The 57,671-nt window shown below is 64.9% G+C and carries 42 protein-coding genes and 1 pseudogene (1 of these 43 running past the window's edge); 27 read left to right on the top strand and 16 right to left on the bottom strand.

The window, feature by feature from the left end:
• From AZG88_RS31520 to AZG88_RS31505, 4 genes are all read left to right on the top strand, one after another.
• On the top strand, window positions 1–1,086 hold the 3' portion of the coding sequence (locus AZG88_RS31520) for an ABC transporter substrate-binding protein (protein ID WP_179443176.1). 180 nt of this gene lie to the left of the window's left edge; only the last 1,086 of its 1,266 coding nucleotides appear in the window; the start codon falls outside the window, past its left edge; the stop codon is at window positions 1,084–1,086.
• 297 nt (window positions 1,087–1,383) lie between these two features.
• On the top strand, window positions 1,384–2,523 hold the full coding sequence (locus tag AZG88_RS31515) for an NDMA-dependent alcohol dehydrogenase (protein ID WP_061042554.1): 1,140 nt from the start codon (window positions 1,384–1,386) through the stop codon (window positions 2,521–2,523).
• Window positions 2,520–4,022 carry an aldehyde dehydrogenase family protein gene (locus AZG88_RS31510; protein ID WP_231914271.1) on the top strand — a complete coding sequence of 501 codons (1,503 nt, stop codon included), beginning with the start codon at window positions 2,520–2,522 and terminating at the stop codon, window positions 4,020–4,022. The genes AZG88_RS31515 and AZG88_RS31510 overlap by 4 nt, the downstream gene beginning before the upstream one ends.
• Window positions 4,023–4,758: 736 nt before the next feature.
• Window positions 4,759–6,006 carry an epoxide hydrolase family protein gene (locus AZG88_RS31505; protein ID WP_061042553.1) on the top strand — a complete coding sequence of 416 codons (1,248 nt, stop codon included), beginning with the start codon at window positions 4,759–4,761 and terminating at the stop codon, window positions 6,004–6,006.
• Window positions 6,007–7,251: 1,245 nt separating this feature from the next.
• On the opposite strand, the gene AZG88_RS31500 is transcribed toward AZG88_RS31505, so the two are convergent.
• From AZG88_RS31500 to AZG88_RS31465, 7 genes are all read right to left on the bottom strand, one after another.
• Window positions 7,252–8,397 carry an MsnO8 family LLM class oxidoreductase gene (locus tag AZG88_RS31500; protein ID WP_231914270.1) on the bottom strand — a complete coding sequence of 382 codons (1,146 nt, stop codon included), beginning with the start codon at window positions 8,395–8,397 and terminating at the stop codon, window positions 7,252–7,254.
• Window positions 8,378–9,019, bottom strand: coding sequence for a TetR/AcrR family transcriptional regulator (locus AZG88_RS31495; RefSeq protein WP_061700095.1), 642 nt, complete (start codon window positions 9,017–9,019; stop codon window positions 8,378–8,380). The genes AZG88_RS31500 and AZG88_RS31495 overlap by 20 nt, the downstream gene beginning before the upstream one ends.
• A 1,083-nt stretch (window positions 9,020–10,102) precedes the next feature.
• Entirely contained in the window at window positions 10,103–10,330 is a 228-nt protein-coding gene (locus AZG88_RS31485) for a hypothetical protein (RefSeq protein WP_061042550.1), read from the bottom strand.
• 316 nt (window positions 10,331–10,646) lie between these two features.
• Window positions 10,647–11,813 carry an acyl-CoA dehydrogenase family protein gene (locus AZG88_RS31480; protein ID WP_061042549.1) on the bottom strand — a complete coding sequence of 389 codons (1,167 nt, stop codon included), beginning with the start codon at window positions 11,811–11,813 and terminating at the stop codon, window positions 10,647–10,649.
• A 282-nt stretch (window positions 11,814–12,095) separates the two neighbouring features.
• A complete protein-coding gene (locus AZG88_RS31475) occupies window positions 12,096–13,691 on the bottom strand; it encodes a succinic semialdehyde dehydrogenase (protein WP_156517665.1) in 1,596 nt (531 codons plus the stop codon).
• Between the two features lie 35 nt (window positions 13,692–13,726).
• The gene (locus AZG88_RS31470; RefSeq protein ID WP_061042548.1) at window positions 13,727–15,004 is read right to left on the bottom strand and encodes a cytochrome P450; all 1,278 of its coding nucleotides are present in this window, start codon (window positions 15,002–15,004) and stop codon (window positions 13,727–13,729) included.
• A 14-nt stretch (window positions 15,005–15,018) separates the two neighbouring features.
• Window positions 15,019–16,467 carry an aldehyde dehydrogenase gene (locus tag AZG88_RS31465; protein ID WP_061042547.1) on the bottom strand — a complete coding sequence of 483 codons (1,449 nt, stop codon included), beginning with the start codon at window positions 16,465–16,467 and terminating at the stop codon, window positions 15,019–15,021.
• A 126-nt stretch (window positions 16,468–16,593) separates the two neighbouring features.
• Here AZG88_RS31465 and AZG88_RS31460 point away from each other — a divergent pair, with 126 nt between their 5' ends.
• The 3 genes from AZG88_RS31460 to AZG88_RS31450 all read left to right on the top strand — a co-directional run bounded on the left by AZG88_RS31460 (window position 16,594) and on the right by AZG88_RS31450 (window position 19,826).
• Entirely contained in the window at window positions 16,594–17,154 is a 561-nt protein-coding gene (locus AZG88_RS31460; protein ID WP_061042546.1) for a TetR/AcrR family transcriptional regulator, read from the top strand.
• A gap of 364 nt (window positions 17,155–17,518) precedes the next feature.
• Window positions 17,519–18,727: a CaiB/BaiF CoA transferase family protein gene (locus AZG88_RS31455; protein WP_061042613.1), complete on the top strand. Its 1,209-nt coding sequence runs from the start codon at window positions 17,519–17,521 to the stop codon at window positions 18,725–18,727.
• 7 nt (window positions 18,728–18,734) lie between these two features.
• A complete protein-coding gene (locus tag AZG88_RS31450; protein ID WP_061042545.1) occupies window positions 18,735–19,826 on the top strand; it encodes an NAD(P)-dependent alcohol dehydrogenase in 1,092 nt (363 codons plus the stop codon).
• A gap of 282 nt (window positions 19,827–20,108) precedes the next feature.
• On the opposite strand, the gene AZG88_RS31445 is transcribed toward AZG88_RS31450, so the two are convergent.
• The 3 genes from AZG88_RS31445 to AZG88_RS31435 form a co-directional block, all read right to left on the bottom strand.
• A complete protein-coding gene (locus AZG88_RS31445) occupies window positions 20,109–20,774 on the bottom strand; it encodes a nitroreductase (protein ID WP_061042544.1) in 666 nt (221 codons plus the stop codon).
• Between the two features lie 283 nt (window positions 20,775–21,057).
• Complete coding sequence (locus AZG88_RS31440; protein ID WP_061042543.1) at window positions 21,058–21,492, bottom strand: Zn-ribbon domain-containing OB-fold protein; 435 nt, start codon at window positions 21,490–21,492, stop codon at window positions 21,058–21,060.
• A gap of 15 nt (window positions 21,493–21,507) precedes the next feature.
• Window positions 21,508–22,671, bottom strand: coding sequence for a thiolase family protein (locus AZG88_RS31435; RefSeq protein ID WP_061042542.1), 1,164 nt, complete (start codon window positions 22,669–22,671; stop codon window positions 21,508–21,510).
• 71 nt (window positions 22,672–22,742) lie between these two features.
• Here AZG88_RS31435 and AZG88_RS31430 point away from each other — a divergent pair, with 71 nt between their 5' ends.
• Window positions 22,743–22,934: a ferredoxin gene (locus AZG88_RS31430; protein ID WP_061042541.1), complete on the top strand. Its 192-nt coding sequence runs from the start codon at window positions 22,743–22,745 to the stop codon at window positions 22,932–22,934.
• Window positions 22,931–24,154, top strand: a complete 1,224-nt coding sequence (locus tag AZG88_RS31425) for an NAD(P)/FAD-dependent oxidoreductase (protein WP_061042540.1) — start codon at window positions 22,931–22,933, stop codon at window positions 24,152–24,154. The genes AZG88_RS31430 and AZG88_RS31425 overlap by 4 nt, the downstream gene beginning before the upstream one ends.
• Before the next feature lie 278 nt (window positions 24,155–24,432).
• Here AZG88_RS31425 and AZG88_RS31420 read toward each other — a convergent pair whose 3' ends face one another.
• Window positions 24,433–25,470, bottom strand: a complete 1,038-nt coding sequence (locus tag AZG88_RS31420; RefSeq protein ID WP_061700093.1) for an LLM class F420-dependent oxidoreductase — start codon at window positions 25,468–25,470, stop codon at window positions 24,433–24,435.
• Window positions 25,471–25,514: 44 nt separating this feature from the next.
• Entirely contained in the window at window positions 25,515–26,300 is a 786-nt protein-coding gene (locus AZG88_RS31415) for an enoyl-CoA hydratase/isomerase family protein (protein ID WP_061700092.1), read from the bottom strand.
• A 254-nt stretch (window positions 26,301–26,554) separates the two neighbouring features.
• Between AZG88_RS31415 and AZG88_RS31410 the strand changes: the two genes are divergently transcribed.
• The 3 genes from AZG88_RS31410 to AZG88_RS31400 all read left to right on the top strand — a co-directional run bounded on the left by AZG88_RS31410 (window position 26,555) and on the right by AZG88_RS31400 (window position 29,054).
• On the top strand, window positions 26,555–27,313 hold the full coding sequence (locus tag AZG88_RS31410) for an SDR family NAD(P)-dependent oxidoreductase (RefSeq protein ID WP_061700128.1): 759 nt from the start codon (window positions 26,555–26,557) through the stop codon (window positions 27,311–27,313).
• Window positions 27,314–27,430: 117 nt separating this feature from the next.
• Window positions 27,431–28,270, top strand: a complete 840-nt coding sequence (locus AZG88_RS53010; protein WP_331712305.1) for a metallophosphoesterase — start codon at window positions 27,431–27,433, stop codon at window positions 28,268–28,270.
• A gap of 226 nt (window positions 28,271–28,496) precedes the next feature.
• Window positions 28,497–29,054, top strand: coding sequence for a TetR/AcrR family transcriptional regulator (locus AZG88_RS31400; RefSeq protein WP_061042535.1), 558 nt, complete (start codon window positions 28,497–28,499; stop codon window positions 29,052–29,054).
• Between the two features lie 313 nt (window positions 29,055–29,367).
• Here AZG88_RS31400 and AZG88_RS31395 read toward each other — a convergent pair whose 3' ends face one another.
• Window positions 29,368–29,997, bottom strand: a complete 630-nt coding sequence (locus tag AZG88_RS31395) for a TetR/AcrR family transcriptional regulator (RefSeq protein WP_061042534.1) — start codon at window positions 29,995–29,997, stop codon at window positions 29,368–29,370.
• Window positions 29,998–30,541: 544 nt separating this feature from the next.
• Between AZG88_RS31395 and AZG88_RS31390 the strand changes: the two genes are divergently transcribed.
• The 12 genes and pseudogenes from AZG88_RS31390 (at window position 30,542) to AZG88_RS54400 (ending at window position 50,377) form a co-directional block, all read left to right on the top strand.
• Window positions 30,542–31,156 (top strand): winged helix-turn-helix domain-containing protein, encoded by a 615-nt coding sequence (locus tag AZG88_RS31390; RefSeq protein WP_061700090.1) that lies wholly within the window; start codon window positions 30,542–30,544, stop codon window positions 31,154–31,156.
• A complete protein-coding gene (locus tag AZG88_RS31385) occupies window positions 31,153–32,637 on the top strand; it encodes a pyruvate, phosphate dikinase (protein ID WP_082833525.1) in 1,485 nt (494 codons plus the stop codon). Before AZG88_RS31390 ends, AZG88_RS31385 begins: the two co-directional genes overlap by 4 nt.
• A gap of 36 nt (window positions 32,638–32,673) precedes the next feature.
• Window positions 32,674–33,666, top strand: coding sequence for a hypothetical protein (locus AZG88_RS31380; protein WP_156517663.1), 993 nt, complete (start codon window positions 32,674–32,676; stop codon window positions 33,664–33,666).
• Window positions 33,663–35,297, top strand: coding sequence for a PEP-utilizing enzyme (locus tag AZG88_RS31375; RefSeq protein WP_061700088.1), 1,635 nt, complete (start codon window positions 33,663–33,665; stop codon window positions 35,295–35,297). The genes AZG88_RS31380 and AZG88_RS31375 overlap by 4 nt, the downstream gene beginning before the upstream one ends.
• Before the next feature lie 123 nt (window positions 35,298–35,420).
• Window positions 35,421–36,629, top strand: a complete 1,209-nt coding sequence (locus AZG88_RS31370) for a cytochrome P450 (RefSeq protein WP_061700087.1) — start codon at window positions 35,421–35,423, stop codon at window positions 36,627–36,629.
• Entirely contained in the window at window positions 36,626–38,311 is a 1,686-nt protein-coding gene (locus AZG88_RS31365; protein ID WP_061700086.1) for an FAD-dependent oxidoreductase, read from the top strand. Before AZG88_RS31370 ends, AZG88_RS31365 begins: the two co-directional genes overlap by 4 nt.
• A 37-nt stretch (window positions 38,312–38,348) precedes the next feature.
• Complete coding sequence (locus AZG88_RS31360; protein WP_061700085.1) at window positions 38,349–40,202, top strand: AMP-binding protein; 1,854 nt, start codon at window positions 38,349–38,351, stop codon at window positions 40,200–40,202.
• Complete coding sequence (locus AZG88_RS31355; RefSeq protein WP_061700084.1) at window positions 40,199–42,307, top strand: molybdopterin-containing oxidoreductase family protein; 2,109 nt, start codon at window positions 40,199–40,201, stop codon at window positions 42,305–42,307. Before AZG88_RS31360 ends, AZG88_RS31355 begins: the two co-directional genes overlap by 4 nt.
• Before the next feature lie 73 nt (window positions 42,308–42,380).
• Window positions 42,381–44,102, top strand: a complete 1,722-nt coding sequence (locus tag AZG88_RS31350) for an FAD-dependent oxidoreductase (RefSeq protein ID WP_061700083.1) — start codon at window positions 42,381–42,383, stop codon at window positions 44,100–44,102.
• A 228-nt stretch (window positions 44,103–44,330) separates the two neighbouring features.
• The gene (gene moaA / locus AZG88_RS31345; RefSeq protein WP_061700126.1) at window positions 44,331–45,392 is read left to right on the top strand and encodes a GTP 3',8-cyclase MoaA; all 1,062 of its coding nucleotides are present in this window, start codon (window positions 44,331–44,333) and stop codon (window positions 45,390–45,392) included.
• Window positions 45,393–45,773: 381 nt separating this feature from the next.
• Window positions 45,774–46,853, top strand: coding sequence for a porin PorA family protein (locus tag AZG88_RS31340; protein WP_061700082.1), 1,080 nt, complete (start codon window positions 45,774–45,776; stop codon window positions 46,851–46,853).
• Between the two features lie 234 nt (window positions 46,854–47,087).
• A pseudogene (locus tag AZG88_RS54400) lies at window positions 47,088–50,377 on the top strand (protein kinase domain-containing protein).
• A 136-nt stretch (window positions 50,378–50,513) separates the two neighbouring features.
• Here the strand turns inward: AZG88_RS54400 and AZG88_RS31330 are convergent.
• Window positions 50,514–51,125 carry a tyrosine-protein phosphatase gene (locus AZG88_RS31330; RefSeq protein WP_231914269.1) on the bottom strand — a complete coding sequence of 204 codons (612 nt, stop codon included), beginning with the start codon at window positions 51,123–51,125 and terminating at the stop codon, window positions 50,514–50,516.
• 510 nt (window positions 51,126–51,635) lie between these two features.
• On the opposite strand from AZG88_RS31330, the gene AZG88_RS54395 reads away from it, so the two are divergent.
• The gene (locus AZG88_RS54395) at window positions 51,636–51,974 is read left to right on the top strand and encodes a hypothetical protein (protein ID WP_231914268.1); all 339 of its coding nucleotides are present in this window, start codon (window positions 51,636–51,638) and stop codon (window positions 51,972–51,974) included.
• Between the two features lie 1,421 nt (window positions 51,975–53,395).
• Window positions 53,396–53,791, top strand: coding sequence for a hypothetical protein (locus AZG88_RS31315; protein WP_061700080.1), 396 nt, complete (start codon window positions 53,396–53,398; stop codon window positions 53,789–53,791).
• Window positions 53,792–53,960: 169 nt separating this feature from the next.
• On the opposite strand, the gene AZG88_RS31310 is transcribed toward AZG88_RS31315, so the two are convergent.
• Together AZG88_RS31310 and AZG88_RS52105 are read right to left on the bottom strand one after the other, a co-directional pair.
• Entirely contained in the window at window positions 53,961–55,466 is a 1,506-nt protein-coding gene (locus AZG88_RS31310) for a sensor domain-containing diguanylate cyclase (protein ID WP_082764543.1), read from the bottom strand.
• Window positions 55,467–55,537: 71 nt separating this feature from the next.
• Complete coding sequence (locus AZG88_RS52105; RefSeq protein WP_156517662.1) at window positions 55,538–55,714, bottom strand: hypothetical protein; 177 nt, start codon at window positions 55,712–55,714, stop codon at window positions 55,538–55,540.
• Between the two features lie 1,181 nt (window positions 55,715–56,895).
• On the opposite strand from AZG88_RS52105, the gene AZG88_RS31295 reads away from it, so the two are divergent.
• Entirely contained in the window at window positions 56,896–57,501 is a 606-nt protein-coding gene (locus AZG88_RS31295; RefSeq protein WP_061042518.1) for a hypothetical protein, read from the top strand.
• Window positions 57,502–57,671: the final 170 nt, after the last annotated feature.

Here is a 57,671-nt window from a genome sequence, read left to right as displayed (position 1 = left end):
GTGGTGGGGCCGACGGCAGAGGTCGCCCAGGCGTGGGCGAAAGGGGTCAACGCCGAGGGCGGGATCGGTGGCCGACCCGTCGAGATCGTCGTCCGCGACACCGCCGCGACACCGGCAACCGCACTGACCGCCGTCAAGGAGCTCGTCGAGCAGGAGGGCGTGATCGCCCTCATGTTCGCCGACGGCGCGAGCGAGAGTGGTCTCAGGGACTACCTGGCGGGCAGCGACGTCGCGGTCCTGGAGGCTCAGAGCTTCGATCCGAAGATGTTCAGCGCTCTCCCGAATTTCTTCGCGACGAGCACCACCGACAAGTACATGCACTCCGGCTATACCGAGGCCGCCGCGGCGGCCGGGGGCAAGTCACTTGCGTTCGCCGTGTGCGCCGAGGTCGCGGCTTGCGCTCAGGCCGGGGAGGTATCCGAGGAGCTCGCCCCGGGACTCGACATGAAGTACACAGGGACAGTCAAGGTGACCGGGTCGCAGCCCAGCTTCACCGCGGAGTGCCTGAAGTTGAACCAGAGTGACACCGAGTGGATCGGGATGGCGCTCGATTTCGCGGCCACTGGCACCCGGATGGCCAGTGACTGCCTGCAGCAGGGCTACACCGGCGGATTCGTTGTGGGATCCGGTTCGGTGAACGGGGGCCTGGACGAAGTCCCGGACGCGAAGTTCACGGGGCCGATGAACGGGTTCCCCTGGTGGGTCGACGACGCGCCGGTCGCGCAATACCGCGACGTGATGGCGGAGTTCGCCCCGGACGTGCCGATCACAGGCACATGGCAGACCAGCACATGGACGGGTCTGGAAATGTTCCGCAAGGCCCTCGCCGGGCACACTGCCGAAGGTCTGACCCGTCAGCAAGTGATCGATGCCTACGGAACGATCAAGGACGAGACCCTAGGCGGGCTACTACCTCAGCCGGTGACCTACACGCCGGGTGAGCCGGCTCCGCCGGTCTCCTGCTACTGGATCTACAGCTATACGGGCGGATCCGGAGAGTTCGAGAACATCCAGAAAGGGACAAGCGGCAATGGTTTGACGACCGATCTTGCTTCATCGTGTTACGACGGACCGCCCTTCTCCTAGAGCGATCCGGCCGGAAGGCATCAGCGCAAAGCCTCGACCGAAGCCGGTGGGGTGCAGCACGCTCTGCGTCCAAACCAACAGGGCCGACGCCGCAACACATGCGCCCGACTGCACGCGCAGCCACCAAACCTGAAGCAGGAGACGTCAACCGAAGCAACCGTTTGGAGAGGAAGCAATGACCTTATCTCCGTTCATCGCCGTATCACGTGTGGCCTTCGGGCCACGCAGATATTGCACGTTTGGATATGACAACCACGCCGGATACATCCCGGCCGTACTGACGAAGGAACCGGTTCGATGAAGACACGCGCAGCAGTACTCTGGCAGCAGCCGGGCAAGTGGGAGGTCGACGACTTCGACCTGGCGGGACCGGGTACGGGCGAGGTGCTCGTCGAGATGGTGGCGACAGGTTTGTGCCACTCGGACGACCACATCGCGACCGGCGACACTCCATTGCCGAACCTGCCGCTCTGTGGTGGTCACGAGGGCAGTGGAATCGTCCGTGAAGTCGGGCCGGGTGTGACCACCCTGAACGTGGGTGACCACGTAGTGACTTCATTCATCCCCGCGTGTGGGAAGTGCCTCTGGTGTGCGCGGGGACTGCAGAACCTGTGCGACAACGGTGCGCTCATCCTGACCGGCGCGCAGTTCGACGGTGGCTACCGGCTGCGCGGCCGCGGGCACGACATCGGCACGATGGCGATGCTCGGCACGTTCTCTCAGTGGCAGGTCATGGACGAGTCTTCACTCATCAAGGTGCGTGACGACGTGCCGCTGGGAGTCGCGTGCCTCGTCGCCTGCGGTGTGCCGACCGGGTGGGGCTCAGCAGTCAACGGCGCACAGGTTTCTCCCGGCGATGTCGTGATAGTGATGGGTGCCGGTGGTGTCGGGATGAACGCCGTGCAGGGCGCGTCGCACGCCGGAGCAGGGCACGTGATCGTCGTAGACCCGCAGCCGTTCAAGCGGCAGATCGCGGGTGAGTTCGGCGCGACGCACACGTTCGCGGATATCGCGGAGGCGACCGATTTCGCCCGCAGTATCACCAACGGCCAGGGTGCCGACTCCGCGATCGTGACAGTGGGCGTGATCGAGGGGCAACAGATCGCCGACGCGTTCAATGCGATTCGGAAGGCGGGAACCGTCGTGGTGACCTCGCAGGGGGCAGTGGCGGCGGTGGGAGCGCCCATCAACCTATTCGAGATCTCGATGTACCAGAAGCGGATCCAGGGAGTGCTGTACGGCATGACGTCACCTCGCGCCGCGGTGCCGCATCTGCTCAACATGTATGCCGACGGGCAGCTCAAGCTGGACGAGCTCGTGACGAAACGATACGCCATCGACGACATCAACCTCGCGTTCGACGACATGCACAACGGCGAGGTGATCCGCGGCGTGATCGACTTCACGACACCCGGGGCGCAAGGAGGAGCACAGTGACCGACATCCTGAACCGCACACCGTCGGAGACGATTCCGCATCGGCGGGAACTGTTCATCCGCGGCGACTGGGTCGTCAGCGAGAGCGAGCTGGACGCCATCCCGGTAGTGAACCCCTCCACCGAGGAGGTGATCGCCACGGTCGTCGACGGCGACGCGCGTGACACCGCCCGCGCGATAGCAGCGGCGCGCACCGCGTTCGACGAGGGGCCATGGCCACGGCTGCGTCCGAAGGAACGCGCCAAAGCGCTGCTGAGACTCGCCGAGTCGATCGAGGGGCGCAAGGACGAGATCGTCGACCTGCTCGTCCGTGAGGCCGGGTCACCGGTCGCGTTCGCAGAGGCTATGCAGTTCCGCCTGGGCCTGACGCACTTCGTCGACATGGCCGAACGGGTAGTCGCCGGACACGAACCGGTGCGCGGCACCCCGCCGGTGTTGGGCAGCCGGGTGGGTCAAGGCGTTGTGATAGAGGAGCCTGCAGGAGTGGCCGCCCTCATCACGGCCTTCAATTACCCGTTTCACTTGGCGCTGATGAAAATCGGCCCGGCGCTGGGTGCCGGCTGTACGGCCGTGCTCAAGCCATCGGAGCTCACCCCGCTGGTGGGTCTCATCTTCGGAGAGTTGGCGGCCGAGGTGGATCTGCCCCCTGGCGTGCTCAACGTCGTCTCCGGAGGCGTGGCGTCTGGAGTCGAGCTGACGTCGAGTCCACACGTCGACGTCGTGAGTTTCACCGGTTCCGACGATGTGGGACGACGCGTGATGCAGCAAGCCGCGGGCACGATCAAGAAAGTCGTCCTCGAACTCGGCGGCAAGTCCGCCGGCATCGTGTTCGCCGACGCCGATCTCGACGCGGCGGCACAGTCGGTGGTCCTCCATATGACCCTCCACGCTGGTCAGGGATGCAGCCTGCAGACCCGGACGCTGGTGGAGCGCAGCGTCCACGACGAGCTTGTCGAGCGTGTGCGCGCCATCCTCGGAGGAATGAAGATCGGCGACACGGCCGATCCGACCTCGGTGCTAGGGCCCCTGATCAGCGCACGGCAGCGCGATCGCGTCGAACGATGCGTGCAGTCGGGCATCGACGAGGGCGGTACGGTCGCCTTCGGCGGTGGCCGCCCGAGCGATCTCGCGCGTGGCTACTTCGTGGAGCCGACGCTCTTCGTCGACTGCCGGAACGACATGACGATCGCTCAGGAAGAGATCTTCGGTCCAGTCGGAACGGTCATCCCGTTCGACACAGTCGATGACGCGATCGCAATCGCGAACGACTCCCGCTTCGGCCTCAGCGCAGGGATCTGGACCCGCGACTCGCTCAAGGGCTACCAGGTGGCAGAGCGGCTGCGCACCGGTGAAGTACTCATCAACGGCGGAACCGGCGGCGTCGACACCTTCGGCCCCTCGGGCGGTTACAAGCAGAGCGGACTCGGCCGCGAATTCGGCGAGTACGGTTTTGCAGAGTACCTCGAACTGAAGAAGGTCGCCTGGCCGGTCATCTCCTGACCACTTGATCTTCCTTCGACGACGTCGAAACATGCACTTACCAGACGACAGTAGGTTGGTCGCAGTTCCTGGCGTCGGACGAGGCGGGCTACTTTACCGGCGTGATGCTGCCCATCGACGGGCCAACACGAGCGGTTGATTGCGATTGGCGTGGACGCAGGAGGCTCCGGTCATCCGGGGCTTGCCTGCACCATCCACCGATCAAAGAGTCAGAAGCTCAAATCATTTGAGTGGCGGATGCGCGGAGTGGTCCGATGCGTGCTCCGACGGACGACATCATTGGTATTGCGATTGTCTCGAGGAAGTCCAGTCCGTGTCGTTTGGATAGCGGTCCCCCTCGAGCGTTGCTCTGGAATCTCCGACAGGTATGTCCGACACCTTCGTCGGTACGGCAAACGTCGCATAGGTGGGGGAGTTGGGAGCGCTTGGCGCGGATGTTGATCGATTCGACGTAGCAGTCCTCGTCGTAGCAGTTCTCCACGCGTGCGTGACGCCCGCCGATCACCACGGCCAGGGTTCGCATCTTGCCGCCGGGAAGGGTCGAAGCCCACTGTGCCGGAGAGGATTATCACGCAGTGATCATGTCTGTCGCGTGTGCATGGCCGGATCGATGTCGTCCGCAACTCCTCATCGATGCAGGAAGGCCGGTTTCTGCTCCATCCGTTACGGCGATCCTGTTTCTGAAAATACGTTACCTATTTCGATATTCCTCTCTAGGAAGTATGCTAATACGAATATGAATTTTCACCTCTCCGAAGAAACTTCGGAGTCCTACTGGCTGGCATTACGGAGGGTGATGGAACCGGAAAAGTTCAGCATTCACATCCCAGACGAACGGATCGACGATCTGCGTCAAAGGCTACGGGCGACCAACTGGCCTGGAGACTTCGGAAATTCCGACTGGGACTACGGCGTCGAACAGGGCTGGCTCCGCGACATGGTGAGCTACTGGGCAGACGACTTCGACTGGAGGGCAGCGGAGGCGCGCATGAATGCCTACGACCAGTTCCGAGTAGAGATCGATGGCGTACTGATCCATTTCATGCTCATACGAAGTGGCCGGCCCAATGCTATCCCGCTGATACTGACGCACGGCTGGCCATGGACCTTCTGGGACTGGCGTGGTGTAGTCGAAGAACTCACGCGAGATAATGATGACGTGGCCTTCGACATCGTCGTCCCGTCGCTCCCCGGGTATGGGTTCTCGTCACCGCTTCGAACCCCAGGCCTCGACATCCGGGGAATTGGGCGCCTTTGGGTGAAGCTGATGACCGAGGTCCTGGGTTACGAACGGTTCGCGGCAGCCGGCGGAGACCTGGGCTCCGCTATCACCGCCGAACTCGGTCATGCGTACCCCGAGCGCATGATCGCTGTGCACTTTTGCATCCTGCTGTTGCCCGAGTTTCACTACAAGGACGTGCGACAGGAGGACTACGCCCCCGACGAGAAGTGGATGATCGCGCGCAATCGGGAGGCAGTACCGCTGATTACCGCGCATCGAGTGCTGCATAGCACCGAACCACAGACGATCAGCTACGCGCTCGCAGACTCGCCAGTCGGGACAGCGGCGTGGATATGGGCTCGGCGTCGGGCTTGGAGCGACAGCAATAGCGATGTGATGTCCTACCGCGGCCGTGACTTCCTGTGCAGCCTGGCATCTGTGTACTGGCTGACCAATACAATCGGTTCGTCGCTCCGGCTCTACAAGGAACAGTATGGAGGGGGCGTTCACGCGACAGGTATGCCCGCGCCGACCGAATGGTCGCTGCTACGTCAAGACGCGCCTTCGATACCGGTCCCGACGGGCGTGGCGGTGGCACCGAAGGAGGTTGCGCTCATGCCGCGGGCCGCCGTTGAGCGGCGTGTGAACCTTGCGCGGTGGACCGTGCTCCCGCGAGGAGGCCACTTTCTCCCATCGGAGGCGCCTGACCTCCTCGCCCAGGAGTATCGCGCCTTCTTCGGCGAGCATCGATTGTCTATCTGATAGCGGGGCGGTGGAGAACTGGGTGAAGCACGATCTCACGGTCCGCGAAACCGTCTCGGGGCCTTACGGCTCGCAGGGCAGTTTGTGCGATTGATCGGCGCATCGTGTGGCGTAGTACGTGGCGGTTTAATGATGTTCCCGCGCAGCGGGTTCCCCTGCATCAGCCGCAACAAGCACGCCTGATTCGCCGCCCGCGGCGCCGATGCGTCCGGGGTGGTGGTGCGGACCTTCGTCGACCTGGCGTCAACGTGCCAGCGGTTGACGCGTATGAGCCGTTGTAAGGCGCACCGGGGCGACCGCGATGCCCTCCCGTCGCATTTGGGCCGACACGACCACTGATCTGTACAGCGACTCCGGCCGACGCCAACCGTGTCCGTCACGCTCGACTTGGTAGGACGTCAGGACCGCGGTCATGGTGGCGCGCCACACGGTCTGGTTCGATAGCCGGCGGGCCCGTCAGGCGTAGAAGTTTCTCGGGGCGATCGTGCACATACGCTCGGTGAGGACCTGGCCAGTACGACCCCGGACAGACTGTGGTGGTTGGTGATGGATCGGCCAGATTGCTTTCGGGGCGGGTCGCACTCGTGCGTGAAGAAAGACGGTGCTGCTGTAGGTATTTCGATTCAAATATGAGGTCGTAAGAATGGCGTCAATGACGAAAACGGCACGCCATTTGGGGTTGTGGGAGCCACGTTGTGGACAGATTACCTTCGGTGTGACGAGCCAAGAGTCGAGGCGCGTTTGTCGCATCTGCAGTGCAGTGGAGGGCGTTCAGGGGTGTGGATTGTCGAACGATATGAATGCCGCTGTCACGAAGTGGTATCGGCGCAGATCATTTCCATTGCGCAGACATCCATGGACGCCACCGAACATCGCCAATGGATTCTGCCTTCTTCCATTCGAGTTGATGTTGGCTCTGCAGCCCTGACGGGCGTGCGCGGAACGCGAACAGCAAGACTCGTTGGCCTGCAATTCGATTGAGCCGACAAAGTCCCAGCGGCCAGCACGAAATCCGTCTATGTCCAGAGCTTGAGGCTCGTGTCGGCGACACTGGGTGGTGCAAGCGGGTAAGGACCATGAAAATTCCGTGAACGGCCGACCAAACTCCTGCTCGCTCCGGTTCCAGTTGTGGTGGTGTTCGTCAACCGCGTGGCCATCTCGCTGGGCCCGATGAGTCGAATGCGGGCAGTGTGCAGCGATCAATCAGGTGGCGGGTGAGTTGGACCTGGGTATGCCGTATTCGCCTCAGACTGCGCCCATAGCCGCCTTGTGCCCGTTGGTTCGCAGGCCGAAGGCTTCGGCGATCAGGGCGTGGGAGTAGCGTCGGGCTTCTTGATCGGGGTTGATGCTTTGCACCATGATTTCCGTAGCACCGGTTTGTTCGATCATCTGTGTTAGTTGGCTGCGGATGGTTTCCGGGCGCCCGGCCAGTTGCTGAGGCCAGATTCCGTCGACGATCCGGGATGGCGCATCCTTTTGACTGGTGGTGAGGGTGCGGGAGGCCTCGTCGATCGAGGGGACGACGATCTGTCCGGGGCTGGTGCGGCCCAGGCTGGCGTAGACGGCGCGGGTGGGCCAGGTCATCTTGTGGGCTTCCGCATCGGTGTCGGCGGCGAACACGCTCACGCCGAGCATTGCCTGCGGGACCTGTTCGCCGTACTGGGTCGGAGTGAACGCCCGGCGATAGGACTGCAACGCGCGGACCGCCCCGGGTGGGTTGATGAATCCGGCGAAGGAGTATCCAATTCCCAGCGCGGCGGCCAGGTTCGCGCTGCTGCCGGACGAACCGAGGATCCATGGGTCGGGACGGGGGGTGACGGTGGGCATCAGTTGGATCTGGTTGAATGGATGATCGGCTGGGAAGTCTCTGCGTAGGAACGCGAGCGCTTCTTGAACTTGCTGGTAGAAGTCATCAGTGAGCCGGGATTCGCGGTCGCGTTTGAGCGCCGCGTCCACGAGTGGGCCGGCGGTGGCTCGGCCCAGGCCTATGTCGAACCGTCCGGGCGCTACGACCTCCAACTGGTAGAACAGTTCGGCAACTTTAAGGGGGCTGTAGTGGTTCAGTAGGATCGCTCCGGACCCGATGCGGATGCGCTCGGTCTCGCGTGCGATGACGGCCATGAGTATTTCCGGTGCGTGGGAAGCGACCGAGCCGATAGCGTGGTGTTCGGCGAACCACATGCGGTGGAACCCTTGAGCTTCTGCATGTTTCGTGGTGATCAGGGCTTCATCGAATGCGTCGAACGCGTTGCCGTCTGCGGGGACTGTTACCTGCTCGACGATGGAGAGCTTTACCACTGTTTTCCTCTTCTGCTGGATTCGTGAAAGCGGGTATAGCGCGGGACGAGTCGGTTGGTGTGACGTATGGGGCTCACGGAGGTGCGAGGGCACCGTGGACGGGACGAAGCCCGTCGACCCCGATTTGCAGTTGGCGGACCCACGGCGTCGTAGTGCGTTGTCGCAGGTCCGTACCGGGCCTGGTGGCTGGAATGTCGGCTCGAGGTTCTACCCGACCGATCTCGCTGTGATCAGCGAGCGAGGCAAGGCAGATGATGAGTTGAATAATGTCCTCGCCGGTGACCCCTTCGCGCAACACCGCGGCGGCATGGCAACGGGCCACGAGTTGTTCGGCAACGGCGGCAACGCGAGTGGCGCATTCATCGAGCTGACGTTCGCTGAAGGGTCGGGCCAGCCGCTCGGTCAAGGCCACATGGGTGGCCTGGCGGCGCACGGCGTCGTCGATGAACCCGGTCAAGGCCGTCCACGGGTCCGCATGATTCACCCAACTCGACAAGCCGGCGTTCTGCCATGCAGAGAACAGGTCCTGCATGACCATCTCGAGAAGGTCATCCTTGGTTGGGAAATGGCGGTACAGGGTGCCAATCGCCACACCGGCGCGTGCAGCGATGTCGCGCACGTCCGCACTGCGCCCCCGCGTGGTGAACTCGGCCGCGGCCGCCTCGATGATCGCCGACCGGTTCCGCACCGCATCCGCGCGCAAATGCCGCTTCACAGCTCGACTCTTTGACATGGGCACACCTCGACCGTACGACAAACCGAGTAATATGAACATGCGCTCCGCTTAACTTCAGAGTGACTTTCAACACTCACCCCCCGCTACGCAGCCCAACGCTGGATGAGTGGACCTCAGGTGGGCAGATCGGTGCCACAGTCATGTTCAGTGCGGCGACACCGCAGGAATTTTCGGACACAAAGACCTCCAACGACCCAGTCGGCTTGGCATCGCGCAAGTTCGAGCCACCCGAGACCGTTCGGTCCGACCAAACGGCGTGTCCGGAGCTCGAGAATCTGCGCGAGTGGGTTCGAACAGACGTCGCCCCGCTGAGTGTTCAGTTGCACGCAGCCTGGAATCCCGATCACTACGCCGCCGCGACACTGCGTGAGACCGCGGGGAAAGAATCGCGGTTTTCGCCGAGGTCGAACTCGGCACTCCACCACCCTCGTGACGGTATTTCTACGAAATACGAGGGTCGGAAGATGAGTCGAGACCGGTAGTTGGAGCCGCAGGGAGAGTGCGGTCCTATGCGTATCGATGTCCTCTGCCGCGGCCGCGTACCGGACCATTCCCGGAGAGCACGCTCACCTTTTCCGCTCAGACGTGGCATCGACATCCATTCGACCGACGTGACCGGCACGCGGGTGCATGACCTGATGTGGTGTCAGGGCGTTGGAACGGCGCCCGGGCTGGTGACAGCGGTACTCACTTACCGGTGGTCTCGGCCTCGATGGGGACGCGTTAGCCGCGAGATCATGGACGTTTCGGTCCCCTCGAAGTAGGTCGACACCACCTTGACCTCACTGATCGCCGTTACCGGGATCGCATCGTGAGCATCGTCGGAAAGGACGTCGAAATGTTGACTGCACAGCGGAGCTAACGCGTCCCTGCTCAATGGCCGCCGCGTGTCGCCCTAGCGGATGAGCGGGCGCGGCCAAACCCGCCACGCGCCTTGACTGTATGGACACCACCGTACGAACCAGCAGACTCAACTGAGCGCGGGCGGCGCGGGTTGGCGCAGGCCGTCCGCGCCTCCGAGTGTGGTCGGTCTTGCCCGGGACCGCACGCTCGGTCCAGGAGTCATCCTCGTTCTGCGGTGCGGCCCACTACGGCAACCATTTCGCGTAGCCCGTTTCGCTCGGCCAGCGACAGACCGGTGGGGCGTCCTGAGACGAGGATTTTCTCGATCCGTTGAGCAAAGGTCAGCATGCTGATTCCAAACTCGACGAGAATGTCATCAGCGGGCGGGCCGCCGAAGGGGAGCCAGCGGACAGCGAAGTCAACGATTGCCGAGGATTCGGCGTCCATTTCGGGTGAGCCAGCGCTCCAGGTTTGTAGCGCACGGCGATTGGTGCGCCGTGCGCTGCTGTGTGAAACCCGCTGCAATATCCTCATCCTTCTGTGAAACCGCAGACTTCTACGGTGCAAACTACGAGCTCTTACGGTTTCTTCAGCGGCGAAGTTCCGGAGCATGGCTGTCTATCAGGGTGTGTCGCACGTGCATCCCCCGGCTCAGCACTGCTGGTCCGGGTCGGCTGTGTAAGGGTGGTGATCCCTCGCCGGGGTGCGTCCTCGGAACACTCACCTGCAGTAGATGTTAGGTGGCGTGGAGCATCGTTGGGCTTCAGCTACGCCTATCCGCTGAACTGAAGAGATCGCGCTGGATGATCTCCTTCATGATTTCGTTGGTGCCGCCGTAAATACGCTGCACGCGCGCATCGATGAAGGCCTTTGCAATCGGATACTCCATCATGTAGCCGTAGCCGCCGTGCAGCTGGAGTCCCGCATCGATGACGTCCCACTGCAGTTCGGTAGCAGCGAGCTTGGCCTTGGCAGCGTCGGTGGGTGAGAGTTCTCCATGTGAGTGCTGGATTACGGCACGGTCGAGGAAGGCGCGGACCATATCGATCCGTGTCGCGAGGTCGGCCAGGACGAAGCCGGTGTTCTGGAATTCGGAGATCGACTTCCCGAACGCTTTGCGTTCGGTCACGTAGGACACGGTCCACTGCAGCGCCGCTTCGGCGGACATCTGCGCAGCGAGCGCGATACCGAGCCGCTCGAGCGAGAGACTGTCCATCAAATAGTGCAGCCCGGCACCGATCTCACCGAGCACATTCTCCTGGGGAACTCGAACGTCGTCGAAAACCAGCTCAGCGGTGTCCTGGGCGGACAGACCGACCTTGTGCAATTGCCGGCCTCGGTGGAATCCGGGCATGCCATCCTCCACCACCACGAGGCTGAGCGCACCACTTCCATCGCTGCTGGGGGTGCGCACGACGACGATCACCAGGTCCGCGAGGATCCCACTCGTGATGAAGGTCTTGCTGCCGTTTACCACCCAGGCGTCGCCGTCTTGGACGGCAGTGGTCTTGATGCCGCGAAGATCGCTCCCGGTTCCGGGTTCGGTCATCGCGATTGCTCCGATCGTCTCCCCGGTCGTAAACCCCGGCAACCATCGTCGCTTCTGATCAGCGCTGCCCTGTCGCAGGATGTAGTTCGCGACGATGTCGTCGTTGGTGGAGAATCCGGACTGCAATGCTGCGGCACCGACGCGGGCCAACTCCGAGATGACGACGACCCGGAAGCGGTAGTCAGTGACCCCGCTGCCGCCGTACTCCTCAGGGATCGACAACCCCAACAATCCTAACTTCCCAGCGGCCAACCATGTTTCGCGGTCAATCGATCGCTGTTCGTCCCATCGTTCGAGATTCGGGACAACGTCGTTCTCCACGAAACGGCGGACTGTCTGGCGATACGCCTCGTGATCGACCTCGAAAAGATCGCTTTTCACACTGACTCCTCGATCGGTATTGCGCTGCAGATGAATGGGAAAGAGTTTCGGTGCTCCCGGGAGGAGCCGAAAGGTGGGTTAAGAGTTCTTGCCGTTTGGGTCGCTTCCATCGCACCGACGCTGTCGCCGCGATGGTCGACAGTATCGGCGCTGCGGTGCCCCGGGTTCGGGTGCGAAACGTGTCCACCGGTGGGAGCACGGCTGACCTCTGCGACCCGGAGGCCGTGGTCGTTCAGCCTGCAGAAGCAATGGATCCGCGCAGACGCGGGACTGACGACGTTCCTACTTGATTCGAAACATCTTCATCAGCCGGTACGTCCAGGCGAGGATCGTTGCGTTCTGCTCGGTGCTCACTCCTGCGGGGGGATCGAATCCCACGACGTGTTGGCTCGCGATGGTCTGCAGTTCGGTGTACTCGAGGATGCCTTGTTCGCCATGCCGACGGCCCTGACCGGAGGACTTCATTCCGCCCATCGGTGCGTCGTTGGACGCGTAGGCAGAGCCGTAGCCCTCGTTGATGTTGACGGTTCCGCAACGGATCTGTTCGGCGACACGGCGGCCACGGGCCGTGCTGGAGGTCCAGACGCTGGCGTTGAGGCCGAACTCGGTGTCGTTTGCGAGGCGGACAGCCTCGTCGTCACTGTCGACCCGGTACAACGAGACCACCGGTCCGAAGGTCTCGTTGGCGTACACCTCCATCTCGGGGGTGACGTCCTCGAGGATGGTCGGTTCGTAGAAATACGGGCCGAGGTCGGGACGTGGCCGTCCTCCTGCGAGCACTGTGGCCCCATGATCGCGGGCATCGGCGACGTGACGTTCGACGTTGTCGAACTGTCGTTGCGATGTCAAAGTGCCGATGTCGTAGTCGAACGCTGCGCCCTTCCCGAGTTTGAGTGCCTGGGTCTGCGCGACGAGCTTGCGGACGAATTCGTCGTAGATGGCGCCGGCGATGTACAGGCGTTCGGTCGACAGGCAGAGCTGCCCGGCGGTGGAGAAACACGCCCGAGCTGCTCCCTTGGCGGCCTTGTCGAGATCGGCGTCGTCGAGCACCAGCATGGGGTTCTTGCCGCCGAGCTCGAGTGTGCAACCGATGAGTCGGCGCGCGGCCGCCTCCGCGATCTTGCGGCCCGCGCTGGTCGAGCCGGTGAAGCAGATGTGGTCGGCGTGGTCGATGATCGGCTGTCCGACCGTTGCCGGCTCGCCGACGACGACCTGCCACAGTGCGGGGTCGAGGCCGGCTTCGACGAGGAGCTCCCGCGCGCGTAGTGCGGTCAGCGCGGTCTGCGTGTCCGGCTTGTGGACCACGGCATTGCCGGCGAGGAGCGCGGGGATGATGTCGCAGACACCCAGCGACAGGGGATAGTTCCACGGGGAGATGATGCCCACCACGCCCTTGGGCTGCCGCAATTCGCGGGTTTGTGTCGCGAGGGGGATGGCGCCGGCTCGTTTGCGGGGGGCGAGGAACGTCGATGCGTGCCTGCCGTAATAGAGCGCCAGTCCCGCGACATCGAGGGTCTCTTCGAATGCGCTGTTGCGGGACTTGCCGGTCTCGGCCTGGACGATGTCGATGAGGCCTTCGTTCGCGAGGACGAGGTCGTGCAGCCGCAGGAAAGGTTTGGCCCGCTCCCGTGGTGATGTGGCAGCCCATGTGCGTTGGCTGGTGCGGGCGGCGGTGAACGCCGCCGCCACGTCGTCGACGGTCGAGGTACGGAAGGTCGCCAATTGTTGCCCGGTGGCCGGTGCAGCTGTCGACACTTCCGGTCCGCTACCAGGCAGAGTGCCGATCAGCCGGGAGATGATCTCAGGTGCGATCGCGATACTCGGGGTGCTCGAAGCAGCCGATGTGATGCTGTGGATTTTGTCGGTGCGTACTGTCATGTTCTCTACCAATCATCATGGAGTGCGTAGGAATCTCACGACTGTTCGGGTGTGAAGTGAATGGGCATCGACTTCACACCATGGATGAAGTTGCCCTCGAGCATGACGGGGTCACCCGCCCGGAAATCGGGAATTCGTGTGAGCAGTTCGCGGAACAGCGCCCGCAGCTGACTCTTGGCGACCTGATTGCCGAGGCAGAAGTGGTTTCCGCCGCCGCCGAAACCGACGTGCGGGTTCGGCGATCGTGACAGGTCGAAGGTGTCGGGGTCGGTGAAGACCGCGGTGTCCCAGTTCCCGGAGGGATAGAACATGACCACCTTCTCGCCGGCCTTGATGGGCTGACCGGCCAGTTCGGTGTCTTCGATGGCGGTGCGCCGGAAGGTCATCACCGGGGACGCCCAGCGCACGAACTCTTCGATCGCGTTGTTGATCCGGCCGTCGTAGTCCTCCAGGAGCCAGGCTCGCTGGTCAGGAAAATCGGTCAATGCCTTCACCGCGTGTGTGGCGGTCTGCCGCGTCGTATCGGTGCCGGCGACGCACAAGAGTGTGAAGAAGGACGATATTTCGATGTCGTTGAGTCGTTCACCGTCCACCTCGGCGTTGACCAGGGCGCTGATCAGATCATCCCGGGGCTCGGCTCGGCGCTGCGCTGCGAGTGTGCGGGCAAGTTTGGTGAGATACCAGCCGACCTCGGCCAGTGCGGGCCCTCTCTCGCGGCCGCCCCGTACTTCGGGGTCGTTCCATCCGGTGATGACCTCGGCGGCGTGGGCCACCTTCTCCTGCTCGTCGCGGTCGATGCCGATCATGTCGCAGACGGTTCGCATCGGTAGCTTGGCGGCGACTTCGCTGACGAACTCGGAGTCGCCCCTCGCGGCGATGGCATCGACGAGTTCGGAGGCGTTGCGTTTGATCTGGTCTTCGATTCGTTTGACCTGCCGCGGAGTGAAGGCGGCACTGATCAGCTTGCGAATCTTGGTGTGGTCGGGCGGGTCCATCGCGAGGATCGACTGCGAGCCGCGCAGCACATCCGGCGGGAGATTCTCGAACTGCACCCCCAGGCCCGAGATGAAGACCTCGCTGCGGCGACTGACGTCGACGATGTCGGCGTGCCGCACCACCGCCCAGTATCCCGGGTCGCCCGGCTCGGGCAGCCACGAGTCCTCCACGGGTGGTTGCCAACTGACGGGACTGTGGTCGCGGAGTTGGGCGAACGAGGCTTCCCGTTCGATGGCGGATTTCGCCCAGAACGCCTTGGAGGACAAGTCGATCTCGTGGTAGGGGCGGATTGCGGCGTCGGTACGTGCAGCGGTCATCAGGTTCTCCAAGATCAAGCGGGCAGGTAGACGGACTTGAGTTGCTGGTACGGATGCAGGCCCTCGGGACCGAGCTCCCGCCCGAGACCGCTCGACTTGACGCCACCGAACGGGGCCCCATGGTCGAGGGTGAACCCGTTGACGCCGACGGCACCGGCCTGGACGCGTCGGGCTACGGCCAGCCCCCGGTCGGGGTCGGCGGTCCACACGGTGCCGCCGAGACCGTAGACGGAATCGTTGGCGATCCGGACGGCTTCGTCTTCGTCGCGGTAGCGGATGATGCTCAGTACCGGGCCGAAGATCTCTTCCTGCGCAATGGTCGCCTTGTTGTCGACGTCGGCGAAGATCGTCGGTTCGACGAACCAGCCGCGGTCGAGATCCGCCGGCCGTCGGCCGCCGGTGGTGATGCGTGCTCCCTCGCTCTTTCCTTGGGCGATGTGTGCCTCGATGTTGTGGCGTTGGTGCGCGCTGGCGACCGGGCCGATCTGGGTCTTGGGGTCGAGGGCGTCACCGACACGCAGTGCCGAGGCCATCGCGGTGAACGCGTCGACGACCTCGTCGTAGCGGTTGTCCGGGGCGAGGATGCGGGTGCTGATGAAGCAGGTTTGGCCGTTGTTGAGCAGGGTCGAGGAGAACATCGATCTCATGCTCCGATGGAGGTCGACGTCGTCGAGGATGATTCCCGCGGACTTGCCGCCGAGTTCGAGGGTGACCGGTTTGAGCAGCCGCCCACACTGTTCGGCGATGGTGCGCCCGGCGTCGGTGGAGCCGGTGAAGGCCACCTTGTCGACTCCGGGGTGGTGGATCAGATGCGTTCCCACCGTCCGGCCGCCGCCGGTGACGATGTTGATCACGCCGGCTGGGAGATCCGCCTCTGCGACCGCGTCGGCGAGCAGAAACGCATCGAGGACGGTCTCGGACGAGGGTTTGATGACGACCGTGCATCCCGCGGCCAGGGCGGGGGCGAGTTTGAAGAAGGTCAACGACTGCGGGAAGTTCCACGGGACGATGGCGGCGACGACGCCGAGCGGTTCCTTGCGGACCGCGGTCGTGCCGTAGACCAGCGAGGGCCGGTGCACTTCGACGGCAGTGTCGCGGATCAGTCCGGCGTAATACCGCAGCAGCGTCGCGGGCACGACTGCCTCGGTCTGCTTGCTGATGCTCGTGGGCATGCCGTTCTGGCTGCTGACCCGAATGGCAATGGCCCCGCTGTATTTGTCGATGGCGGTCGCCAAGCGCAGTAGTGCGTCCGCGCGTTGGTCGGGGGACCAGCTGGACCAGCCGGTCGGGTCGTCGAATGCGCGGCGGGCCGCGGCGACAGCAGCGTCGGCGTCGGCCTCGTTGCCCTTCGGGACGGATCCGATCACCTCTTCGGTGCTGGCGGAGACGACCTGGAGGGTGGCCGGAGATGCCGGACGTACCCATTTGCCCCCGATGAAGAGCCTGTCATAGAAACACCACATGTCCGTACCATAGCGCATGTTATGTAGATGGGGAAGGACTGCGCGAGCCTCTTCGGCGAGGAGCGAGGGCCTCGATACGATAGACTGTGTTATTGACGGGTAGGCGACCAACGATCGGGGCGGACCATGTCACGGATAGTCACCCCAGAGCAGTACTTCGAGTCGGCTCTCGCGGCGCTCGCCGAGCTCGGCTTCACGGGTCTGAACATCGGGATGATGTGCAAGAAACTCGGCGTGACCAGCGGCTCGTTCTATCACCACTTCGGTAGCTGGCAGGGCTTCGTCGACGCATTGCTGACCTTCTGGGAGAACCGTCAGGTGGTGATCCTGCGTGACGTCGAATTCGGCGCCGGCCCACCAGAAGAGGACATCGAATCCCTGCGCCGCCTCACCCTCGGACTGAATCACGAAGCGGAAGCAGCGATCAGGGCGTGGGCCGCCAACGACGAATCGGTACGCGAGGTGCGAAACCGGGTGGACGACGCCCGGCGCAAGACGGTCTACAAGGCAGTGCTCCGGGTCGTCGGAGATCGCGCGACCGCCAAGGTGGTGACCTCACTCGGCATGTCCATGCTGGTGGGCTATCAGCAGGTGGCCGCCGACGGCGGGTACGCGCCCCTCGACAAGCTTCTCGACGAGTTCGTGCGGCTCATCTATTCGCACGCTGAACTGACCCAAAGAGCCTGACGGGCTCCACTCCTCGGCTGTGGTGCCCACGTGGTGCCGCGGACGGCCGGTGCCCCGCCTGCTGTCGACTCGGGTGTGAAAGCCGTGCGCGGATTCGAGCACCGCTCCGCGGCAAACAAGCGGTGCGACGTTCGCCGCGAGCCCTCCTGAGGCGTATTCAGGCGAACGGGTCCTGCGCACTGATCAATCCTCTTCTACGTCAGAGAATTTGGACCATCTTCTGGTTCCTGGACGGACCGCCGCGGTCCGCGCGGTGACCCGATCGGCAGATAAAAAGCCTCTGGACTTCGACCATGAATGCAGTTATGGTGACGACAACATAGATCATGTTATGTAGGTCGTTATGCCCAGAAAGGTGAACATGATGCCGAGCAGTGACGGCCCGCGGCCACTCGACGGCTACCGGGTGCTGGACTTCACGCAGAACGTTGCCGGACCGCTGGCCGGACAGGTGATGGCTGACCTCGGTGCCGAGGTGATCAAAATCGAAGCGCCGGGAGGTGAATCCGCTCGCCGCATCGTCTCCGTCGTTCCCGGGCGCAAGCCCTTGGCGACCTACTTTCTGCCGAACAACCGCGGGAAGAAGTCGGTGATGGTCGATCTACGGTCCGACGAAGGCCGTGAGCACGTTCTCCGCCTCGCCGACAGCGCCGACGTGGTGCTCGAGGCGTTTCGCCCCGGGGTGATGGAAAAGATGGGGTTGGGGCCGGAGACGTTGCAGGGGCGTAACCCGTCGCTGGTCTACGCCCGACTGTCGGCCTACGGCGGCAACGGTGTCAACAGCAGCCGCCCCGGTCTCGACCTGATGGTGCAGGCCGAGGCCGGAATGACGACCGGGCTACGGACGGCGGAGGGTGGACCGCAGATCATTCCGTTCCAGCTCGTCGACGGCGCCACCGGGCACGTCTTCGCTCAGGCCGTTCTCGCCGCACTGCTGAATCGGGAACGTCACGGTGTCGCCGATGTCGTCAAGGTCGCGATGTACGACGTCGCGGTGAGTCTGCAGGCCAACCAGCTCACCCTGCATTTGAACAAGGACCCCAACGCCTCGTCGAAGTCCGCGAAGCCCGCCCTCACCCGTGGCCCGGATGGCAAGCCGCGCAAGCAAGTTGCGTTCGCGACTCAACCCTCCGATGCGTTCAAGGCCGCGGACGGCCACCTTGTGCTCAGCGCCTACGTCCCCAAGCACTGGGCTCTGCTGTGTGAGGTGATCGGCCGGCCCGACCTGACCGAGGACGAACGCTTCGCCGACCAAAAACTGCGCGCCGTCAACTACTACGAACTCAAGGACGAGTTGGAGTCGGCGCTGGCCGAACGAACGGCTGCGCAGTGGGTGGACGCACTGCACGAGAAGGGACTGATGGCCACGCTCGCCTACAACTGGAAGCAGGTGGTGCACACCCCCCTGTTCGCCGAGAACGAACTCGCCGTCACCGTCGGGGAAGGAGAGAACGCGCAGGTGGTCGTCCGGACGCCCGCGCGGTTCGACAGCTTCACTCCGGCGGCTGTCGGCGTGCCGCCGTCCCCGGGGGAGCACAACGACGAGTTCCTCGCCTCGGCCGTGGCGAACTGAGCCCGCTGTGAAGACTATTGCCGCAGTGCTTCGTTCGCCCGACGGGCCGTACTCGATCGAGGAGTTGACCCTCGATCCGCCCGGACCCGACGATATCGCGGTGCGGATCGCGGGTGTCGGGCTCTGTCATACCGATCTGCTGCCCCGAGCCGAACCGGGCATGCCGTTGCCGCTGGTTCCGGGCCATGAAGGATCCGGGGTGGTCGAAGCGGTGGGATCCCACGTGCAGGGTCTCGCGGTTGGTGACCACGTGGTGTTGTCCTTCGATTCGTGCCGAACCTGCGCCAATTGCCGGCAGGCCCGTCCGGCATATTGCGACACTTTCTTTCCCCGCAACATGTCCGGTCGCAGCGCCGACGGGTCGACCAATGCGCACGACGCAGGCGGAGCGCCGGTGTCCGCGCGCTGGTTCGGGCAGTCGTCCTTCGCCACCCGATCTGTGGTCGACGCGCGCAACGCTGTCAAGGTCGACCCGTCGCTGCCGTTGGAACTGCTGGGCCCGCTGGGTTGCGGCTTTCAGACCGGGGCGGGCGCCGTGTTGAACTCGCTCGGGACCGAGGTCGGTGCCAGCATTGTCGTCTTCGGTGCCGGCGCCGTGGGTCTGGCCTCGGTGATGGCGGCGCGTGTCGCCGGAGCGGCGACCATCGTCGCGGTCGATCTCAACCGAGACCGGTTGGAGTTGGCCCGCGACCTCGGGGCCACTCATATAATCGACGGCGGCGCGGACGACGTCACTCGCCAAATCCGCCGCACGGTGCGAGGCGGCGCCGACTACGCACTGGACACGACCGGGGCGCCACGGGGGATCGCGACCGCCATCGACACACTCCGGACGTCCGGGGTATGCGGGCTGATCGGCGCGCCCGCCGGTGATCTGCGAATCAGTGTCACAGCGCTGTGCACCGGACGGACCGTGAAGGGCATCGTCGAAGGCGACGCGATCCCACATCTGTTCATTCCCCGCCTGATCTCGCTCTGGCAGGACGGCAAGTTCCCGTTCGACCGGTTGATCGAGAAGTTCGCTCTCGACGACATCGACGCCGCCGAGCGGGCCGCGCTCGACGGCAAGGTGGTCAAGCCGATTCTGGTGCCGCACTAGCTGCCACACCGACGTCGGCAGGTCCCGGGCAGACCTGCCGACCGGTCGTGGATGACGGGACAGGGACGGGTCCCGTCATCCACGCCCACTACAAGGAGCGTGATCGGCCTCCGTCGGTCCACCAACCGGATTCTCGCACCCGGCCAGGAGGGGTGGGTGCACGCAACCGGCGAGCATCCAGCACCCAACGAGTAATCGATCGTGCAGATACGGACGTGTGTCGATGAAAGTGCAGCGGGACAGGAGTATCGGCCTCCAGTCGAAGCGGTTCCGCAGGACAATTCAGCCGAGGAGCTGGACTGTCTCCGACATCGGGGCGCGGTCGATTATCGTGCCTCCGCTCACAGCGGTGTCCTCGTATCCGATAGCCATCCCGCAGAACAACATCAGATCTGCTTGCGGCTGGACGATTTCGTCGACTGTCGTATGGTAAACCGACCACGCCTCCTGGGGGCAGCTCGCTAATCCCTCCTCTCGTAGGAGCAGCATGATCGTCTGCAGATACATACCAATGTCGGACCACTGCGCCGAACCCATGTTGCGGTCGACATAGCAGAAGAGCCCAACCGGGGCACCGAAGAACTGCCAGTTTCGGGCGAACCACGCGCGCCGGGCCTTCTTGTCCTCTCGCGGAATGCCAAGGACGGAGTAGAGCTGCTGGCCCGCCGAGACGCGGCGCTCGCGGTACGGTGATTTCAGGTCGGCGGGGTAGATCGGATACTGCGGTGCGTCGCCGAGGTCGCCGGCGGTGAGTCGGGCGGACATCTTCTCGACGATTGCAGCGTGGGATTGGCCGGTGACGACGTACGTGTGCCAGGGCTGAATGTTGCCGCCCGATGGGGTACGCGCGGCAGACTCGAGGACGCGTTCGAGGACCGCTCGGTCGACACGTTGGTCAGTGAAGTCGCGCACGGAGCGTCGTGATCGCACCGCGTCGTGCACATTCATGCGAGCTCCTCAATCCGGAAAATTTCATGGGGTCTGCCATCGAATACTTGCCATCGCTTTTCTGAATCCCTGCGAGCGGTCATTCTCAGAAGAAGTCTCGCTCATGTGACCTCTGCGGGAAATGCGTTGGGGCGGCTGAGTGATCAAGCGACGAAGCCAGGCCGGTCGCGTGGTCGGGTTCGGGTCGCGCCCGTTGCCCCGGAGATCAGCGGGGCTACGAGGGTCGCCGCCGCTCGGATGCCGGAGCAGGAGTGGTCCGGCAAGGGGGTAATGCGCATCTGGGCTACTCGTCGGCCAGAGCTTCCACCCGGAAGACCGGGTATGAGTCACCGACCTCGGGATGAACGAACGCGACGTGCAGGGGGAGCCCGGCGCGTAACTCGCCCGGGTTGTATCCGACGATACGTGCGTTGATCCACGGCCCCTCTTTCAACTCCACCAGCCCGATGGGGAAGGGGACTTGCTCGGCGAAGGCTGGATGCGGCGGATGGTGCACCACGGCCCACGACACCAGAGTCGCCGCTCCCGTCGCAGTGTCCCAGCTCAGATCGGAGCTGCCACAGGCAGTACAGGTCCGAGCCTCGGGGCTGAACGCGTGGTGACAGTGGGTGCAGCGTCGAATCGCAAGTTGATCGGCGGCCGCGGCATCGAAGAACTCGCCGCTGCGGGCGTCACGCAGGACGGCCGGACCGGATACTTCAGCGAGATCGTTTGTCATGACTGGACCTTTCGATCAGCGGGGACTGAGAATCAGCGTCGAGTGGTGATCGAGGATGCCGCCGTTGCCGCTGACCAAGATCACGTCGTGGTTGTCGACCTGACGGCCGCCGCCCTGACCACGGGCCTGAATGACCGCCTCGGTGAGCGGAGTCATTCCCCACAAGTAGTACGACGAAAGCTGTCCGCCGCCGGTGTTGACGGGCAGCTCACCGCCGGGCCCGGTGCGCCCGTTCGCGACGAACTTGCCACCCTCACCCTTGGCGCAGAAGCCGTAGTCTTCGAGTGTCACGAGAACGGTGAACGTGTAGCAGTCGTACAGCTCGAGTAGATCGACGTCGTCGACCGTCACCCCCGCCATGCGTAGTGCAGTGGGTCCGGAGATCGCCGCACCGGTGCGCAGCCCGAAATCCGAACCGCGTTCGGCGACCTGCCCTGGATGGCCCTGTCCCCACCCGAGCACGTGTACCGGTGGTTGCGCCAGGTCTTTCGCTCGCTCCGCGGTGGTGACGATCACCGCCGCACCGCCATTGGAGACAAGGCAGCAGTCCAGCAGTCGCAGCGGTTCTGCGATCCAGCGTGAACTCTGATGGTCCTCGAGGGTGATCGGGGTGCGCATCTGGGCGAGCGGGTTGTGCACCGCCCACGCACGCTGCGCGACCGCGATTTCGCCGAGCTGTTCGGTGGTGGTGCCGTAGGTCTCCATGTGGCGGCGGGTGGCGAACGCGTACTTGGCGTTGGCGTTCGTGATGCCACTGGCGACGAGATAGCTGGGCAGGCCGACGATCGGCTTGGCGCTGCGGCCGGTGTAGGCGGCGCCGGCGGACACTTTCGGCTTCAACGGCGCATCGGCGAACACACACGCCACGGCCTCGGCCATGCCGCTGGTGACCGCCGCTGCCGCGTAGGACACCATCGAGCCGGCCGAGGCACCGTACGCATTCATCTCCGTCAGGAGCCGGAGGTCGCGGAGGCCGAGGACGTTCTGCAGGGTGATCGACACATCGCGTTTGAGTCCGCTGTTGATCAACAGTCCGTCGATGTCGGACAGGTGCAGACCGGCATCAGTGGCGGCCCGGCGAACCGCATCGGCCGCGAAATCTGTTGCGCTGCGACCGAAAACCTTTCCCACCTCGGTAATGCCGAGCCCGGCGATCGCGGCCCCGCGAGAATCCGCCATCGGACGCCTCCTGTGATCTCGAATCCCAAATTGGGTTCCAACATACCATATCCTCTGTTATGGTGATTTGCATGAAGATCGAGTTGGATCGAACGAAATGCACGGGATTGGGGATCTGCGAGTCCATCGCCCCCGATGTCTTCGAGGTCAACGACGACGGTGACCTGGTCCTGCTGACCGAGGAGATCACCGACGACCAGTTGGCGGAGGTCGAGCAGGCCGTCGAGGGCTGCCCCACGGCCGCGCTGCGGCTGATCCGATGACCACGCGTCTGGTCGTCGTCGGGGCGTCGCTTGCAGGCCTGCGGGCGGCCGAAGCGGCACGGAAGACTGGATTCACCGGATCGATCACCCTGATCGGCGCCGAGGATCACCTTCCCTACGATCGGCCGCCTCTGTCGAAGGCATTCCTCGACGCCGACACCGACCGGCAGTCCGAGCTCGCCTACCGCGACCTCGCCGGGCTGCAGGAGCTGGATGTCGAACTGGTCCTCGGCGCGCCCGCAACGGGTCTCGACACCGAACAGCGCACCGTCGCCGTCGACGGCACCTGCGTCGACTACGACGCCCTCGTGCTCGCGACCGGTGCCCGCGCCCGCACGCTCCCCGGCACCGAGGCACTGGCGGGCGTGCATACCCTCCGCACGCTCGACGACGCCAGGGCGGTCCGGTCCGCACTTGACGCTGGTGCGCGCACCGTGGTGATCGGCGCCGGTTTCATCGGATCGGAAGTTGCATCTGGGGCCCGCAAGCGCGGACTCGACGTGACCGTGGTCGAGGCGCTGCCGACGCCGCTGGTCCGAGCAATCGGTGACCAGATGGGTGTGGCGTGTTCGGCACTGCACACGGCGAACGGCACCGACCTGCGATGTGGCGTTGCCGTCGAGGCCATCGAGGGGGAGACCGCCGTCGAACGGGTGCGGCTCTCCGACGGCACGGTCCTGCCCGCCGACCTGGTCGTGGTCGGTGTCGGAGCGGCCCCGGCGACCGACTGGCTCGACGGTTCCGGATTGCCGCTCGACAACGGCATCGTCTGCGACAGCACCTTGTGGACCGGTGTACCCGGCGTCTACGCGGCGGGCGACGTATGCCGTTGGCGCAACCCGCTGTTCGACCGCACCATGCGCCTCGAACACTGGACAAGCGCCGCCGAACAAGGGGCACTGGCCGCCCGAAACGCTCTCGATCCGGACGCGGCCACCCCGTACTCGACCGTCCCGTATTTCTGGTCGGACTGGTACGACACGCGGATCCAGTTCGTCGGTGTCCCGGATGCCGACGAGATCGAGGTCATCGGCGACGTCGGCAGCGGCCGATTCGTTGCTCTCTATCGCGGTGGTGACCGCCTGGTCGGTGCACTCGCCCTCAATCGCCAGGCCGACATCATGAAGTACCGCGGCCTGATCATGAAGGCAACGACGTGGACCGCCGGCCTCGACTTCGCGCGCGCGAGAGAAGCCAAGCGGGCGCTGCCCGTTCCGTGAACAGCACTGCGGCCGTGGCCTACCTCCGGCGACACCGCCTAACAGAAGTGCCGACACCCACCCCGTCGTGAAGGTTCGGTAGACGGCGCGGAGAGCGCCGGACGGCCCAGGTCGCACGGGCTGTGCAGCCCTGGTTGAGTCCCGGAGAACTGATCGGGGACGTCCCGTGCTCGTTGCACGCGCGAGCAGGTTTTTCGTGTGACCATAGATCGGTGGGCCGTGCCGGTCCCGCACCCAGTGGTGGGGGACCGGGACGGCCCGGACGCGGTCTACTCCGGTTACGCGCGAATCGCTTCCACGATGCGTGCACGGGTATCCGGGCGTGGCCATCCCGCCAGCACGATCGTCGTCAGGCAGGTCGACTTCCATCGTGTGACGATGTCCTCGCAGATCTTGTCGGCCGGCCCGACGAGTGCGACATCCTCCACCATTGCTGTCGGTACCGCCTGCGCGGCGAGGTCCGAACGACCCTCCAGATACAACCGCTGGATCTCGGCACATGCCTCGCCCCAGCCCATGCGGGTGAAGACGTCGTTGTGAAAGTTGGCGCCCTTGGCACCCATGCCCCCGGCATACAGGGCGACCACCGGCTTCAGTTTCGCCGCCGCCTTCTCGACGTCGTCGTTCTCCACCAACCAGCACGTGTTGGCGATCTCGAAGTCGTCCGCCGTCCGGCGGGCGCCGGCGCGGGCGAACCCCTCCGCAAGGGCAGCCCGGTAGAACTCGTCGCTCTTGGGGGAGAACCACAGCGGCGTCCAGCCGTCGGCGATCTCCGCCGCCAGCGCCACGTTCTTCGGCCCCTCGGCCCCGAGATAGATCGGAACGTCCGCACGAAGCGGGTGCACGATCGACTTCAGCGGCTTCCCGAGCCCACTGCCGCCGTCGAAGGGCAGCTGATAGTGCCGCCCGGCGAACGTGACGGGCTTCTCCCGGGCCCACACCGCGCGCATGATCTCGACGTACTCGCGAGTCCGCTCGAGCGGCCGCGGATACGGCTGCCCGTACCAGCCCTCGACGACCTGCGGCCCCGAGGCCCCGATGCCGACGATCATCCGACCACCACTGAGGTGGTCGACAGTTTGCGCCGCCATCGCCAACGCCGTCGGCGTCCGCGCCGACATCTGGCAAATCGACGTGCCGAGCTGCAACCGTGTCGTTTGGGAACCCCACCAGGCCAACGGGGTCAGCGCGTCCGACCCGTACGTTTCGGCGGTCCACAGACTGTCCACCCCGAGCGCTTCGGCCTCGGCGACGCGTTCGGCGATGCCCTGCGGCGGTGACCCACTCCAATAGCCCGCAGAAATTCCAACCTTCATGACGATGTTCCTCTCCTGCCGATTCGTCGAACGTGCTGTGGCCGTCAGTGATTGCGATACTCGGGCGCCCGCTTCTCGAGAAACGCGGACACCGCCTCACGGTGATCGGTGGTCAGGACGCTCAGGATCTGTGTCCGATTCTCGAGATCGATTGCCGCTCGGATCCCCGGCGTCTCGAGGTTGTCCCACATGACCTGTTTGGTCATCCAGACCCCGAACGGGCTGTTAGCACCGATCTTGGAGGCCAGGTCCAGCGCGGCGGACAGCAAGTCCTCGGCGGGCAGTACCTGCGAGACGAGTCCGATCCTGTGCGCTTCGTCGGCGGCGATCGTTCGACCGGACAGCAGAATCTCCGCCGATCGAGAGAACCCGATGGCGCGGGGCAGGATCCAGCTCAATCCGACGTCGCAGTTACTGAGGCCACGCTTGATGAAGGACGGGTGCAATGTTGCCGATTCGCTCATCAACCTGATGTCGCAGAGCAGTGACAGTGCCATCCCGCCCCCCGCTGCGGGACCGTTGATCGCGCAGATCACTGGCTGTCGGGCGCGGCGCAGAGCATCCGCCAGGTTGGCGATGTGCTCGGTTGCGCGCATCCCCTCCTGCGGACGTCCCTCAGGTCCGGTGGAGGTCGGCACCGTGCCGTAACCGCGCAGGTCCAGCCCCGCACAGAACGTGGTGCCGGCGCCGGTGAGAACGATGGTCCGCACGTCGGCGTCGTCGCGGACTCGGCGTAGGACCGCGTGGAGTGCCTCGATCAGGGAGGCATTCATGGCATTGAGTGCGTCCGGACGGTCGAGCCGGACGAGCAGTACTCCGGGGCGGGCCATCTCCGTGTAGACGAGATCGTTGCTTGCAGCAGTATCACTGGGCTCTGCGGTGACGAGAGGGTTGGAAGACACAGGACATCCTTGTCTGGGGCCGGAGAAGCAGAGTGGGCCGGCGGTCTCCGGATGTCGTGCCAGCCGGCCATCCCCAGGAACGTAACATACAATGTGTTATTGTCAGCGGATTCTGAGCCCTTTTCTTCGAGTGGGGTGATCCCACGCGGAGCGGCGAACCAAACGCGAAAGTTGGTGTGGCAGTGAATCCATTGGATGCGTTCCGGCTGGACGGCAAGGTTGTCGTGGTGACGGGAGCAAGTTCGGGGCTGGGGGTCGGTTTCGCACGCGCCCTGTCGGCAGTCGGCGCCACCGTCGTGCTTGCTGCTCGTCGGACAGACAAACTGAGCGATGTCGAAAACCAGTTGCGCGAGGCAGGAGGGGTGACGCTGTCCCACCGGACCGACGTCAGTTCCCCGGATGATTGCAAGGCTTTGGTGAGCCGCACGGTCGACGAGTTCGGCAGGATCGACGTCCTGGTCAACAACGCCGGCATCGCGGACGTGGTCCCCGCCTCCAAGGAGACCGAAGAGGGCTTCCGCAAGGTCATCGATGTCAATCTCAATGGATCGTTCTGGATGGCGCAGGCAGCCGTCGGCGTCATGCCCGAGGGGTCGTCGATTGTGAACGTGGCGAGTGTTCTCGGTTTGGTCGCCCCCCGCCTGCCGCAGGCGGCTTACGCTGCGAGCAAGGCGGGTGTCCTCGGGTTGACACGCGACTTGGCGGAGCAATGGTCGTTGCGTCGCGGCGTTCGCGTCAATGCACTCCTGCCGGGGTTCTTCCGTAGTGAGATGACCGAGAATGCAGCCGGTTTGGAAAAGATGTTGGCCGACCACAGCATGCTCGGGCGGTCTGGCACCCAAGCCGAGATCGACTCGGCTCTGCTCTTCCTCGCCAGCCCGGCCTCGAGCTACGTCACCGGTTCGGCCCTCGTTGTCGATGGGGGACTCACTGCCTTGTGACCCCTCGGAGTCCGCCGAGTAGTCCGCCGCGCGGGGGCCGATATCGGCGATACGCATCGCTACACCCGCGCTGCGGGCCGAGCGAGCGATGCGTTGCCGACGTCAGGATCGCCCTCCATGCGAGGTTGCTTCGGTGGCCGGCCGCGCAGGGCTTCGACCCACTCATCGCGGAACCTCATTCGATCGGTATATAACAGCGAAGGTGTCGCCATGTCCTCATCCAACGTCCCCGACCACCGCATACTGCACATCAGTGACACGCGCCTGCTGACCGGCGGCTCTGGCGAGAATATCGACTGCAGTGATGCCGTGGCACGACTGCTCGACGAGGTCGAAGAGATCGACGATCGTCCAGAAGCGTTGGCGCTTACGGGAACCCTGCCGGTCGGGTATCACCACCTTGCGCCATTTCGATCTGCGGTCGAGCGTGCGTCCGAGCGTGCGGATATTCAGGTGATCTGGGGGATGGGCGATCACGGCGATGGCGCTACATCCGACGAGTTCGATGACGAGGTCCATGATGTCAACGGGCTACGCCTCATCGCCGTCAACAGCAACGTCTCGGGTCGACTGCATGGTGAGATCGACGAATCGCAGCTGTCCTGGCTGAGTGCCGTTCTGGCTGTGCCGGCACCGCACGGGAGCATTCTCGTCCTGCACCACCCTCCCGTGCCGACCCCTGATCCGCTGATGGAAATGAGCGCATTGGCGAACCAAGACGCGCTCGAATCGGCCGTGGCGGACGGCGATCTCCGGACTATCCTGGCCGGCCATCTGCACTACTCGACCCTGTGTACTTTCGCGGGCGCGTCAGTTTCGGTCGCGGCCGCATCGTGCTACACCCAGGACGTGGGCATCGATTGGGGCAGCACCGGTCAGGCGCACCTTGTGCACACCACCGGAGATCGGATCGTGAACACTGCGGTCCGGCTGGGAAAGCGCCCCCGACCGAGATAGCAGGACTTGCTCCGGCCGCCTCGACCATCGCCGATCGAGGGTTCGCGGGTCGATGCTGCCGGTGCACCCCGGGCGTATCGGGAACCACCGGGCACGCCGAAGCACCACAACACACATTATGGTATGTTGGGATCGTGACTGGATGGTTCGCTGTCTCGTCACGATAAGACGTGCAACGACACCGGGCAAGTCGGTTCGGGGATGAGCGAGGGGGGCAAGGCGGCTGATGCCCACCATTGTGAGCAAGGAACAGTACTTCGAGACGGCATTGGACGTCCTCGCCGAGGTCGGGTTCAAAGGGCTCAACATCCGTCGGATGTGCACGACCCTGGGTGTCACCACCGGATCGTTCTATCACTACTTCGGGAGCTGGCAAGGTTTCGTCGACGCACTGCTCGAGTACTGGGAGCACCGCCAGGAGCGCATTCTGCGGGATCTATCATTCGGCAGTGGCGGTCCAGAAGACGACCTCGCTGCGTTGCGCACGTTGACCTTGGGGCTCCCGCACGCGGCGGAGGCCGCGATCAGGGCGTGGGGAATGAACGATGCCACCGTGCGTGAAACGCAACGCCGCGTGGACTCGGCGCGCCGCAAGACGGTCAGATCGGTCATCGCCCAAGTTGTCGACAGCGACGAGGCGGCCGATGTGATCGTCTCGCTGGGAATGGCGCTGCTGGTCGGCTTCCAAAACCTCACCGCCGAGGGGCAGCACACCGAACTCGTACCTCTGTACGACGAGTATCTTCGCTTGATTTCCATGCATGCCGTATCGAAGAGTCGGTAAAGCGGTTTCCAAGTTTTTGTGCCACAGCACTATTCACTGACAACTGCCGCTATCGGTGGACTCACTCTTCATCTCCTGTCACCCGCTGGCCAGGGGGTCTGTGGTCTCGTTGTTCGGTGATTAGTTTCCCGCTGATTGTCGGCCCGGAGTTCGCTGAGCGATGCACGGCAATGACCCGCGTCGCCACCCCGCTGCTCGACCGGGATTCCGTGTAGTCGACACGTAACGGCCTGAGGGCTCCCACTTCGCGAGTGCAGCAGGGCTTCGACCCTCGCCGTGCCGGTGCGCACGCACCCGGAGTGGTCTCCGACGATCAGATGAACGATTCCGATTGGCCGGTGGTCCACGCCGCAAGCTGGATTTCGAGACCTTCGACGTAAGCTTTCAGTGCCAGGCGGAAGCGATCCTGTGCCGAAACGGCACGGGCGGCCTCGACCGCCGATCGCAGTTCCGTCAACGATTCCGGAACGTCGGTGAACAAGTTGTTGTTGCCGTACTGGAGCGCACCGACCGTCAACGCTTCGAGATGCTCGCGGATGACGATGACGTACTCCAGAGGAAAACCGGCCTTCAGCAGAATGCTCACCGTTTGGTTCTCGTACTCGAGGCCGAACGTTCTCGGCGTCTGTGCGACCAGCAGTGGCACGACCTGCGGGTGAGCGTTGAGGGTGTCGAGAAACCGCGGAGCGTATTCGAGGATGTAGGTCTTCCAGTCGATCTCTGTATCCGATTCGACGACGAAACTGTCGAGGACCAAGCGCAGGACGTCGGCGAGGATGTCGGCCTTGTACCTGTAGTGATAGTAGACAGACGAATTGTGAACACCGAGTTCGGCGGCGAGACGCGTGAGGCTCAGCTGTTTCAGCCCGTCTCGGTCAATCAACATCAGTGCCGTCTCGATCACCCGTGTACGGGAGATCAGCGGTTTCTTCGGCCGTGCCACGGTTTCACCTCATTTCAGTAGGGCTCCACGCCCTGTGCACATCGTTCCAGTAAGTGCGCGCGCAGAGCGAATCGGCTTCGGCCGGCGGGGGCCGCGCAAAGCCGTCGACCGCGGCTATTCGTGCAGGTCAAGGCGATGGTTTTCGGGCGTGACCTCTGAGGTCTTCCTTTATCAGCAGCCTGCTGATAAATTGGTCACAGTAGCCACTGACGCGGCCCATGACTCGTGCCCCATTGGCCCAACGTGATGCGTGCGAAACGTGACACGCGAGTGACCTGTTTGTGCGCTAAATCCGCACGCTTCCAATCGAATTCGCGAAAGAATCGGTACCTTATTGCTCCATACCATTGACTCTGTTATGTTCACGGATGAGATCTACGACACATTGAATTCAGGAGAATGGCATGGCGGTAGCGAAGCCAGACGAATCCCCTCTCGGCACCCGCAGACCGGCGTTGCACCGCAGCACTGACGAACTTGCCCATCCTCGGGTTCACGGTCCAGCCACTGGCTCGACCGGACACGCATCACAGGTGGTTGATCAATGAACGACAAGCTTCAAATTCTGCAGCTCGTTCGCCTGCGCGGACGCACGACTGCCGCGGACGTGGCGGCCAGCACCGGCCTGTCGACCGACTCTGTGGACAGCGTGGTGCGCGAGCTCTGCGATGCGGGATTGGTCCAGGACCTGCGCGGACGACTCAAGCTCACCGGTGACGGACGAGTGGAACTGACCGCACTGATCGCCGCCGAGCGCGAGGGCGTCGATCAGGCGCGGATGTCCGCCGCCTATCACGACTTCAGTTCCGTCAACGCGACTTTCAAGCAGTTGGTGACCGACTGGCAGCTTGTGGACGAGGACAAACCCAACGACCACACCGACGCGGCGTACGACGCCGCGGTGATCAGCCGACTCGAAGGCGTCCATACCGATTTCCGGCCACTGCTCGAACGACTCACCGAGCTTGCCCCGCGCCTGAAGATGTATCCCGCACGCTTCGATGCGGCGCTGACGAAGATCCGCGACGGTGACCACTCCTGGCTGGCACGACCACTGATCGACAGCTACCACACCGCATGGTTCGAACTGCACGAAGATCTGATCGGACTGGCCGGGCTCACCCGCGCCGAGGAAGCCGCCGCTGGGAGGGCACAATGAGCGCCCACGTTCTGATGTTGGACGGCACCACCGGACTGGACCGGGACTTGCTCGGCGGCAAGGCATGGAGCATCGAGCGCATGCGGTCGCTGGGAATCCCGGTGCCGCCCGCGTTCGTCCTCGGCACCGACGTGTGCCGGCAGTACTACCGCGCCGAGCGCCAGCTGACCTCCGACGTGTGGGATGAGTTGCCGGCAGCGATGGCCGCCATCGCCTCGGTCACTGGTCGACACTTCGGCGACGAAACGCATCCGTTGCTGGTATCGGTGCGGTCCGGGGCAGCGATCAGCATGCCCGGGATGATGGACACGATCCTCAACCTCGGGATCAACGACCAGGTCGAGAAGGCGCTCGCCGAGGAGACCGGAGACAGCCGGTACGCCGCCGACACCCGCCGCCGCTTCGTCGAGCAGTTCGAGAAGGTGGTGGGTACGTACCCACCCGACGACCCGTGGGAGCAGCTGCGGATGGCGATCGTCGCCGTCCTCGAATCCTGGCATTCCCGTCGTGCCATCGCGTATCGACGTGACCGCGGCATTTCCGACGACGGCGGCACCGCCGTCACCGTCCAGGCAATGGTCTTCGGCAACCTCGACGACCGCTCCGGAACCGGGGTGCTGTTCACCCGCGACCCGTTGAGTGGAGCATCCACCCCCTACGGCGAGTGGCTCCTGCACGGACAGGGCGAGGACGTCGTCTCGGGACGGTCGAACGCCCGAGCCCTCGACGAACTCGCCGACGAAATGCCCACGGCCTACGCCGAACTCATGGCCGCAGCCCGACAGCTCGAACAGGCCGGACGTGACGTCCAGGACATCGAATTCACCATCGAGAGCGGCAAATTGTGGCTCCTGCAAACCCGGTCCGCCAAACGGTCGGCCGAGGCCACCGTGCGTCACGCGGTGCAACTCCAACGTGAAGGACTGATCACCGTCGACGAAGCCCTCGACCGGGTGAACGCCGACCTGGTCGAGTCGGTGATGACACCACACATCGATCCCACGGTGCTCCGCACGGCCGAGGAAGTCGCCCGCGGCAAGCAGGCATGCCAGGGTGTCGCGGTCGGAGTCGTGATCACCGACGTCGACGAGGCCGAGGAACGAGCGAGCAACGGCGAGCAGGTCATCCTCGTCCGACCCACCACCGATCCGGACGACGTCGCGGCCATGTCCCTGGTCAGCGGAGTCGTCACCGAACTCGGCGGCGCCACCTCACACGCCGCCGTCGTGTGCCGCGAACTGAATGTGCCGTGCGTCGTCGGCTGCGGCGACGGAGCAGTCGAGCTGGCCGGTCAGACCGTCACCGTCGACGCCACCCACGGGATCGTCTACCGCGGCGCCCTCCCACTCGTCGAACCCGCCGTCCAGGACGACTCCGACCTCGAACAACTGCTGGGCTGGGCGCAAGCGACCACCGGCACGACCGAGCACACCCTCCCCGAGTTGCTCCGACTCCGAGCACGAGCTGTAGCTACCGGATAAGCGCGCCACCTTTCGAAAGGAATGGCATTGGCCGACATGACTATCACCGACGAAACCGGACTCGATCCGGCGGACGATTTCGTGCACGAACCCCCCGCCGGAGTGGACCGCTGGGCGGAAAACATCCAGTGGAACGTCCGAGACAAAGACGGTCTCGGCGTGATGTGGCACATGGGCACGATGCTCGACGATCCACGCCTGTGGCACATCGTCATCGCCGTCACCCAACCCGACGGCACCGTGCACTCCACGAAAATCGTGGCGCCGGGCGCCGGGCAATTCGGATCGCCGAACGCGCACCTGGCGACCATCACCCCGTTCCGCGAGTGGCGGTTCACCTTCTTCGGCGGCATGGTCGACGTCTCCCAGAATCAGGGTGCAACCGGCCTCACCCCCGACGACCACCACCATTCGGTTCAGATCGACCTCGATCTGGAAGCCGCCTACCCGGTGTGGATCCCCGAAGGATCCACCCAGTTCGGGGACTGGGGACGGTTCCACCACGAGCAGGCCGTCAGGGTGCGCGGCACGGTCACCATCGCCGGCAAGACGCACGTCCTCGACGGCATCGGGCACCGGGACCACTCGATCGGCCCCCGGGACATGAGCCATCTGCGCCGCGCCTTCTGGGGCAACGGCATCTTCGAATCCGGGTGGGGATTCGCCACCATGCTCGGCGAGTACGACTCCGGTGCCTTCCAGCGCGCAGCTCTGTTCGACTCGGCCGGAACCCACGACGCCACGATGGTTCGGTGGACCGACCTGACGGCGTTCAACTGCGAACCCACCGCGATCACGGTCGAACTCGACGTCCAAGGCAAGCAGCTCGTCATCGACGGCCGGATCCGTCACGGCATGAACTTCACCGTCGCCGACGGCGCCGAATTCTGCATGGGCACCGACCTCGCCCGACCCGACCGCTACTTCCTGACCAACTTCTTCGTCGACTGGACCTGCAACGGCGAACACGGCATTGGCTACCTCGACCGCGGCGCTCTCATCTCACTTCTCACACAGGGGCAATCATGACCACTACCGAACAGTCCGCGACCGCGGAATCGACCCACACCGACCCCGTCCGAGGGAACAGCACCCCGAACCGGTACTGGACAACCGCCAACATCGGTGAGGCCGCGCCGGCCGTCATGACACCGCTGTGCTGGAGTCTGTGGGGACCCGGTAACGAACTGGCAGTGCGAGGGACATGGCACCGATTCGGAATGCTCGGCCCCGACGAGGTCTACGTCGACCCCGACCAGAACAACCGCCTGACCGGCATCTTCTACGGCCGCCAGGCAATGAACATCGAACCGATCCGCCGCTACGTCGACCGGTTCCCCGGAATCACCGCCAACGAGTTCGAACTCGGCCTCGCCGGCGCCTTGCACCCGGACGCAGACCCCTTCACCCCCCTCACCGACGCCCAACAGGCACTCGTCGCCGAGGTCGTCGAACGAGTCCGTGACACGCACAGTCAGCGCCTGTCCGACATGGTGCGCGATCAGAACGAGTGGTGGCGCCGGGAAGTGCTCCACCGCGAGGACGCTGGAGACCCTCGCGCCCGGCTCACCGAAGCATTCGATCGGTTCGTCTGGTCCATCGGTATCCACAACGAGACACGGTTGCTGATCGTCGCGGCGATGAGCAGCATCTACCGGCTCGCCGCCGCCACCGACATGCTCGACATCGTCCCCGCACTGACTGCCGCGTTCGGCGACGTCGCCGAACTTTCCATGGGCGCCGACCTGTGGGCGTTGGCCAACGGCGAATTGGACATGGCGACCTTCGTCGAGCGGCACGGCTACCACGGGGAGAACGAGGGCAACCCCGCCGGACGCTCCTGGCGCGAAAACCCCGACCTGCTGTCCTCGACGATCGCGGCACTGCGCTCACGCAACGCCACCGAGCACCCGGAACGCCGCGCGGAGGGAGCTGTGAAGAAGCAGCGGACCGCCGTCGCCGAGTTCGAAGCGAAACTCACCGAAGAGCAGCGAATCGAACTTGCCGCCGCGCTCGACGACACCGCAACCGCAGTCCGAGAAACGGAGCTCGGGAAAGCATCATTCCTGACCGCGATCGACGGATTCCGCGCCGCGGCCCGCGATCTGGGAGACCAGATGGTGCGCGACGGCCGCTTCGCTGACCGCGACGACGTCTTCTTCCTGGACATGGACGAAATCGCCCAGGATACAGGCGAATCTGTCACAGAACTGGTGGCCTTCCGCAGTGCGCGCGCCGCAGAATACCGCGGCTACCGGCTGCCGACGACCTTCGTCGGCATGCCCGAACCGCTCACCGTCAACTCCGCCCGCGCCCAGGTCGGTGACGTCCTCTCGGGCGTCGGCGCCAGCGCCGCGACCCACGTAGGCGCCGTGCGGATCATCCGCCGCGCGGAGGACGAGGACGCCCTCGAACCCGGCGACGTGCTGGTGTGCGAGTCCACCGACCCCAGCTGGACCCCGCTGTTCATGCTCGCGGCCGCGGTGGTCATCGACATCGGCAGCGTCGGCAGCCACGGAGCCATCATCGCCCGCGAACTCGGACTCCCCGCAGTCATCAACACCGGGGACGGATCGGGTCGACTCCGCGACGGAGACCGGGTCCTCGTCGACGGCGCCAAGGGCACCGTCACCGTCCTCGCGATCAACGAAGCCGGATAGCCACCTCGCCGACAACCGACCCGCCACCGGGTGCGCCGCACCCAGAAGCGAGACGGAACCACACGCGTTCACGACCAGCCCGTCCACGGACGCACCGATATCACTAGCCAGGAGGAATACGGAATGAGCGACATCACCGTAGATCACGTCGAGAGCACCGACACCATCGGCGCGCGACTCAATCCGTTCGCAAGCAAACTCAGCCAGGCACCACACGACATCTGGACGCGGCTGCGCAACGAATGCCCCGTCGCCCACAGCGACGAACTCGGAGGGTTCCATCTCCTGAGCCGCTACGAGGACGTCTGGGCCGCAACCCTCGACACCGAGACCTACTCGTCGGCGGAAGGGACAACCGTTCCGCGGCACCCGGTTCGGATGCCCCCCGAGGACACCGACGAGCCCGAGCACCGCATGTACCGCAAGATCATGGATCCGTTGTTCACGCCGAAGACGGTCAAATCCATGGAGTCGTGGGTGCGCGAGATGACGGTGGAATTGCTCGACAGCATCGAAGATCTCACGAAGTTCGACTTCGTCGGGGACTTCTCGAGCCAGCTGCCACGACACGTCATCCTCCGCATCATCGGTGTACCCGACGAAGATCTGCCGGAACTGATCGACGCAATGATCGCGCTCAACGGTGCCTACGACGATGCGGAGCGAGGAGCCGCCGCCGGCGCCACCCTCTACGGGTACTTCGCGCAGAAGCTCGCCGAACGACGCGAACAACCCCGCCGCGACGACCTCATCTCCGCGCTGCTCGACGGCGACTTCGGTGGAGAACCGCTGTCCGATCTGGACATGCAGCACATGCTGATCTTGACCATCCTCGGTGGCACCGACACCTCCAGCGGCGCCATGGGCGGAATGATGCTGTGGCTGGCCGACCACCCCGAGGACTACGCCCGGTTGCGGGAAGATCCGGACCTGATGCGCACGGCCATCGACGAGTTCCTCCGCTACGTCAGCCCCGTCGCATACATGGCGCGGACCACAACCAAGGACGTCGAGGTGCAGGGGTGCCCGATCCCGCACAACGAAAAGGTCCTGCTCGGGTTCGGCCCCGCCAACCGCGACTCGGAGAAGTTCGAACGAGCCGACGAGGTCCTGCTCGACCGGCACCCGAACCCCCATGTCGCCTTCGGCGGCGGACCGCATCGCTGCCTCGGCGCGAACCTCGTGAAACTCGAGATGAAGGTCGTCCTTGAGGAGGTCATCAACCGGTTCAAGTCCTTCGAGGTCGAGGACTACACGAAGCTGCGCTACCAGCGCGGTCAGGCCCGGAACCTGGAATGCCTTCCGCTGGTCACCCAGAGGAACAATCCATGACGTATGTCGTCACCCAACCCTGCTGCAATGATGCGTCGTGCGTGGCGGTATGCCCGGTCAACTGCATCCACCCCACGCCCGACGAGCGCGACTACTCACGCACCGAGATGCTCTACATCGATCCGAACACCTGTATCGACTGTGGTGCGTGTGCCGATGCCTGCCCGATCGATGCGATCGTCCCCGACTACGACCTCGAGGAGGGAACCGAGCGGTACCTCGAGATCAACGCCGACTACTTCGAGGATCCCAAGAATCGGGGATACTCGAGCGCTCCTGTGGTGCAGCAGCGGCCGGTGGTCGGTGTCACCGACGCGACGCCGCTGCGCGTAGCGATCATCGGGACCGGACCCGCGGCGTGCTACGCCGGTGAGGAAGTTCTCGGGTCCGGGGCCCCCGGCGTCGAGGTGCACTTCTTCGAGCGCCTGCCCACACCCTGGGGGTTGGTGCGGTTCGGTGTGGCACCAGATCACCAGCAGACCAAGTCCGTCACCGACGCTTTCGCCCGGATCGGAGCGCGGCGCGGCACCAATTTCCACCTCAACGTGGAGATCGGCAAGCACCTCACCCACGAGGAACTCCTGGCGCATTTCCACGCGGTGATCTACGCGGTCGGAGCCCATCACGACCGCCGGCTCGGCATCCCGGGAGAGGATCTGCCGGGTAGCCATCCGGCCTCGGACTTCGTCAGCTGGTACAACGGGCACCCCGATGGTGCGCAACGGTCGTTCGATCTGTCCTGCGAACGCGCGGTGGTGGTCGGGAACGGCAACGTCGCGCTGGATGTGGCCAGAATCCTGACCTCCGGGCTGGGGCATCTTGCTCGTACCGATATCGCTGATCATGCCCTCGAGGCGTTGGCGGCCAGCAAGATCTCCGAGGTCGTCGTCCTCGGGCGCAGGGGCCCGGCACAGGCCGCGTTCACCACCCCCGAGTTGCTCGGCCTCGCCGCGGCGGAGGGCATCGATCTGGTCGTCGACCCTGCCGACGTGGAGTCGATCGGGTTGACCGCCACGACCACGCCGTCGGTTGCGGCCGTGTTCAAGAGCCGGCTGCTCGACGAGATCGCGGCGACACCACCGTCGGGCGCACCGAAACGCATTGTTCTGCGCTTTCTGTCGTCGCCGGCAGAGATCGTCGGTGAGGACCACGTGCGCGGGCTCCGGGTCCAGCGCAACGAACTGGTCGAATCGCCCGAGGGCGGGGGCGCCGTCCGCCCGACGGACCGGTCCGAGGAGATCGAATGCGGTCTGGTCATCCGGTCGATCGGGTACCGGGGCACCCCGCTCGCCGGTCTGCCGTTCGACGACGCGACCGGCACGGTTCCCAACGACGGCGGCCGCGTCGTCGACCCGGCCACGGGGGCGACGATCCCGGGCGTCTACACCGCAGGCTGGATCAAACGCGGCCCCTCCGGATCGATCGGAAACAACAGCCGCTGCGCCAAGGACACGGTCCGAGCGCTGGTCGAAGACTATGCCCAGGGACAGCTTCCAGCACCGACCCTCGACACCGACGCCCTTGCCGCACTGCTCGCCCAGCGGCAGCCGAACGTCCTGACCTACACCGACTGGAAGACCATCGACCAGTTCGAACGTGCAGCGGCGCGAGAGCACCAGAGGCCGAGAATCAAGCTGGTCGACGTCGACGCGATGCTCGACGTCGCCCGACCCAAGGCCTGAATTCACATACCGCGAAAAACATTGTAGGAGTAACAAAATGGCAAGTGTCGGCCGTCAGGGTCTTCTGTCGAGCACCCTCTGCGAAGAGTTCCAGCGCACGGCGAAGGTGGATCCGGAGGCGGTCGCACTGCGGACGGTCGCCGGAACCCAACAGATCACCTGGCGCGAGTACGCGAACCGCGTACGCCGCATCGCGACCGGTCTGGCGTCTCTCGGCGTCGGCCACGGCGACACGGTCGCCCTGATGATGGGGAACCGGCCGGAGTTCAACCTCATCGACACCGCGATCCTCCACCTCGGGGCCGGCCCCTTTTCGATCTACAACACCAATTCGGCCGAACAGATCGCGCACCTGCTCTCGAACGCCGAAAGCAAGGTGGTGTTCTGCGAGGCCCGCTTCGTCGACACGATCCGCGCCGCCGGGGGACCGGTCGAGACAATCGTGGTCATCGACGCGCCGGTGGGCGGGACACTCCCGCTGAAACTGGTCGAGGAAAGGTCGGTCCCGGACTTTGACTTCGACGCCTCCTGGAGGGCAGTGCGACCGACCGATGTCGCCACGCTGATCTACACCTCGGGCACCACGGGCAACCCCAAAGGGGTCGAACTCACCCACGCCAACATCCTGAGCCAGGTCGAGGCCCTCAGTCACGTGTTCGACGTCAAGGCCGGCGACCGCTTCGTGTCCTTCCTGCCCGCCGCGCACATCGCGGACCGGCTCGCCTCACACTATCTACAGATTGCGCACGGGACGCAGCTCACCACCCTCGACGACCCCAAGAATCTCGCCGCCGCACTCGCCGACGCCCGCCCCACCTACTGGTTCGCCGTCCCGCGAGTGTGGGAGAAGCTGAAGGCCGCACTGGAACTGGGCTTCGCCGAGGCGGATGGAGTCAAGGCCACGCTTCTCGCCCGGGCCCGCACGCTCAGTGCCAAGAACGTCGAGGCCGGCCGCGGCGGCCCCACACTCAGCGCCCTGGAACAGCTGCAACTGCGTGTCCTCGACCACATTGTGCTCTCGAAGGTGCGTGCGAAGCTGGGCCTCGAGGAACTGCGATGGGCGATCTCGGGAGGGGCGTCGATCGCGCCGGACACCCTGAACTTCTTCCTCGCCCTGGGAATCAAGGTCTGCGAGATCTGGGGGATGTCCGAAACCGCCGGAGCCGGCCTGGTCAATCCGCCGGACGGAATCCGGTCCGGAACGATAGGAAAGCCGCTGCCCGGCGTCGAGGTCCGTGTCGCCGACGACGGTGAGATGCTCATCCGCGGTGGCATCGTCATGCGGGGATACCGCTCCGACCCCGAGCGCACCGCCGAGGCACTCGACGCCGACGGCTGGCTGTACACCGGCGACGTGGTCAACATCGACGCGGACGGATACGTGACGATCGTCGATCGCAAGAAGGAACTGATCATCAACGCCGCGGGCAAGAACATGTCGCCGGCGAACATCGAGGGCACCCTGAAAACGATGTGCCCGCTCATCGGTGAGGCGGTGACCATCGGTGACGGGCGCCCGTTCAATACAGCCCTGATCGTCCTGGACGCCGACGCGGCGGTAGCCTACGCGGCCAAGAAGGGACTATCTGACGCGTCCGCGGCCGCGCTCGCCGTCGACCCGGACCTCGTGCAGACCATTCTGGCCGGGGTGGCCGCGGCGAACGCACGGCTGTCGCGGGTCGAGCAGATCAAGCGCCTGCGGATCCTGCCCGTGTTCTGGGAGCCCGGGGGAGTAGAGATCACGCCCACGATGAAGCTCCGGCGCCGTCCGATCTCCGAGCGGTACACCCAGGAAATCGAGTCCCTGTATGCAGACCCGATCCCGGCCGAGGTGCACGCCCTCGGAACGCCAGCAGACCCGGCCCACCGCCGCCTGCGCCAACTGTCATGACCCGCACCACGGTTCCGAGCTACTGCCGCATCTGCGAGGCCAGCTGCGGCATCCTCGCCGATGTCGAGGACGGGCGCGTGACGGCCATTCACGGCGACCCCGAACATCCCTCGTCGCGGGGGCTGATGTGCCCCAAGGGCTCGCTGATGGTCAAGGTCACCAACGACCCCGAACGCGTCACCACCCCGCTGCGGGGCGACCGGAAGGGCGGATTCGTCCCCGTGTCCTGGGACGAGGCCCTCGACGACATCGCCGATCGAGTCAAGACACTCATCGCCGACCACGGGCCCAATTCGATCGCCTACTACTCCGGCAACCCCGCCGGTTTCAGCATGGCGGGGCACATGTGGTCGAAGAAATTCATCGACAGCATCGGTTCCAAAGGGTCCTACAGTGCCGCACCGCAGGACACCTCCTCGCGGTGGGCGGCGTCGCACTTCCTCTACGGCAACACCCACGAAGTTCCGCTGCCGGACCTGGACTACACCGACTTCTTCCTCTGCTTCGGAGCCAACCCGCTAGTCAGCCACGGTTCCCTCATGTCGAGCGGACGCACCCGCAGCCAGCTGGCGAACATCACTGCCCGCGGCGGTCGCGTCGTGGTGGTCGACCCGGCCCGCACGCAGACCGCGGAAACCTACGAGCACGTCTCCGTCGTCCCGAGCAGCGACCCGCTCCTGATGGCCGCGATGTTGCACGTCATCTTCGCCGAGAACCTGGTCTCACCCCGTGCCGATGCATCCGCCATCGGCATCGACACCCTCGCCGCAGCAGTCCAATCCGTCACCCCCGAGTCGGTTCAGGACCGAACCGGGGTCGACGCCGAGACTGTGTGGACGCTCGCCCGCGACTTCGCCACGGCAGAATCCGCCTGCGCGTATGGCCGGCTGGGACTGTGCCGCGGCGAATTCCCGACCTTGGCCAACTATTTGCTCGATGCACTCAATGTCGTCACCGGCAACCTGGACCGCCGGGGAGGGGTGGTCTTCGGCAGCGGTCTCGTCGATTTCCCCGCGATCAACGCCAAGGTCGGCCGAACCTCCTATTCGTCGACATTCACGCGCGTCGGCAGCCTGCCCGAGGTCGGCGGCCGCAAGCCTTGGGTACTCGCCGAAGAAATCCTCACCCCCGGGGAAGGTCAGGTCAGGGGTGTCTTTCTGGCCTCGGGTAACCCGGTCTCCTCGACTCCCGGCGCAGCCCGCCTCGAAGAAGCCTTCGACCAACTCGACCTGTTGGTCTCCGTCGACATGTACGTCACCGAGTCCAACGAGCGAGGGGACTACATCCTGCCGTCACCGACCTTCCTGGAGCGAGCCGACGTCCTGTTGAACTTCGGCGGCGGTATGACCCGCCCCTGGGTGCAGTGGACCGAACCGGTGGTCCCGCGAATTGGAGACACCTGGGAAGAAACGGAAATCTTCGGTGAACTGATGCGCCGAATGGATGTTCCGCCCGGCCCCAGCCCCTGGGAACTGATCGACACCATGATCCGCACCGGTGACCGCGGGGCCGCCGAAGGATGGACCCTCGACCGCATCAAGGAGCACCCACACGGCGTCGAACTCGGCGGTGACGTACCGGTCGGGGTGATCGCGCAACGCATCTCGACCTACACGAAGGGGGCCCGCGACACGGTCGACCTCGGCGCCGGACCCGTCCTCGCGCAACTCGACCAGTTCCTGTCCAAGGAGCCGCCCGACCCCGACTCCCTGCTGCTGATCAGTCGCCGACACCTGCGCAGCATCAACTCGTGGATGCACAACGCGCGCAAAGTCCGGCCCGGCGGGGGACCGACGCTGTACCTACACCCGAAGGACGCCCGCGCACGGGGCATCGAGACCGGCGAGACCGTCACTCTCACGACGTCGGTGGGATCCGGCGACGTCATCGTCACCGTCACCGACGAGGTACGCCCCGGAACGGTGAGCTATCCGCACGGGTGGGGCCATTCCGGTGGGTGGTCCACCGCGATCGAACACGGCGGCATCAACATCAACAAGCTCATCCCCAACGACATCGAGACGAAGGACCCCTTGTCCGGCATGTCGCTCCTCGATGGCGTCCGCGTCACGGTGACCGCGAAAAACTCGGCCCCACAAAGGTAATGACGGTTCTGATACCCAGAGCTGAGAGGAGCGCAACGTTCATGACAGGACTCGGAGCCAGGGGGCCGGCGCGATGGCACACGTAATTACCCAATCGTGCTGCAACGATGCTGCGTGCGTCGTAGTGTGCCCGGCGAACTGTATTCACCCAACGCCGGACGAACCGGACTACGCCCGGACAGAGATGCTCTACATCGACCCGCGCAGCTGTGTCGACTGCGGCGCCTGTATCCAGGCATGTCCCGTGGACGCCATCGTCCCGCACGACGAACTCACACCGCACACCACCCAGTACGCCGAACTCAACGCGCTCTACTTCGCCCACGACTCCACCATTACCGGCAGGCCACAGACCGAGATCGGGATCTCCCAACTGGTCTCCCAGCGACAGCACCCGAATGCGCAGCCGACGCCGTCGACAACTCTCCGGGTGGCGATCGTCGGATCCGGGCCATCCGCGTGCTACGCGGCCGAGGAACTCCTGACCCGTCACAGCAATGTCGAAGTCCACATGTTCGAACGACTGCCAACCCCCTGGGGGCTGGTGCGCGCCGGGGTCGCCCCCGACCATCCTGACACCAAGGACGTCATCCGCTCCTTCGAAAGCACAGTCACCCGAACCGGATTCCACTTCCATCTCAATGTCGAGGTCGGCAAGGACATCACCCACGAGGAACTGCTGAACCACCATGATGCCGTCATCTACGCCGTGGGGGCTCATCGTGAGCGAAGACTGAACATCCCCGGGGAAGACCTCCCGGGCAGCCACTCCGCAACCGACTTCGTCGCCTGGTACAACGGCCATCCCCGCGCCATCGACTACACCTTCGACCTCTCCGCCGAACGCGCCGTCGTCGTCGGAAACGGAAACGTGGCACTCGACGTCGCCCGGATACTGCTCACCGACGTCGACACACTGTCCCGAACCGATGCAGCAGATCACGCACTGGCCGCGCTCGCCGAAAGCCGCATCGATGAAGTGGTCGTGCTCGGACGTCGCGGCCCCGCGCAAGCGGCCTACACCACACCCGAGCTGCTCGCGCTCGGCCACCTGCGTGGGATCGATGTGTGCGTCGACCCCGCCGAAGCAGTACTCGATGCTCACACCACCGCCTGGCTCCGTGACCACCCGGACCCCACCGCGCAGTTCAAGGCATCGATCACCGCGCAGTACGCGACCCGCGTACCGCGACACCGACGGCGAATAGCACTGCGCTATCTCGGCTCTCCCGTCGAAGTTCTGGGCACGGACCGGGTTCGCGGGCTGAGTATCGCTCGCACCGAGCTCGTCACCTCTCCCGGAGGCCGCCTCGAGGCAGCCCCCACCGGGAAGGTCGAGGAACTCGACTGCGGCCTGGTCTTGCGATCGGTGGGCTACCGAGGAGAGCCGGTACAGGGAGTGCCGTTCGACGAGGCCCGCGCCCTGATTCCCAACCAAGCAGGCCGGGTGGTCGACCCGGCGGGAGGCTCGCCAATTGCCGGCGTCTACACGACCGGGTGGATCAAGCGGGGCCCGTCGGGAGTGATCGGCACCAACAAGAAGTGCGCGAAAGAAACAGTCTCCGGACTCCTCGCCGATCACGACGCCGGCCGGCTGACGGCCCCGGCCCATGACACCGAGTCGTTGGAATCGCTCCTATCCCGGCGGCAGCCACGCGCCCTGGACTACCCCGACTGGCGGGCGATCGACCGGCACGAGCAGGCGTCGGCTGCCGGTACCCCCCGTCCTCGCGTGAAGCTGGTCGACATCGACGAGATGCTCGCGATCGCCGACCGCAGCCGCGCCTACGACTAGACGCCCACACCACCCAAATGGTGATCATCCAGCACAGGAGAACGGCAGGCAGCGGCACCCGGGGCGTCTCAGCGTGTGGCCGGGGGTATCGCAGAACGCCCGGGAACGGACATCAATGTTCCGTAGAAGCAATCGAGGGGATGATCAACATGCCGGGAGTACTCGGTGAACCGTGAGAACGCTGCCCGCAGTCAGGTCGGAACGAAGCCGACGAGCGGTGCAGAGGTCGTGACCTCGGTGCATGTGGGAATCCCGACGATCCGCCCGAACCGGTCCCCACGCGTATCCGATCGGCCGGACACCCCAGATCTGCTGGACCGATACGCGCGTGTGGCACGGGACCTGCGCGTATCTCTCACCGAGAAATGTTCGCTGCGATGCACCTACTGCATGCCGGAGGAAGGATTGCCACCGATTCCCCGTGAGGCGCTGCTGACAGCGGACGAGATTTGCCGCCTGGTAGGAATTGCAGTCCAGCGACTCGGAATCCGCGAAGTGCGCTTCACCGGCGGCGAACCACTGATGCGCCGCGATCTCGAACAGATCGTCGCCGGATGCGCTCGAACAGCCCCCGGCATTCCCCTCGCCCTCACCACCAACGGCGTCGGACTCGCGCACCGGGCGCAGGCCCTCGCCGCCGCGGGCCTGACCCGAGTCAATGTCTCCCTCGATTCGATAGATCGCCGACAGTTCGCAACACTGACCCGGCGTGACCGGCTCGACTCGGTGCTCGCCGGCATCGCCGCGGCCAGGGAGGCAGGGTTCTCACCGGTCAAGGTCAACGCCGTGCTCATGCGACAGACCCTCGACGCTGCCGGCGAACTGTTGCAATGGTGCGTCGGACAGGGGGTCGAACTACGGTTCATTGACCAGATGCCTCTGGATGCGGACCGCACATGGGCGCAGGAGAGCATGGTGTCTGCCCAGCGGCTGCTCGATGTACTCGGCCGCCGATTCGACCTCGCGGCGGTAGGTCGAGACGACCCTGCGGCACCGGCAGAACAGTGGCAGGTCGACGGAGGACCCGCAACTGTGGGAATCATCGCCTCGGTGACGCGATCATTCTGTTCCGAATGCGACCGCACTCGCCTGACCACCGAAGGAACTGTGCGTCCGTGCTTGTTCAGCGACCGGGAAACGGACTTGAAGGGTGCCTTGCGCGCGGGGGCCACCGACGAGGAGCTCGCGCAACTGTGGCGTGGCGCGATGTGGAACAAATCGGCCGGGCACGAGATAGGTACGGCGGAATTCACTCAACCCGCAAGAAGTATGGGTGCGATTGGTGGATGAGAACCGACAAATGACGTACTGCTGATACTGACCGACGGTCGAACTCGGAACAAAAAAGAGAATAGGTGCAGAACGCGCGTCGAAGGCCGGGAGTCCGGTATGCCTTCTGTCTCGACCATGCCCGAAATGGACAGCAAAAGAATTCGGGCAATTCAATTCATAAATCCGACCTCCGCGCATATGTGTCTTGCATCACGCTAGTTCGTGGAATAGGCTACACGCGAACGTATTTCGGCGGTGACAACCAGATTAGATCTCTATGGTGCCGATCTGTCGGGCTCTGATTGGAGCCCCGGAAAGTTGACCACCAACCGTCGCCGAGTGATCAGACGACTGTTCGCTCACAAATACGAAATCCACTCGCTATCCGAGGAGAAACGTATGGCCATGCGCCGTTCGTCCATCGTGCTGCTCATCGTCGGCCTGCTGCTGATCGCCGCAGCAGCAGCGATCAAATATGTTGCAGTACCGCAATTATCAAAATTGCCCGAAGACACCAATGAGGCCGCGACGTTCGCGGGCACCCTCCGCCAACTCGACCCCACGACCTTCGCACTCGACGCGGGGACCCCGATCACCATCGATCGCTCCGTCAAGGTCGACCAGGTTGCGGGAGACACCGCAGTGGTCACAAGCACGGCGGTGACCCATCTCCCGAGTGGCGACAGCACCGACGCCCACACCTATGCCATCAGCCGCACGGACTACACCCAAGCCAGCGCACCGGACGGCGTGCAGGTCGAGGACCAACGCGGCGGCGTCACACTGTCGTTCCCGATGAACCCGACCACCGACGACGCGCTCGTCTACGACTCGGTGACACGTACCGCTCAGCCCGTTACCTACACCGAAACGAGCACCCTCGAGGGACGGGAAGTGTTCGGGTTCACCGGTACGACGACCGCGCCCATCGCCGACCCAGCAGTGCTCGGACCCGTCAAAGCCGGAATCGCAGCCCTCGCCCAGAACGGTGACGGCTCCACCCTGCCGAAAGCGATGCTGCAGAGCCTGATCCCCGCTCTGCCGGCCGACCGCACCGACGATGCCCGGCGGGCACTCGAGACCGCCCCCGACCAGGTGCCCCTCGCCTTCACTTCACAGAACACGACGACGCTGGCCGTCGACACCCGGTTCGGTGCACCCATCAACACTGCTCAGACCCAGACCACCGTGCTCAACGTGCAGTCCGGAAATGTGACAGTTCCGCTCCTCGACCTCTCCGAGGTCCAGATCCAAACCTCGGATGCCTCGATCCAGTCCGCAGTCCAGAAGTTCGTACAGGGTGAACGACAACTGAACCTCCTGACCGTCTGGGTTCCGCTCGCATCTGCACTACTGGGGGCGCTCCTCACCATCATCGCGATCATCCGGCGCACCCCCAGGGAACGCGGCGACGGCCCCGGTACATCCAATCCGAATGAGAGCCTCACCCAACCCCAGGTCACCCGCGCGCGAGGCTAGGTGTCCGTTCGTTTGGCACTTTCGCCGGATTAATCGGCGGCTTCTCGATCGCGATCCGTTCGAGAAGCCGCCGTCCCGCGGTGATCGGTCCACGATCAGCTCCGTGACCAGCCGTCGAACACCGGCGCGGTTCGCGGAATCGACGATTACAGACGCGGGCGTGACGATATCCTTGGATTAGTCAGCGAGGTGCGCTGTGATGTCTTGCCCGAAAGCGATCAAACGACATAGGTCATGACCGACGTCGATCCCTTCGCGACCCAACGCGACGTAGCAGGTTCGGTCGCCGCGGAATTGGCGGCGGCCGGGTTCGCCGATGCGCGTGAGATCGGGCGGGGTGGATTCGGGGTGGTCTACCGCTGTAGGCAGGCCTCCCTCGATCGCACGGTGGCAGTCAAGGTGTTGACCGCCGACCTCGACGAGGACAACCGTGCCCGGTTCCTTCGCGAGCAGCGGGCCGCCGGCCGACTGACCGGCCACCCCAACGTCGTCAACATCCTGCAGGCCGGAATCACCGCACACGACCGGCCCTACATCGTCATGCCCTTCCACGCCCGAGACTCCCTCGAGACACGGATCCGCCACCACGGTCCGCTGACACTGGAAGATGCGCTGCGAATAGGTGTCAAGATCGCCGGGGCTCTCGCGACCGCACACGGTCTCGGCATTCTGCACCGCGACGTCAAACCGGCGAACATCCTGTTCACCGACTACGGAGAGCCCGCACTGACAGACTTCGGTATCGCACACATCGCGGGAGGGTTCCAGACGACCACCGGAGTCGTGACGGGCTCACCAGCCTTCACCGCCCCCGAGGTCATCGCCGGAGAACCCCCAACTCCGGCCGCCGACGTCTACGGGCTGGGCGCCACCTTGTTCGCCGCCATCACCGGGCACGCCGCCTTCGAACGCCGCAGCGGCGAACAACTGGTCGCACAATTCGTCCGGATCACCAGCGAGCCCGTACCGAACCCCCGCGAGCACGGCATCGCCGACGACGTCAGCGCCCTGATCGAAGGCGCCATGTCCACCGACCCCGGTCGCCGCCCGACCATCGCAGAGCTCAGCAGGCACCTACGGTCGGTGCAGCGCACGCACGGGTTTCCGGTCGCCGACCAGGCTGAGCGCGCCGACCCTGAATCAGCCATGAACGGTCCCTCGCAGGCAGACCCACCGGAGTCGGCCGGCGGAGATCGGGCACAGAGTGACGCCCCACGGGTGTCGCACTCAGGGCGAACAGGGGCGCTGCCGCTCGAGCTGACCAGTTTCGTCGACCGCCGCTCCGAGTCGGCCGAAGTAAAGAACCTGCTGGCTTCCTCTCGCATGGTGACGTTGACCGGGATGGGCGGGGTGGGCAAGACTCGTCTGGCCTTGCGGGTCGCCAGCCAAGTGAGATCCGGCTTCGCCGACGGCGTGTTCTTGGCCGAGTTGGGGGAGCTGCGCGATGCGCTGCTTCTGGTCAACGTGGTTGCCGACGCGGTGGGGGTGCGAGATCGCTCGCCCAGACCACTGTTGGAGGTGCTCGAGGATTTTCTTGCACACCGGGAAGTGCTGCTCGTGCTGGACAACTGCGAACAGGTACTCGACGCGGTGGCCGAACTTGCCGAATCACTACTCCACACCAGCCCGAGGCTTCGGATGCTCATGACCAGCCGTGAGCCGATTGGTATCAGCGGGGAGGTGGCCTTACCGATTCCTCCTCTGGCGGTGCCCGATCCCGACCAACTAGCGCAGAGGAAGCCCCGGAACGACGCGGTAACGTTGTTTGCCGAGCGGGGAGCGGCGGTGGACCCCGATTCGCCGTCACCGAGGACAACAACGTCGTCGTCGCCCGGATATGCCACCGTCTCGACGGGCTACCGTTGGCGATCGAACTCGCAGCCGCGCGGCTACGGGCGATCCCGCCGGAGGAAATCCTGCAACGACTGACCGACCGCTACGCACTCCTGACCCGCGGAAACAGGGACGCCCCGTCCCGGCAACAGACCTTACGGATGTGTATCGACTGGAGCTACGACCTGTGCACACCCCGGGAGCAACACATGTGGTCCGCCCTGTCGATTTTCGCCGGAAGTTTCGAACTCAATGCCGCCGAAGAGGTTTGGGGAGGCGACCAACCGGCGGACGACCTCCTTGACACGGTCACCTCACTTATCGACAAATCGATTCTGATCCGCGAGCACGCAGGTCCAATCGCGCGGTTCCGCATGCTCGACACCGTCCGCGACTACGGACGGGACAAGGCGCGTGACTCGAGCACCTATCCCGAACTACGCCGCCGATACCGGGACTGGTACGAGCAACTCGCCCGCGACGCCGAGGTCGACTGGATCGGGCCACGACAGCTCACGTGGATCACCAGATTGGCTGCGGAACAATCGAACTTGCGTCAGGCATTGGAATTCTGTATGACCGACGACCACGAATCCGGAATTCGAATGGTCGGGGCTCTCTTTCAGTTCTGGCTCGCCCGCGGACTGTTCAGCGAAGGGCGACGCTGGATTGCTCGACTCCTGGCATGCAACCCCGAGCCCGGCGACCTCGACCGTGCCAAGGCACTCTACGCAGCAACCGTGATGGCCGGACTGCAGGGCGACCTTCGCGCCGCTGCCACCCTGATACAGGAGGGGCGGGCCCTCGCAAACGGGTCCAGCGAGCCGATGCTGCAGGCGCACATCGACCTCGCCGACGGCTACCGGGCCTTGTTCAGCGGTGAACTGGACAACGCGCGCGGGTTGTTCGACCACGCCGCCGACGTCTACGCCGAACACAGCAACGAACTCTTCGAGGTCGTCACCATCGGCGTCCTCGGCCTGACGCACGAACTGCTCGATGACACTGAGCGCGCCATCGAATGCTACGAGCGCGGACTCGCCATCGCCGAGGTTCGCGGTGAGACCGTCTACCGCTCGTACACGCTCTGGGCCCTTGCAGTCGCGGTATGGCGACACGGCGACGGCACCCGCGCGAACCAACTTCTGCGGCAGGCACTCGATGTCGGACGCAACATCAACGACCGCCTCAACGCCAGCATGTGCCTGCAAGCACTGGGCTGGGTCGCGGCCGAGGAACAGAACTTCGAACGCGCAGTGGTGTTATCTGCCGCGGCGCAGCAGCTCAGCCAGTCGGTCGGAAGCCCGATTGTGTTCATTCCGGCCCTTCGCGACTACCAGGACAGGTGTGAACGCGAGACTCGTAAAGTATTGAGTGAGCAGAAGTTCATCGCAGCTTACCGAAAAGGAAGCGCACTCGGAGTTGCCGCTGCCGTGGCCTATGCACTCGGCGAACAGGCGCCGGAACCATCCCCGCAGGATCGCCCATCTTCCGCAGCGCCGACCAAGCGGGAGCTCGAGGTTGCCGAACTGGTCGCCGAGGGGCTGACGAACCGGGAGATCGCCACCCGTCTGACGATCTCACCACGTACAGCGCAAGGACACGTCGAACACCTTCTCGCGAAGCTCGGGTTCACCTCACGCCCCCAAATCGCCGCTTGGGTCATGGCAACACGACATGAAGGTCACTGACAGCGCGAAGAGAGAACGTGACAGCATGGCGGGTTGTGTCGCGGGGCCCTGGCCCAAACGGAGACCACGGGCATACGATGGCGGCTGAGGCGGTGATTGTCCGGTGCACCCTCGAAGGAGCCCGCGGGGCGCCTTCTCACGCGCTCGTGGTGAACCGGTCCGTCCAGGTATGGATCGATTCGTCGGTGGCACCGTGCGCTCGCAGCCACGCGTGCACTCCGCCCGGCTGGGCGTCCCATCGAGCCAGAACACCCTCGATGGCGTCCGGTACGGCGCCTGGGAGATCGCGATCGCTGGGATGGGTCTGACCGAGTTCGGGAGCGAAGCGAGTGATGCGGGCTAGGACGGCCGGCATGTGCTCGTTGGTCGTCAGGTAATCGGTGACGATATGGTCAGGGGCAACGCCGGCCGTGCGCAGCAACAGGGCCACCGTGACACCGGTGCGGTTCTTGCCCGCCGCACAGTGCAGCAGCACCGGGCCCGGCGAGGTCGCTGCGACCTGCAGGACCTCTACGAGTCGCTCCCCAGCGTTGCTCAGAATTCCCTGATAGATGTCGGTGAGCCGGGCACCCTGGTTCGGTGCGATGACCTCGGCGTCGGACAGCAGGGAGATCTGGTGGACAGCTGTGTCGTCCGACTGCAGCGGGTGTGCGCGGGCGGCGAACTCTCGGGGACTGCGGAGGTCGATGACGGTGCGGGCCGGCCAGTGGTCGACCGTGGTGGGGCGGGTGTCACCAGGCGCGGGCAAAGCGCTGCGGTAGAGCACTCCGGGCCGGGTCACACGCCCGTCGGCGGCGGGGTCCGCCGAGGTCGCGGAGGTTGGGGAGAATCTCGATGTCGGTGACGGTCATATGAGTTTCTTTCTGAGGTAAGAGGCGGCGCCGTCGAGCGCAACCACGACCACCAGGACGACCAGGACGATGGTGAGGAATTGCCGTATTCGAAGAGCCGGAGTTGCTGGGTGAGTTCCATGCCCGATGCCGCCGGCGCCGACGATGCCGAGCAGCGACGCAGCGCGCACGTTCCCGTCGAATGACGGAATCGCTTACGATCTCTGTCCTGACCAGCACTGGCGGAGTAGTTTCGAGTCACCGCGGACGGGTCGATGATCCGCGAGGGAGAAAAGTGTTCACGGTGAAGCACGGCGCCGGCGTCGGCGAAGCCTCCGAGGTCACTGCATACGTGTTCGCGGTGGCGCGGGCACTAAAATGCCGACAGGATCCGCCGATGGGACGAGATCAGTTTCGAGGCGGTGGTCGTGGTGTCGAGGCAGTTCCGGTACTACAGCGGACGCGACATCCTGATCGCCTGGAACCATCATTTCGGCTGGTCGTTGGGAATCGAGGGTCAGCGCTGCAATCGTGTCCTGGTCATTTCCGGGCTCGGGATCGGCCGTCGCCCGCAATCCGAGATCATCGCCGACCGAACTGACGAGCTCGTCGCCGACCTGCTGCACCTCGAATGCCGAGCCCCGAACAGTTTTCCGGTTCTGTCGTCTGTCGGCTCGGTACCCGCCCCGCCGCGCACGGGCCGTTGCGGCGGTGAGGGACCGCCGGTTCCCGGCTGGGGGAGCGGCGCCTCGACGAGGTCGGGCTGAGGACCGGATGCACCGACTGCCCCCCTGGAGTCGGGCGCTGACGATTTGTCGGTGGCAGGGCCCGGACAGGAGAGGTCGCCGGGGGCATGACGACGAGGCCGCGATCCGATCGTGGGGGCAGTCCGTGCCCGAGGACATGGGTCCCCGGGACGCAGAGGTCCCTGCCCGCACGGTGTCGGTCCAGGCGGCTCCGTCACCGAGCCACAGAGTTTTTGGCGGTCTCACAGGTTGTTATCGAGCATGTCGTCGAGCCAAAACAGGGCGTCGAGCAGCATCCGGATCCGCTCGGGGGCTGCGGTGCCTTAAGGCGGGGTGGTCCTGGATGAATGCTCACCAGTGGCCGAGATTGCCCTGCCACAAGGCAGAGATGACGTACAGGACGATGACCAGCGGGTAGTACAGATTGATCACCGCACTCACCTCCATGAAAGGGGGACGGGTGGACTGATGGCCCCGGCAACATTTGGGTACCCACCGTGCTGGGCGAGCCGGGGAAGCAACCCGCGGGCCAGGAGCACCGTCGCCGCAGACACGGCGGGGGCGTTGCTTTCGGTGGACTGGGCGGCATGTTTCGTCGAAGCCCTACGGGCCCGGCGGACGGTGACGCGGGTTTTTGACCGGCATCGCCCGGCCCCGCCCAGCTCACTGTCCGGTTCGCGTCAGGGTGTGTCGTCTCCGCTGCCGGTCTTCCCGCCGGATGTCGAAAGGGTCAGCAGTCGTTTTCGCGCGAGGCCTTCGAGTCCGGGTGGATTCGGGTTGGCAAGCGAGTCAGAGCAACTCGCTTCGCGGTAGCACTGTCGCACGATCTGTGTGACCGTCGAGAGCGGCACCCGACCATCGAATTCACCGCACAACCGCTCGACGACGTCGGCGTAGGTATCAGGCACAGTATCACCACCTCAAGCAAACCCGCTCACCCCCAATCACCACGTACCCCGCTCCAGTGTCGATCAAAACCGGCGCTACGGCAGCTCGGTCGGCGGGGCCGTAGCGATGATCCCTGTGAATCGTCAGTCGAGAGGGCTTCTTGTCGTCGTTGACGCTACCGAGAAGCGCGGCTGTTGCTCCAGGTCGCCAGGATAGAAATACCGAGGCTGACATTGTGCCGAACGGTCGGTTCGCCATTGTTAATGGCTCCTGCCCCGGGTAACGGCAAATTCAGCTGCCCGGGCGGCCGCGAACATCCGATGCGCGGTCGTCCGCCTCGCGTTCCCCCCAACGTGAATCGAAGGAGGAAGCAACGCGGTCAGCCTTCTCGTGGGCGATCGTCCCGGACGATCACACCCCACGGTCACACCCTCCGGCCGGTCACCGTCCGGCCAGTGAACGGGCCGGTGCTCGGTTGCGCGCCAGCGTACCGGGGTAAGCGCCGCGAAAGACCACGTTGATCCGAAGGTCGGGGCGCCGGAGGATGTCCGCCGATGACCGATATCGTGACTGTCGACGAGAACGGGCGCTACCGGCTGCATCTCGAGCGCCGTCTGCACCACGACTGCGACGAGGTGTGGCGGGTGCTCCGCCTGCTGCATCCCGCGTGCGGAGGCACGGGCATGGCGTGCCGGGTCCGGCCGCCCAGCCTGCTCGAGTTCACCTGCGGGGAGAGCGTGCTGCGGTGGGAGATCACCGGCGACGGGCACTCGCGGACGGTTTTGCAGTTCAGCCACGATTGCCCCCGCCGCCAGGACGGAATCGAAGAGATGGGCTGGTGGCTCACCGAGCTCGACGTCCTCGGCGAACTCCTCGACGGGGTGGAGGTGACCGATTTCCGGCGCCGCGCCGAGGACATGATCGACCGCTGCCGACGCGCGTTCGAATGAGGACATCAAAGGGCAGTAACTGAACGGCAGGCGCGATGTGGCGCGGCTCGCGGCCCACAACCAGGGAAGACTAGGCATATGCCCAGCCACCCAGCTCTACGCGACCCTGAGTGTAGTGCGGTAAGCCCGACCACGCTTGTCCCCGGAGTTCTCGCGTTGTGTGCGCGGTTCAGAGGCCCGTTCCGTGGGTATCGGGATGGTGCAGTGCATATTGGCCGGGTCCGGTGGCCTTGGCCCGGTACATCGCCCGGTCGGCGTGATGAATCAGCTCGTGCGGGGAGACGGCGGCACCGGTGACGGCGATACCGATACTCGCAGTGATCGGCCCGTCCCCCGGGTGCGGGTCCACGGTGGCGATCCGGTCGGCGATCGCAATCACGTCCGCGGGACCGGTGACGGCCGGGCACAGGATCAGGAATTCGTCGCCGCCCAGGCGCGCCACGGTGTCGGTCGGCCGGACCACGGACCGCAGGCGATCGGCGAGTCGGATCAGGGCGGCGTCGCCACCGGCGTGCCCCAATCGGGCGTTGAGGTGTCGGAAGTTGTCGAGGTCGATCACCAGCACCGCCACCCGGCCGCCGGTGCGTGCCGCTCGGTCGAGGGCGGCATTGAGACGCTCCAGGGCCAGGGTGCGGTTCGGTAACCCGGTGAGCGGGTCGTGCAGGCTGCGATGCCGCAATCGCTCCTCCGCCTCGATTCGCTCGAGCGCGGTCGACAGCACCGCGGCCACCGCGGACACAAACGCCACCTCATGCTCCAGGGTGGGGCGCGGTCGGGCGAAATGGGCGGTCAGCACCCCCCAGATCGGGTCGTGCCCGATCGGCACACCGATGCCGCCACCCAGCCCGTGCGCGGCCATGTCCGCGGTGGCGAACCGGCGCTCACGGGCGCGGTCCGGGCAGCAGACCACCACCGCCTCGGTGGCCACGTACCCGGTCAGCGAGCCGTGGCCGGCGGCGACGGTGGTCGGGCGCGGCCCGGGCCCGTGGTAGCCGAGTACCGTCAGCGCCGCCCCGGCGGTGTCCGGCACCCGGGCCACCGCCGCGCACCGCACCCCCATCAGTGCGGTGAGCTCCGCGGTCGCGGCGGTCAGGAGAATGTCGAGGTCGGCGGTGACCGCGAGCCGGCTCAGTTCGGCGAGTACGTGTTGTTCCCGGCACCGGCGGTCGGCTTCCGCTAGGGCGGCGAGCAGCGATTGCTCCTGCTCACCCGCGGTGGACGGCTCACGGCTGATTACCCCGATCAGCAGCGGGCGCCCGTCCTCGTCGCGCTCGGTGACGAAGACCGACAGGACCACCGGGATCGGCGCACCGGTGCGCAAATGCCGCAACTCCGTCGGCCCGCACCACCGACCCCGTCCGGTCAGGGCGGCCGAGACCTCCGGTGCCTGCGCCACCGCGCTGGCGGTGCAGACATCGGCAGCCCTGCGCGCGGACACCTCGCCGCCCTTCGGGAACCCCACCAGGGCGGCTCCGGCTGGGTTCAGATAGCGGAGACGGCCCGAGCCGAACTCCCACAGCGCCACCGGGGCGGGCGCGCATTCCAACGCGGCGACCAGCTGCGCCGACATCGCCGCGCCCGGGAACGATCCCGTCTCGGATCGGGTCACCTCTTCGGGGAACCCGGATTGTGCGGCGCCCTCCGGCGCCCGGTACGGTTCGAACAATTCAGTCACGACTGATCGGTTTCATTCTTGCACAACACCTTTCAATGAATAGCTATGTCGCACCGGCCGCCGCATTCGTTTCACGAGAAGGCTCCCGAGCCGCGGAATCGGCGGCGGTGACACGTCCAGGCGGAGATCTCCACGGTCCCGATGCCCCACGCCGCGGCCCCAGCCGATCCACGGGCGTACCGGGGCGTGGTTTCGGGCAAGCCGCACTGGCCAACAATGCTGATGACGACGCCGTATCCGGTGTTCATCCGCGTCACCTCCGTGGGGTGCCCGTTGCGCATCCTGCGCGCCGGGAATTTCCGAAACCCATCACTCCCGTGCGCGGTGATGAAAATGCAGACACGGGACACTCGGATATCCGGTGTCGGCAAAAACATTCGCACATACTGCGAAGCGCCCCCATCCTCGAGCCGCGCTTATCTCGCGGCGACCCACATTCTCGAACCGCGCTTCACGAAAGTTATTCCGGGTTAGGCTCCCCAATTTTCGGGGTGACGATATCGACTCGACTGCGCGGTCGCCTGCCGACCGGGCACCCCGTAGGCCGAGCTCACATCCCGGCCGAGGACGGCGGTAGGGGTAGGCGGCGACCTGGCCGGTGATCGTGCTGATCAGGGCGGTGGACCGGCCACCCCCAGGTGAGCCGGGCCACCGCTGGCCGGATTCGCCGGTCGATCAGCTCAGGCCGATGCCGAACCCATCAGAATTCACTCCTCTCCTGGTGATGAATCCACGGGATCGTCGATCCCCGCATACGGTGCATATCGCGCTCGGGGGCGTGGAATGTTTCGCAAGAAACCGAAGTTCTCACATAATGAAATTAACAACCGCCCATAATGTTCTGGACAAATTAACAACCGCCCATAATGTTCTCGGCAAATTAACAACCGCCCATCATGTTCTGGGCAATCGACGGCGGAACGGGTGGCAATCAAATTACTCGGCGCATTTGTTTCTCGTGTGTATTTGCGTGATCCACGAGGTTGCGGAGGTGGGGGCCGCGCACGGCCGAGGCGGGGTGGGCGAGCACTCGACCTCGGTCCGGGCGCGGCGGGGCGCCCCGCCGGCCGAAGGGGTTCGGCGGCCGGAGCGGGGCTGGCTGCCCGGTCCGCCTTCGCGGCGCGGGCAGCGTACTCAGCGGGTACCCGCAGACAACTGCGATACGCGGGTATCCCCGAAGGCCGCAGACCCCGCGGTCATTCGGTGCGGTCCTGTTCGATCGTGACGGTGACGAACGAACTGCTCGCCGAACATGACGACGAGTTCGCCTCCGCCCTCACGGAACTCGAGGGCTTCGCTCGGATTGAGCGTCGCCGACGCGGGGTAGTCGGCGGGAACGAAGGCACCACCCACCGGCCACGGCCCCACCCTTTTCGCCGACGCCGGCGCCGAGGTGCACCACATCTACTCGACAACAAGGGGTTGGGCGATGACAGGCAAAGGTCAGATGGCGTTGGCCGTGGGTGCCGGGTACATGCTGGGCCGCACGCACAAGATGAAGTTGGCGCTGATGCTCGCGGGCGCCGGAGCATCCAGTCGGTTTCCTTCTGGCTCACTGGGTGTGCTCGGTCAGGCCGGCAAGCTGCTCGCGGATTCGCCCGAGGTCGCCAAGCTCGGCGGGGCGGTCCGGAAGGAGTTGATGAACGCGGCGAAGACGGCCGCGGTGACCGCGGCCAGCCATCGCATCGACTCACTCAACTCCCGGTTGCAATCGGGCGGTGACGAGGCCGCGGGCGGGAAGGGGGCGAAGCGTAGGCGTCATGAGGAGCCCGAGGACGACTACGACGACGAGTACACGGAGGACGAGACCGCCGAGGAGGACGAAGCCGAGGAGGAGTCACCCCGCGCCCGCAAGCGCCGGGCCCCGCGCCGCCGCACCTCGAGCAGCGGTGGTTCCCGGCCCAACCGGTCACGGTCCCGGTCGTCGACGAACAACGACGACGAGGAAGACGATCTGGCCCGAGCCAGGGCCCGCAGGACGCGCGCGAAGGCGACGACCGATTCTGTACCCGTACGACGACGCACCCGGAAGTGATCAGCGATGACCTCGAATCTCGACAGTGCAGCGAAGAAGCTGCGCCAGAACGTGTCCGGTGCGTCCGGTGAGGCCGCATCGGTGTCACCGCTGAAGAAGGCGGCGCAGGGCCTGCTTGGCACCGTGACCGATAAGGCGATGTCCACCGTGTCCGACAAGGTGCAGGGTGC

Origin of the sequence: Rhodococcus sp. LB1 (assembly GCF_001583455.1) — a bacterium.
Lineage (GTDB): Bacteria > Actinomycetota > Actinomycetes > Mycobacteriales > Mycobacteriaceae > Rhodococcus_F > Rhodococcus_F opacus.
This window is presented reverse-complemented; position numbering and strand designations above follow the sequence as displayed.

Bases quoted from the DNA above. Each gene is read 5' to 3' on its own strand.
- AZG88_RS31420 (WP_061700093.1), bottom strand. From the start codon at position 25,470: ATGAAGGTTGGAATTTCTGCGGGCTATTGGAGTGGGTCACCGCCGCAG.
- AZG88_RS31445 (WP_061042544.1), bottom strand. From the start codon at position 20,774: ATGAATGTGCACGACGCGGTGCGATCACGACGCTCCGTGCGCGACTTC.
- AZG88_RS31350 (WP_061700083.1), top strand. From the start codon at position 42,381: ATGGCACACGTAATTACCCAATCGTGCTGCAACGATGCTGCGTGCGTC.
- AZG88_RS31385 (WP_082833525.1), top strand. From the start codon at position 31,153: ATGAGCGCCCACGTTCTGATGTTGGACGGCACCACCGGACTGGACCGG.
- AZG88_RS31430 (WP_061042541.1), top strand. From the start codon at position 22,743: ATGAAGATCGAGTTGGATCGAACGAAATGCACGGGATTGGGGATCTGC.
- AZG88_RS31365 (WP_061700086.1), top strand. From the start codon at position 36,626: ATGACGTATGTCGTCACCCAACCCTGCTGCAATGATGCGTCGTGCGTG.
- AZG88_RS31455 (WP_061042613.1), top strand. From the start codon at position 17,519: ATGCCGAGCAGTGACGGCCCGCGGCCACTCGACGGCTACCGGGTGCTG.
- AZG88_RS31295 (WP_061042518.1), top strand. From the start codon at position 56,896: ATGACAGGCAAAGGTCAGATGGCGTTGGCCGTGGGTGCCGGGTACATG.
- AZG88_RS31435 (WP_061042542.1), bottom strand. From the start codon at position 22,671: ATGGCGGATTCTCGCGGGGCCGCGATCGCCGGGCTCGGCATTACCGAG.
- AZG88_RS31370 (WP_061700087.1), top strand. From the start codon at position 35,421: ATGAGCGACATCACCGTAGATCACGTCGAGAGCACCGACACCATCGGC.
- AZG88_RS31315 (WP_061700080.1), top strand. From the start codon at position 53,396: ATGACCGATATCGTGACTGTCGACGAGAACGGGCGCTACCGGCTGCAT.
- AZG88_RS31400 (WP_061042535.1), top strand. From the start codon at position 28,497: ATGCCCACCATTGTGAGCAAGGAACAGTACTTCGAGACGGCATTGGAC.
- AZG88_RS31360 (WP_061700085.1), top strand. From the start codon at position 38,349: ATGGCAAGTGTCGGCCGTCAGGGTCTTCTGTCGAGCACCCTCTGCGAA.
- AZG88_RS53010 (WP_331712305.1), top strand. From the start codon at position 27,431: ATGCGAGGTTGCTTCGGTGGCCGGCCGCGCAGGGCTTCGACCCACTCA.
- AZG88_RS31415 (WP_061700092.1), bottom strand. From the start codon at position 26,300: ATGGCCCGCCCCGGAGTACTGCTCGTCCGGCTCGACCGTCCGGACGCA.
- AZG88_RS31340 (WP_061700082.1), top strand. From the start codon at position 45,774: ATGGCCATGCGCCGTTCGTCCATCGTGCTGCTCATCGTCGGCCTGCTG.
- AZG88_RS31475 (WP_156517665.1), bottom strand. From the start codon at position 13,691: ATGACAGTACGCACCGACAAAATCCACAGCATCACATCGGCTGCTTCG.
- AZG88_RS31515 (WP_061042554.1), top strand. From the start codon at position 1,384: ATGAAGACACGCGCAGCAGTACTCTGGCAGCAGCCGGGCAAGTGGGAG.
- AZG88_RS31390 (WP_061700090.1), top strand. From the start codon at position 30,542: ATGAACGACAAGCTTCAAATTCTGCAGCTCGTTCGCCTGCGCGGACGC.
- AZG88_RS31440 (WP_061042543.1), bottom strand. From the start codon at position 21,492: ATGACAAACGATCTCGCTGAAGTATCCGGTCCGGCCGTCCTGCGTGAC.
- AZG88_RS31485 (WP_061042550.1), bottom strand. From the start codon at position 10,330: ATGGACGCCGAATCCTCGGCAATCGTTGACTTCGCTGTCCGCTGGCTC.
- AZG88_RS31425 (WP_061042540.1), top strand. From the start codon at position 22,931: ATGACCACGCGTCTGGTCGTCGTCGGGGCGTCGCTTGCAGGCCTGCGG.
- AZG88_RS31355 (WP_061700084.1), top strand. From the start codon at position 40,199: ATGACCCGCACCACGGTTCCGAGCTACTGCCGCATCTGCGAGGCCAGC.
- AZG88_RS31380 (WP_156517663.1), top strand. From the start codon at position 32,674: ATGACTATCACCGACGAAACCGGACTCGATCCGGCGGACGATTTCGTG.
- AZG88_RS52105 (WP_156517662.1), bottom strand. From the start codon at position 55,714: ATGAACACCGGATACGGCGTCGTCATCAGCATTGTTGGCCAGTGCGGC.
- AZG88_RS31470 (WP_061042548.1), bottom strand. From the start codon at position 15,004: ATGACCGCTGCACGTACCGACGCCGCAATCCGCCCCTACCACGAGATC.
- AZG88_RS31460 (WP_061042546.1), top strand. From the start codon at position 16,594: ATGTCACGGATAGTCACCCCAGAGCAGTACTTCGAGTCGGCTCTCGCG.
- AZG88_RS31505 (WP_061042553.1), top strand. From the start codon at position 4,759: ATGAATTTTCACCTCTCCGAAGAAACTTCGGAGTCCTACTGGCTGGCA.
- AZG88_RS31375 (WP_061700088.1), top strand. From the start codon at position 33,663: ATGACCACTACCGAACAGTCCGCGACCGCGGAATCGACCCACACCGAC.
- AZG88_RS31465 (WP_061042547.1), bottom strand. From the start codon at position 16,467: ATGTGGTGTTTCTATGACAGGCTCTTCATCGGGGGCAAATGGGTACGT.